General features: G+C 64.8%; 56 protein-coding genes (1 of these 56 cut by a window edge). 26 read left to right on the forward strand and 30 right to left on the reverse strand.

Going from position 1 to position 56071, the window contains the following annotated elements:
• Window positions 1-83 precede the first annotated feature (83 nt).
• Window positions 84-737 carry an ABC transporter permease gene (locus tag MTX35_RS07910; RefSeq protein ID WP_243594688.1) on the reverse strand — a complete coding sequence of 218 codons (654 nt, stop codon included), beginning with the start codon at window positions 735-737 and terminating at the stop codon, window positions 84-86.
• Between the two features lie 94 nt (window positions 738-831).
• Window positions 832-1635: an ABC transporter permease gene (locus tag MTX35_RS07915; RefSeq protein WP_243594454.1), complete on the reverse strand. Its 804-nt coding sequence runs from the start codon at window positions 1633-1635 to the stop codon at window positions 832-834.
• Between the two features lie 238 nt (window positions 1636-1873).
• On the opposite strand from MTX35_RS07915, the gene MTX35_RS07920 reads away from it, so the two are divergent.
• Window positions 1874-2923 (forward strand): M48 family metallopeptidase, encoded by a 1050-nt coding sequence (locus MTX35_RS07920; protein WP_243594455.1) that lies wholly within the window; start codon window positions 1874-1876, stop codon window positions 2921-2923.
• An 86-nt stretch (window positions 2924-3009) separates the two neighbouring features.
• Here MTX35_RS07920 and lpdA read toward each other — a convergent pair whose 3' ends face one another.
• Window positions 3010-4425, reverse strand: coding sequence for a dihydrolipoyl dehydrogenase (gene lpdA / locus MTX35_RS07925; protein WP_243594456.1), 1416 nt, complete (start codon window positions 4423-4425; stop codon window positions 3010-3012).
• Window positions 4426-4540: 115 nt separating this feature from the next.
• On the opposite strand from lpdA, the gene MTX35_RS07930 reads away from it, so the two are divergent.
• Window positions 4541-6574 (forward strand): prolyl oligopeptidase family protein, encoded by a 2034-nt coding sequence (locus tag MTX35_RS07930; RefSeq protein WP_243594457.1) that lies wholly within the window; start codon window positions 4541-4543, stop codon window positions 6572-6574.
• A gap of 3 nt (window positions 6575-6577) precedes the next feature.
• On the opposite strand, the gene MTX35_RS07935 is transcribed toward MTX35_RS07930, so the two are convergent.
• The 3 genes from MTX35_RS07935 to ppk2 all read right to left on the reverse strand — a co-directional run bounded on the left by MTX35_RS07935 (window position 6578) and on the right by ppk2 (window position 10627).
• Window positions 6578-7606, reverse strand: a complete 1029-nt coding sequence (locus MTX35_RS07935) for an alpha/beta hydrolase (RefSeq protein WP_374230257.1) — start codon at window positions 7604-7606, stop codon at window positions 6578-6580.
• 164 nt (window positions 7607-7770) lie between these two features.
• Window positions 7771-8604 carry an alpha/beta fold hydrolase gene (locus tag MTX35_RS07940; protein WP_243594458.1) on the reverse strand — a complete coding sequence of 278 codons (834 nt, stop codon included), beginning with the start codon at window positions 8602-8604 and terminating at the stop codon, window positions 7771-7773.
• Window positions 8605-9682: 1078 nt separating this feature from the next.
• On the reverse strand, window positions 9683-10627 hold the full coding sequence (gene ppk2 / locus MTX35_RS07945; RefSeq protein ID WP_243594459.1) for a polyphosphate kinase 2: 945 nt from the start codon (window positions 10625-10627) through the stop codon (window positions 9683-9685).
• Between the two features lie 312 nt (window positions 10628-10939).
• Here ppk2 and MTX35_RS07950 point away from each other — a divergent pair, with 312 nt between their 5' ends.
• On the forward strand, window positions 10940-11146 hold the full coding sequence (locus MTX35_RS07950) for a PspC domain-containing protein (protein WP_243594460.1): 207 nt from the start codon (window positions 10940-10942) through the stop codon (window positions 11144-11146).
• Between the two features lie 74 nt (window positions 11147-11220).
• On the opposite strand, the gene MTX35_RS07955 is transcribed toward MTX35_RS07950, so the two are convergent.
• Together MTX35_RS07955 and MTX35_RS07960 are read right to left on the reverse strand one after the other, a co-directional pair.
• On the reverse strand, window positions 11221-11367 hold the full coding sequence (locus MTX35_RS07955; protein ID WP_243594461.1) for a hypothetical protein: 147 nt from the start codon (window positions 11365-11367) through the stop codon (window positions 11221-11223).
• Between the two features lie 149 nt (window positions 11368-11516).
• Complete coding sequence (locus MTX35_RS07960) at window positions 11517-12929, reverse strand: glucose-6-phosphate dehydrogenase (NADP(+)) (protein WP_243594462.1); 1413 nt, start codon at window positions 12927-12929, stop codon at window positions 11517-11519.
• A gap of 61 nt (window positions 12930-12990) precedes the next feature.
• Between MTX35_RS07960 and MTX35_RS07965 the strand changes: the two genes are divergently transcribed.
• From MTX35_RS07965 to MTX35_RS07975, 3 genes are all read left to right on the forward strand, one after another.
• Window positions 12991-13626 carry a hypothetical protein gene (locus MTX35_RS07965; protein WP_374230260.1) on the forward strand — a complete coding sequence of 212 codons (636 nt, stop codon included), beginning with the start codon at window positions 12991-12993 and terminating at the stop codon, window positions 13624-13626.
• 75 nt (window positions 13627-13701) lie between these two features.
• The gene (locus MTX35_RS07970) at window positions 13702-14943 is read left to right on the forward strand and encodes a globin domain-containing protein (RefSeq protein WP_243594464.1); all 1242 of its coding nucleotides are present in this window, start codon (window positions 13702-13704) and stop codon (window positions 14941-14943) included.
• Complete coding sequence (locus MTX35_RS07975) at window positions 14940-15275, forward strand: cupin domain-containing protein (protein WP_243594465.1); 336 nt, start codon at window positions 14940-14942, stop codon at window positions 15273-15275. Before MTX35_RS07970 ends, MTX35_RS07975 begins: the two co-directional genes overlap by 4 nt.
• Here MTX35_RS07975 and MTX35_RS07980 read toward each other — a convergent pair.
• Window positions 15272-15844, reverse strand: coding sequence for an isochorismatase family protein (locus MTX35_RS07980; RefSeq protein ID WP_243594466.1), 573 nt, complete (start codon window positions 15842-15844; stop codon window positions 15272-15274). The two genes, MTX35_RS07975 and MTX35_RS07980, sit on opposite strands and share 4 nt — an antisense overlap.
• Window positions 15845-15865: 21 nt before the next feature.
• Between MTX35_RS07980 and MTX35_RS07985 the strand changes: the two genes are divergently transcribed.
• On the forward strand, window positions 15866-16672 hold the full coding sequence (locus tag MTX35_RS07985) for an MOSC N-terminal beta barrel domain-containing protein (RefSeq protein WP_243594467.1): 807 nt from the start codon (window positions 15866-15868) through the stop codon (window positions 16670-16672).
• A gap of 43 nt (window positions 16673-16715) precedes the next feature.
• Here the strand turns inward: MTX35_RS07985 and MTX35_RS07990 are convergent, their stop codons facing one another.
• The 3 genes from MTX35_RS07990 to aspA are packed head-to-tail and all read right to left on the reverse strand — an operon-like array spanning window position 16716 to window position 20476.
• Entirely contained in the window at window positions 16716-17600 is an 885-nt protein-coding gene (locus MTX35_RS07990; protein WP_243594468.1) for an asparaginase, read from the reverse strand.
• Window positions 17593-19032, reverse strand: coding sequence for an amino acid permease (locus MTX35_RS07995; protein ID WP_243594469.1), 1440 nt, complete (start codon window positions 19030-19032; stop codon window positions 17593-17595). Before MTX35_RS07995 ends, MTX35_RS07990 begins: the two co-directional genes overlap by 8 nt.
• 4 nt (window positions 19033-19036) lie before the next feature.
• The gene (gene aspA / locus MTX35_RS08000) at window positions 19037-20476 is read right to left on the reverse strand and encodes an aspartate ammonia-lyase (protein ID WP_243594470.1); all 1440 of its coding nucleotides are present in this window, start codon (window positions 20474-20476) and stop codon (window positions 19037-19039) included.
• A gap of 99 nt (window positions 20477-20575) precedes the next feature.
• On the opposite strand from aspA, the gene MTX35_RS08005 reads away from it, so the two are divergent.
• Together MTX35_RS08005 and argG are read left to right on the forward strand one after the other, a co-directional pair.
• Entirely contained in the window at window positions 20576-21283 is a 708-nt protein-coding gene (locus MTX35_RS08005; RefSeq protein WP_243594471.1) for a FadR/GntR family transcriptional regulator, read from the forward strand.
• A 123-nt stretch (window positions 21284-21406) separates the two neighbouring features.
• Window positions 21407-22822 carry an argininosuccinate synthase gene (gene argG, locus MTX35_RS08010; RefSeq protein ID WP_243594472.1) on the forward strand — a complete coding sequence of 472 codons (1416 nt, stop codon included), beginning with the start codon at window positions 21407-21409 and terminating at the stop codon, window positions 22820-22822.
• Between the two features lie 67 nt (window positions 22823-22889).
• Here the strand turns inward: argG and ligD are convergent, their stop codons facing one another.
• Both ligD and MTX35_RS08020 read right to left on the reverse strand, forming a co-directional pair.
• Window positions 22890-23843: a non-homologous end-joining DNA ligase gene (gene ligD, locus MTX35_RS08015; protein WP_243594473.1), complete on the reverse strand. Its 954-nt coding sequence runs from the start codon at window positions 23841-23843 to the stop codon at window positions 22890-22892.
• Between the two features lie 34 nt (window positions 23844-23877).
• Window positions 23878-25338: a helix-turn-helix domain-containing protein gene (locus MTX35_RS08020; RefSeq protein WP_243594474.1), complete on the reverse strand. Its 1461-nt coding sequence runs from the start codon at window positions 25336-25338 to the stop codon at window positions 23878-23880.
• A 155-nt stretch (window positions 25339-25493) separates the two neighbouring features.
• Between MTX35_RS08020 and MTX35_RS08025 the strand changes: the two genes are divergently transcribed.
• The 4 genes from MTX35_RS08025 to MTX35_RS08040 are packed head-to-tail and all read left to right on the forward strand — an operon-like array spanning window position 25494 to window position 28719.
• Entirely contained in the window at window positions 25494-26537 is a 1044-nt protein-coding gene (locus tag MTX35_RS08025; RefSeq protein ID WP_243594475.1) for an amidohydrolase family protein, read from the forward strand.
• Between the two features lies 1 nt (window position 26538).
• The gene (locus tag MTX35_RS08030) at window positions 26539-27318 is read left to right on the forward strand and encodes an iron-sulfur cluster assembly protein (protein WP_243594476.1); all 780 of its coding nucleotides are present in this window, start codon (window positions 26539-26541) and stop codon (window positions 27316-27318) included.
• A 5-nt stretch (window positions 27319-27323) separates the two neighbouring features.
• On the forward strand, window positions 27324-28349 hold the full coding sequence (locus tag MTX35_RS08035; RefSeq protein ID WP_243594690.1) for an NAD(P)-dependent alcohol dehydrogenase: 1026 nt from the start codon (window positions 27324-27326) through the stop codon (window positions 28347-28349).
• Between the two features lie 46 nt (window positions 28350-28395).
• Window positions 28396-28719 (forward strand): putative quinol monooxygenase, encoded by a 324-nt coding sequence (locus MTX35_RS08040; RefSeq protein ID WP_243594477.1) that lies wholly within the window; start codon window positions 28396-28398, stop codon window positions 28717-28719.
• On the opposite strand, the gene MTX35_RS08045 is transcribed toward MTX35_RS08040, so the two are convergent.
• Both MTX35_RS08045 and MTX35_RS08050 read right to left on the reverse strand, forming a co-directional pair.
• Entirely contained in the window at window positions 28716-29618 is a 903-nt protein-coding gene (locus MTX35_RS08045) for an alpha/beta fold hydrolase (RefSeq protein WP_243594478.1), read from the reverse strand. The two genes, MTX35_RS08040 and MTX35_RS08045, sit on opposite strands and share 4 nt — an antisense overlap.
• A 40-nt stretch (window positions 29619-29658) precedes the next feature.
• Complete coding sequence (locus MTX35_RS08050) at window positions 29659-30447, reverse strand: RsiV family protein (protein WP_243594479.1); 789 nt, start codon at window positions 30445-30447, stop codon at window positions 29659-29661.
• 121 nt (window positions 30448-30568) lie between these two features.
• Here MTX35_RS08050 and MTX35_RS08055 point away from each other — a divergent pair, with 121 nt between their 5' ends.
• The gene (locus MTX35_RS08055) at window positions 30569-30922 is read left to right on the forward strand and encodes a VOC family protein (protein ID WP_243594480.1); all 354 of its coding nucleotides are present in this window, start codon (window positions 30569-30571) and stop codon (window positions 30920-30922) included.
• A 128-nt stretch (window positions 30923-31050) separates the two neighbouring features.
• Here MTX35_RS08055 and groL read toward each other — a convergent pair whose 3' ends face one another.
• Entirely contained in the window at window positions 31051-32676 is a 1626-nt protein-coding gene (gene groL, locus MTX35_RS08060; RefSeq protein WP_243594481.1) for a chaperonin GroEL, read from the reverse strand.
• Between the two features lie 405 nt (window positions 32677-33081).
• Here groL and MTX35_RS08065 point away from each other — a divergent pair, with 405 nt between their 5' ends.
• Window positions 33082-34563 (forward strand): amino acid permease, encoded by a 1482-nt coding sequence (locus MTX35_RS08065; RefSeq protein ID WP_243594482.1) that lies wholly within the window; start codon window positions 33082-33084, stop codon window positions 34561-34563.
• A 37-nt stretch (window positions 34564-34600) separates the two neighbouring features.
• Here MTX35_RS08065 and MTX35_RS08070 read toward each other — a convergent pair whose 3' ends face one another.
• Complete coding sequence (locus tag MTX35_RS08070) at window positions 34601-35515, reverse strand: serine/threonine-protein kinase (RefSeq protein ID WP_243594483.1); 915 nt, start codon at window positions 35513-35515, stop codon at window positions 34601-34603.
• 288 nt (window positions 35516-35803) lie between these two features.
• Here MTX35_RS08070 and MTX35_RS08075 point away from each other — a divergent pair, with 288 nt between their 5' ends.
• Window positions 35804-37669 carry a BCCT family transporter gene (locus MTX35_RS08075; protein ID WP_243594484.1) on the forward strand — a complete coding sequence of 622 codons (1866 nt, stop codon included), beginning with the start codon at window positions 35804-35806 and terminating at the stop codon, window positions 37667-37669.
• A 43-nt stretch (window positions 37670-37712) separates the two neighbouring features.
• Here MTX35_RS08075 and MTX35_RS08080 read toward each other — a convergent pair whose 3' ends face one another.
• Window positions 37713-38042, reverse strand: coding sequence for a helix-turn-helix domain-containing protein (locus MTX35_RS08080; RefSeq protein ID WP_243594485.1), 330 nt, complete (start codon window positions 38040-38042; stop codon window positions 37713-37715).
• Between the two features lie 80 nt (window positions 38043-38122).
• On the opposite strand from MTX35_RS08080, the gene MTX35_RS08085 reads away from it, so the two are divergent.
• Window positions 38123-38470, forward strand: coding sequence for a DoxX family protein (locus MTX35_RS08085; protein WP_243594486.1), 348 nt, complete (start codon window positions 38123-38125; stop codon window positions 38468-38470).
• Here MTX35_RS08085 and MTX35_RS08090 read toward each other — a convergent pair.
• From MTX35_RS08090 to MTX35_RS08120, 7 genes are all read right to left on the reverse strand, one after another.
• A complete protein-coding gene (locus MTX35_RS08090; RefSeq protein ID WP_243594487.1) occupies window positions 38450-39055 on the reverse strand; it encodes a DJ-1/PfpI family protein in 606 nt (201 codons plus the stop codon). The genes MTX35_RS08085 and MTX35_RS08090 overlap by 21 nt on opposite strands.
• A 10-nt stretch (window positions 39056-39065) precedes the next feature.
• On the reverse strand, window positions 39066-39434 hold the full coding sequence (locus MTX35_RS08095; RefSeq protein WP_243594488.1) for a GPP34 family phosphoprotein: 369 nt from the start codon (window positions 39432-39434) through the stop codon (window positions 39066-39068).
• Window positions 39431-39850 (reverse strand): DUF1801 domain-containing protein, encoded by a 420-nt coding sequence (locus tag MTX35_RS08100; protein ID WP_243594489.1) that lies wholly within the window; start codon window positions 39848-39850, stop codon window positions 39431-39433. The genes MTX35_RS08095 and MTX35_RS08100 overlap by 4 nt, the downstream gene beginning before the upstream one ends.
• Window positions 39847-40191 (reverse strand): UBP-type zinc finger domain-containing protein, encoded by a 345-nt coding sequence (locus tag MTX35_RS08105; RefSeq protein ID WP_243594490.1) that lies wholly within the window; start codon window positions 40189-40191, stop codon window positions 39847-39849. The genes MTX35_RS08100 and MTX35_RS08105 overlap by 4 nt, the downstream gene beginning before the upstream one ends.
• Window positions 40188-41633, reverse strand: a complete 1446-nt coding sequence (locus MTX35_RS25680) for an ATP-binding protein (protein ID WP_279392849.1) — start codon at window positions 41631-41633, stop codon at window positions 40188-40190. The genes MTX35_RS08105 and MTX35_RS25680 overlap by 4 nt, the downstream gene beginning before the upstream one ends.
• Window positions 41630-43285 (reverse strand): FAD-dependent oxidoreductase, encoded by a 1656-nt coding sequence (locus tag MTX35_RS08115; RefSeq protein WP_243594491.1) that lies wholly within the window; start codon window positions 43283-43285, stop codon window positions 41630-41632. Before MTX35_RS08115 ends, MTX35_RS25680 begins: the two co-directional genes overlap by 4 nt.
• A gap of 88 nt (window positions 43286-43373) precedes the next feature.
• Entirely contained in the window at window positions 43374-43511 is a 138-nt protein-coding gene (locus tag MTX35_RS08120) for a hypothetical protein (protein ID WP_176460417.1), read from the reverse strand.
• A 218-nt stretch (window positions 43512-43729) separates the two neighbouring features.
• Here MTX35_RS08120 and MTX35_RS08125 point away from each other — a divergent pair, with 218 nt between their 5' ends.
• Entirely contained in the window at window positions 43730-44506 is a 777-nt protein-coding gene (locus MTX35_RS08125) for a DUF1206 domain-containing protein (protein WP_243594492.1), read from the forward strand.
• A gap of 20 nt (window positions 44507-44526) precedes the next feature.
• Here the strand turns inward: MTX35_RS08125 and MTX35_RS08130 are convergent, their stop codons facing one another.
• Together MTX35_RS08130 and MTX35_RS08135 are read right to left on the reverse strand one after the other, a co-directional pair.
• The gene (locus MTX35_RS08130) at window positions 44527-44721 is read right to left on the reverse strand and encodes a helix-turn-helix transcriptional regulator (protein ID WP_243594493.1); all 195 of its coding nucleotides are present in this window, start codon (window positions 44719-44721) and stop codon (window positions 44527-44529) included.
• Window positions 44718-45113, reverse strand: a complete 396-nt coding sequence (locus MTX35_RS08135) for a hypothetical protein (protein ID WP_243594494.1) — start codon at window positions 45111-45113, stop codon at window positions 44718-44720. The genes MTX35_RS08130 and MTX35_RS08135 overlap by 4 nt, the downstream gene beginning before the upstream one ends.
• Window positions 45114-45282: 169 nt before the next feature.
• On the opposite strand from MTX35_RS08135, the gene MTX35_RS08140 reads away from it, so the two are divergent.
• The 5 genes from MTX35_RS08140 (at window position 45283) to MTX35_RS08160 (ending at window position 50025) form a co-directional block, all read left to right on the forward strand.
• Complete coding sequence (locus tag MTX35_RS08140) at window positions 45283-45747, forward strand: SRPBCC family protein (RefSeq protein WP_243594495.1); 465 nt, start codon at window positions 45283-45285, stop codon at window positions 45745-45747.
• Window positions 45748-45835: 88 nt separating this feature from the next.
• The gene (locus MTX35_RS08145; RefSeq protein ID WP_094613941.1) at window positions 45836-46102 is read left to right on the forward strand and encodes a GlsB/YeaQ/YmgE family stress response membrane protein; all 267 of its coding nucleotides are present in this window, start codon (window positions 45836-45838) and stop codon (window positions 46100-46102) included.
• A gap of 129 nt (window positions 46103-46231) precedes the next feature.
• Window positions 46232-46948, forward strand: coding sequence for a phosphatidylserine decarboxylase (locus tag MTX35_RS08150; RefSeq protein ID WP_243594496.1), 717 nt, complete (start codon window positions 46232-46234; stop codon window positions 46946-46948).
• An 8-nt stretch (window positions 46949-46956) separates the two neighbouring features.
• Entirely contained in the window at window positions 46957-47811 is an 855-nt protein-coding gene (gene pssA / locus MTX35_RS08155; protein WP_149406575.1) for a CDP-diacylglycerol--serine O-phosphatidyltransferase, read from the forward strand.
• A 33-nt stretch (window positions 47812-47844) separates the two neighbouring features.
• On the forward strand, window positions 47845-50025 hold the full coding sequence (locus MTX35_RS08160; protein ID WP_243594497.1) for an AAA family ATPase: 2181 nt from the start codon (window positions 47845-47847) through the stop codon (window positions 50023-50025).
• A 92-nt stretch (window positions 50026-50117) separates the two neighbouring features.
• On the opposite strand, the gene MTX35_RS08165 is transcribed toward MTX35_RS08160, so the two are convergent.
• Both MTX35_RS08165 and MTX35_RS08170 read right to left on the reverse strand, forming a co-directional pair.
• Entirely contained in the window at window positions 50118-50870 is a 753-nt protein-coding gene (locus MTX35_RS08165) for an isocitrate lyase/phosphoenolpyruvate mutase family protein (RefSeq protein ID WP_243594498.1), read from the reverse strand.
• Window positions 50871-50931: 61 nt separating this feature from the next.
• The gene (locus tag MTX35_RS08170) at window positions 50932-51342 is read right to left on the reverse strand and encodes an NUDIX domain-containing protein (protein ID WP_187298610.1); all 411 of its coding nucleotides are present in this window, start codon (window positions 51340-51342) and stop codon (window positions 50932-50934) included.
• 234 nt (window positions 51343-51576) lie between these two features.
• Between MTX35_RS08170 and MTX35_RS08175 the strand changes: the two genes are divergently transcribed.
• The 3 genes in view from MTX35_RS08175 to MTX35_RS08185 are tightly spaced (each overlapping or abutting the next) and all read left to right on the forward strand, a layout consistent with a single transcriptional unit that may run on beyond the window.
• Entirely contained in the window at window positions 51577-54441 is a 2865-nt protein-coding gene (locus MTX35_RS08175) for a Na+/H+ antiporter subunit A (protein WP_149406572.1), read from the forward strand.
• The gene (locus MTX35_RS08180) at window positions 54438-55061 is read left to right on the forward strand and encodes a Na(+)/H(+) antiporter subunit C (RefSeq protein ID WP_149406571.1); all 624 of its coding nucleotides are present in this window, start codon (window positions 54438-54440) and stop codon (window positions 55059-55061) included. Before MTX35_RS08175 ends, MTX35_RS08180 begins: the two co-directional genes overlap by 4 nt.
• A protein-coding gene (locus tag MTX35_RS08185; RefSeq protein WP_149406570.1) for a Na+/H+ antiporter subunit D crosses the window boundary here: on the forward strand, window positions 55058-56071 show its 5' portion. Its footprint extends 630 nt past the window's final position; the window shows 1014 of its 1644 coding nt (coding positions 1-1014); it begins with the start codon at window positions 55058-55060; its stop codon lies beyond the right edge, outside the window. Before MTX35_RS08180 ends, MTX35_RS08185 begins: the two co-directional genes overlap by 4 nt.

Consider the following 56071-nt stretch of genomic DNA (forward strand, 5'->3'; position numbering starts at 1 on the left):
GAACTTCTACAACACTCGACGTAGGCACTCCACGATCGGAATGCTCAGCCCCCACAATTACGAACAGTCACTGAACGCGCCGATTATGGCCGCGTAGCCACTGTCCACTTTTCGGGGTGAACCTCAATCGTCACGACGAACACCGCGGCTTTGAGCAGCGAGAAGAGAACGTCGAGCGGCTGCAGGAATGCACTGAAGTAGTGGTCGTGTGTGCCGGACGACTGTCCGCCGACCACGCGAACCACCACGGCGCACGACAGGTAGCTCAGAATGAGCGTCAGCAGATAGAGCGGCACGATCGTGACGATTCCCGCGATGACCCGGGTGGTCACGACGAACGGCATCGACTGTATCCCTTGAGCTTCGAGTGCATCGATCTCTTCGGAGATACGCATCGCGCCGATCTCGGCCGTCATCCGGCATCCTGCCTGCGTCGCGAATCCGATCGCCGCGATCATCGGGGCCAGTTCGCGAGTGCTGGCGTATGCCGAGATGAAGCCGGTCAACGGCTCCATCCCCACCATGCCGAGGGAATTGAATCCTTCGATTCCGACGGACGCCCCCACCGCGACACCCAGCACGACGAGGACCGACACCGTCCCGCCACCGACGATCAATTTCCCACTGCCCCAGGTGATATCACTGAGGATGAGCAGCATCTGCCGCCGGTAGGAGCGGACGGTATGTGGTATCGCGGCAAGCACCTTGACGCAGAACGTCAGTTGATGACCCAACATTTCGAGTACATCGAACGGTTTGCGTCCGAGATACCTGGCACTGCGGGTGAGGTGAGCGGTGCCGTGCACGGTGTAGCGAGAAGGGGTCGCCATCTCAGCCCAACTTCTGTGGCATGAACATCGCGACCACCTGCGTGATCACGACGTTGACGGTGAACGCGGACACGACACCGAGCACCACGGAGGCGTTGACCGCGTTCGCGACCCCGCGGGGTCCGTGGGCGGCGGACAACCCGCGATGGCAGGCGACGACGATGACGATGACGCCGAATATCTCGGTCTTCACCAGGGCTACGACGAGGTCCGCCACCGAGGCGAAGGATGCGAACGAGCTGATGTAGCTTCCGGGTGTCCCACTCTGAAAGCCGACGTTGATCGCATAGCCCGCGGCCAAGCCCATGAAGATGATGAGGATGCACAGGAACGGTGCCACCAGAAGGATGGCTGCCAGCCGCGGCGCGACAAGCCTGCGAACCGGGTCGATTCCCATCGTCGACAACGCGTCGATCTCGTCACGGATGGTGCGTGCCCCCAGATCGGCAGCGACCGCCGCGCCTGCGGCACCGCCCAGCAACAGCGCCGCAACGATCGGGGCGCCTTGGCGGATCACCCCGAGGCCACCTGCTGCTCCCGCGATGGACGTCGCGCCGATCTGATCGGTGAGACTGCCGACCTGGACGGACACGATGACGCCGAACGGAATCGATACCAGTACTGCTGGAACCACCGTGACGGTGACGACGAACCAGGCCTGGTCGATGGTGTCACGCCACGGATGACGCAGCGTGACGATATCTCGCGCGAGGTGAACGAAGGCCAGCACGCCCAGCTCCAGAGTTCGACCGAACGTCCTGAATCCACCGGAAACCCCGCCGCTGACGCGTGCGAGCGTCGACATCGGCGACGACAATTCCCCACCCCCCCAGCTCGTGTTCGGCGCGACTCCCCTCGCGCAGAAAACGAAAACTACCAGCCGACAAACGACCAAGTGACGTTTTCATCACTTGGTGGGCTATGACTGATCACAGACTTCCGGCGAGTCGATCAGGGCTCGGCACGGTGATCGGCTTCGAGTTCGGACCGCATGCCCCGCTTTTACTGATACTTTGGATTTTCATCGACGCTGGGAGAACAGATTGACATCCGCCCCGGATCGCACCCGCATCGAATTCCCCGACATCAGTTCGCGCACATGGGAACACCCGTCGGATCGAGCCGCGCTGGTCACCCTCCGCACCCTCAAGGGCTTCGACACCGTTCTGCGCACGCTGTCCGGGCTGCTGCGCGAACGGCAGCATCGGCTGATGTACCTCGCGACTGCGGTACGCGTCGACGAGCGGCAGTTCAAGGATCTGAACGACCTACGTAGCGACTGCGTGCAGATTCTCGGTGCCGAGGAAACACCCGAACTCTTCGTGGTTCAGTCGCCGATGGTCAACGCGTTCACCATCGGAATGGACCGCCCGTTCATCGTCCTGACCACCGGAATGCTCGACATCATGACCTACGAGGAGCAGCGGTTCGTGGTCGGTCACGAACTCGGTCACGCGTTGTCCGGTCACGCGGTGTACCGCACCGTGCTCATGCATCTGATGCGTCTGGCCGGCACCGTCGGCTGGGTGCCGGTGGGCGGCTGGGCCCTGCGCGCGGTCATCGCCGGACTGATGGAATGGCAGCGCAAATCCGAATTGTCCGGCGACAGAGCGGGTTTGCTGTGCGGGCAAGATGTGCACACTGCGATCAGCGTGCAACTCAAGTTAGCGGGCGGCGCCCGCATCAGCGAAATCGACGTCGACGCGTTCCTCGCTCAGGCCGCCGAGTACGAGGCCAGTGGGGATCTGCGCGACGGCGTACTCAAGCTGCTCAACCTCGAACTCCTCTCGCACCCGTTCTCGGTGCTACGGGCCGCCGAGTTGAAGAAATGGGTCGACACCGGCGCGTACGCGGCGGTCCTTCGTGGCGACTATCCGCGCCGGTCCGCCGACCACGAGGCCAAGGTCTCGGAGGAGTTCCGTAACGCAGCACGCACGTACAAGAACAACTTCGACACCTCGGAGGACCCGCTGATCAAGACGGTGCGAGACATCGGAAGCGGCTTCACCGGAGCCGTCGACGCCGTCGGCAACGGAATCGGCGACGTGGCGTCGGACATCAAGGGCAGATTCGATCACTGGCGAAAGTCCTAGCCGAGCTGAAGTCCCAGCCGACGCACCGACGAGAAACGGCGGCGACCACCGAAGTGGTCGCCGCCGTTTCTCGTTGTAGGCAGGGATCAGAAGTTGATCATGTGGCCTGCGAGGCCGTGGATCGCTTCCTGCAGTGCCTCCGACAGCGTCGGGTGCGTGTGGACGTTGCGGGCCAACTCGTTGACGGTCAGGTCCCACTTCTGGGCCAGTGTCAGCTCGGGCAGCAGCTCCGAGACGTCCGGTCCGATGAGGTGGCCGCCGAGCAGCTCGCCGTGCTCGGTATCAGCGATGAGCTTGACGAAGCCGGTGGCGTCGCCCAGTCCGTGTGCCTTGCCGTTGGCGGCGAACGGGAAGTTCGCGACCTTGATGTCGGAGCCACGGGCCTGCGCCTCTTCGCGCGCCTGGTCCTCGGTGAGGCCGAAGCTCGCGACCTGCGGCTGGCAGAACGTGGCACGCGGCATCATGCGGTAATCGTCGATCGGCAATGTCTCTGCGCCGCCGATGGTTTCGGCTGCAACCACGGCCTGAGCCTCGGCCACGTGGGCGAGCTGCAGCTTGGCCGTGACGTCGCCGATGGCGTAGATGTGCGGGACGTTGGTCTGCATCGTGTTCGTGATGCCGATGGCACCGCGATCGGTGAGCTCGACACCGGTCTTCTCGAGACCGAAGCCCTCGACGCGGGGCGCGAAACCGACGGACTGCATCACCTTGTCGACGGTGAAGGTCTCGCTCTCACCGGACTTGTTGTGCTTGATCTCGACGGTGACCTTGGAGCCGTCGTCGTCGATGCTCTGCACACCTGCGCCGGTGATGACCTTGACGCCGAGCTTCTTGTACTGCTTCTCGATCTCCTTCGAGACGTCCTTGTCCTCGTTGGGGAGCGCGCGATCGAGGTACTCGACGATGGTGACGTCGACGCCGTAGTTCTTCAGGACGTAACCGAACTCCATACCGATGGCACCCGCGCCGACGATGAGGATCGAGCCCGGGAGCTCCTTCGTCATGATCTGCTCTTCGTAGGTGACGACGTTCTTGCTCAGCTCGGTACCGGGCAGCAGCTTGGTGGTGCTGCCGGTCGAGATGATCGCGTTGTCGAACGTGATCGTCTCGGTGCCACCCTTGGTCAGCTCGACCTCGATGGTGTTGGCGTCGGTGAACGTGCCCTTGCCGTCGTACTCGGGGATCTTGTTCTTCTTCATCAAGAAGTGGATGCCCTTGACGCGACCGTCGGCAACCTTGCGGCTGCGATCGAACGCTGCGCCGAAGTCGAAGGACGCTTCACCCGAAATACCGAACAGCTTCGCCTCTTTGGTGAAGAGGTGCGCCAGCTCGGCGTTACGGAGAAGGGCCTTGGAGGGGATGCAGCCGACGTTGAGGCACACACCGCCCCAATACTTCTTCTCGATGATGGCAGTGCTGAGTCCGAGTTGTGCCGCGCGGATAGCAGCGACGTACCCACCGGGACCGGCTCCGAGGACAACGACGTCATAGTGTGAGGTCACGAGTCCCCAGCGTAGTCGTGCTGTCCGACGCTGTCTCGACCTGGTCATCGTTACCAGCCGGTAGCCACGCGAGCGCCGACCACCCCGACGGCCCGTGTGCTGCTAGAACTGTGGAATGGCAATCTCGGACGACCCGTATCTCTGGCTCGAAGACGTCACCGGCGACGCTGCGCTCGCGTGGGTGCGCGAGAGAAACGAGGTGACGGTCGAGGCGCTCGGTGGCGCGGCCTTCGATGCCACCGAGGCGAGCATCCGAGAGATTCTCGACACTGACGCCCGCATTCCGTACGCGCGTCGCCGCGGGCAGTTTCTGTACAACTTCTGGCGCGACGCCGAGCACGTCCGAGGCGTGTGGCGTCGAACGACGATGGACGAATACCGGACCGAGAATCCGGCGTGGGACGTGCTGCTCGATCTCGATGCGCTGGGCGCGGCCGAGGACGAGAACTGGGTGTGGGGCGGTGCCCAGGTACTGCGCCCCGATCAGCGACTGGCGCTGATCACCCTCTCTCGCGGCGGGGCCGACGCGACGGTGGTCCGTGAGTTCGACATCGACTCTCGCGCGTTCCGCGCCCCGGACGACGGCGGTTTCGCATTGCCCGAGGCCAAGACCGACATCGGTTGGATCGATGCCGACACCCTCTTCGTCGGAACCGATTTCGGGGACGGGTCACTGACCGAGTCGGGCTACCCGCGGATCACCAAGCGGTGGCGGCGCGGCACTCCCCTCGTCGAGGCCGAGACCGTCTTCGAGGGTGAAGCACAGGACATCTCGATCTCCGCCTTTCACGATCGCACCCCGGGCTTCGAGCGCGATTTCGTTCAGCGTGCCACCGACTTCTACAACTCCGAGACCTACCTGCTCGATGGATCCGATCTGACGCTGATTCCGACGCCGACCGATGCGTCGACCTCGGTGCACGAGAACTGGTTGCTGGTGCGCACGATGACGCCGTGGACGGTCGGCGAGCAAACCTATCCGGCAGGCGCACTGCTCGCCGCAGATTTCGACGAGTTCATCTCCGGCACAATCGCTCTCACCGTGCTGTTCGCCCCGGATGCGCACACGTCACTGCATCAGTACGCCTGGACCGAGAATCATCTTCTGCTGGTGACGCTGCAGGACGTGCGGACACAGTTGCACGTCCTCACCCCTCGTGCGAAGGAGTGGGACACGACCACCGTCGACGGATTGTCGGACCTGGCGTCCACCGAGATCATCGGCACCGACGCCGAGGAGAACGGTGACGAGTTCTTCCTCTCGTCCTCCGGCTATCTCACGCCGGCGACACTGCTGGTGGGCACTGTGGGCGGCGAGTTGGAGGTCCTCAAGCAGGCTCCGGCATTCTTCGACGCCGACGGCCTGACGGTGGAGCAGTTCTTCGCACGGTCCGACGACGGTACCGACATCCCTTACTTCGTGGTCCGACGCGCCGATTCCGGCCCCGGACCGACCCTGCTCTACGGCTACGGCGGCTTCGAGATCTCGATGACGCCCGGCTACAGCGGCGCAACGGGACGGGCGTGGCTCGAACGAGGGGGCACGTACGTCGTCGCGAACATCCGGGGCGGCGGTGAGTACGGGCCGACCTGGCACACCCAGGTACTGCGCGCCGGACGCCATCTGGTGCACGAGGATTTCGCCGCTGTCGCGCGCGACCTCGTCACCCGAGGCATCACCACCACCGAACAGTTGGCCGCGCAGGGCGGAAGCAACGGCGGCCTGTTGATGGGCATCATGGTGACGAAGTACCCGGAACTGTTCGGCGCGTTGGTATGTCAGGTCCCGCTACTGGACATGAAGCGCTACCACCTGCTGCTCGCAGGCGCGTCCTGGGTGGCCGAGTACGGCAACCCCGACGACCCGGACGAATGGGAGTTCATCTCGCAGTACTCCCCGTACCAGAACGTGGTCGCCGCATCCGAGCGTCGGTATCCGCCGATTCTGATCGCCACCTCCACCCGCGACGATCGAGTCCACCCCGGACATGCACGAAAGATGGCCGCTCGATTGGCCGAACTCGGTCACGACGTGAGCTACTACGAGAACATCGAAGGCGGGCACGGCGGGGCGTCGGACAATGCGCAGTTGGCGTTCAAGACGGCGTTGACCTACGAATTCCTGTGGCGGCACCTCGCTCGCAGCTGACGGTCAGCCGGCGAGGGCGTCCTCGAACATCGGCCAGGACTCGTGCAGGTCGTCCTGCCAGTAGCCCCACGAGTGGGTGCCGCGCTCACGCAACTCGAAATGGGCCGGAATGTCGAGCCGCTCCAGGGTGGTCTTCAATCGGCGGGTGCAGTCGCCGGTGGCCACCTCGATCGCGCCGCCCACGACCATCTGGTTGAGCAACACGAAACCCGGTCCGTTGGGATTGGTGCCGTCGAGGGTGTCAGACGCCCCGGCCAGTCCACTGCCGTTGGAGATGTACAACGCTGTGCCGCGCAACTTTTCGGCGTTGACCACTGCGTCGTTGCGCATCCAGTCGGGATGGTCGTCGGGCCCCCACATGTTCGTCACGTTCGCGCCGAGGGCCATGGACACGACCGTCTTGACGTACGCCCGTCCCAACTCGTCGGTGGTCGAGGCGCATCCGCTGTAGGAACCGACGGCTCGGTACAGCCCCTGATGGTGAGCGGCCAGGTTCAGGACCGAGGTCGCGGCCATCGAGATACCTGCAATCGCGTTGCGACCGTTGGTGTCCAACAGATCGTCGACGAGCGGTGGCAGTTCGGTCGCGAGGAACGTCTCCCACTTGTTGCGCCCGAGCACCGGATCGTCGTGCTGCCAGTCCGTGTAATACGAGTACGCCCCGCCCACGGGTGTCACCACATTGACGTTCTTGTCGGCGAAGAACGACACGACGTCGGTCTGGGTGTACCAGTCCATGCCGTCGATTCCTCCGCCCGCGCCGTTGAGCAGGTACAGCGTGGGGCTCGGAGCCGTCCGATCAGGTGAACGCAGAATCTTCAGCGGAACTGTTCGGTCCATCGCGGCAGAGTGGACGAATGCTGTCATCGCGGTGTCGTCGGCCACCTCGGTGCGCACCACGTACGACTCCGTCGGACCGGACACCGATTCGGCCGGGGCCGCGGACGCGATCGGGTGAACTACCGCCGCCATCACAGCGACCACCGACACGACAGCCAACCTCCGTACCGCAGCGGACCGGAATGACCCCATACCACCCCCGCGTCGACCCACTGCGCCCCCCAGGCCGTCCATAGTCGTGCTCACTATCGTCGTAGAACAATTGCTGGTTCAAAGACTTTCTACACCAAAACGAACCGAAAGTAGGTAGAAATGACAGATAGCGAGTGAAACGACCAAAAGTTAATTCGCGCGAACTACTTGTGCACCCACTCGGCGACGAGGTCGGCGACCGCCGTGGGGTTTCGGATCCACCCGTTGTGTCCGAGCGGCTCGTCGATGTGCACCGAGGTGACATCGGCACGGGCAAGCTTGCGCACGAGGTTGTCCATCGAGCCACGGGGTGCCAGGTCGTCGCCCTCGATGGTCACCGCCAGCACCGGAAGTGTCAGACGGCCCATCCGTTCCTCGTAATCCATGTCGGCCCCCGCCGGCTCGATCGAACCGGTCCGCGCGAACCGCGACCAATCGTCGATCAGAACCCTCGACTGCCGACCGAAGCCGCCGATGCCGATTCGATCCCCCGGCCAGAATCCCGCGATGCTGCTGGTGATCGCCATCGCCGCTGCGCCCACATAGAGCGGTACGCCACGCGTGGTGCCGAATCCGCGGTGATACGGAGACCCCGACGCCACCAGGATCAACCCGCCGAGCCTGCCCCTGATGCGAGCGGCGTACATCGAGCCGAGTTGGCCGCCCATGCTGTGTCCGAGCAGATACGGCGTCGCCGCCGGGAACTGTTCTCGAACCACCTCGAAGATCGCCGGAAAGTCGACCGAGACCAGTTCCTGATACCCGTACCGACTGGCAGAACTCGGCTTCGGCACGCTGTCGCCCTGGCCGCGGAGGTCGCCGATCGCAGCCTGGAAACCGCGCGCGACGAGCGCCTCGGCGAACAGTCGGTAGTAGCCACCGGGAATGCCGAGGCCGGGAAGAACGACGATGACGGGTGCGTCGTCGCGGCCCTCACCGGGGAACAATGTCACCGGCACCGTCGAACCGTCGGGCATCTGGATGGGAACGGTCTGCATCGGGCAACCCTATGACGGGTGCGACCGTGCCTTGTCCAGGGCTCTACCTCACAGGATGATCGGGTGGAAGCTGCCGGTCGAGAAACTGAACCAGAGCAGTTGACCGTTGATGAACGCGACTACGGACTCGAGCATGCTGCCTCCCTGCGATCCCGTCGATGCCGGGCGCATCGGCGATGAGGCTCAGGTCTACCCGATCGCAGGCGGATCATCCATCGGTAGAGAACTTTCGGGTCGAACGAATGACACTTCGAACGACGAAAGCCGGGCCCGACAGTGTGTCGAGCCCGGCTCCAGGTCGTGGGTCAGACCGGCGAACCGGGGATCTCGATGGTGCCCGAGCCGCTGCCTTCCGAGCTACCGAGAGCGAGCAACTGCAACAAGATGGCGAGCAATTCCATGAAAACTCCTTGACGAGAGGGGTATTCGCCGACACCCGTACTCACCGAGGATCGGGAGTGACAGGGTGGGCACCGGCCGTTCTACAAAAGAGGAGGAGCGGCTCAGCTCACGGGAGCGTCGGAACTTCCGCCTGCGAAGAGCTGGAGGAGGATGGTCAGGAGGTCACCGAGTTCAGCAGACATACGAAATGCTCCTTGTTCGAGGGGAATTGTGCGCAGATCGAAAGTGACGGTCGTCACTCGATTACCTCTGCAAGGAGATTTCTACCCGGTCGGACAACGTTCTGTACACGCAATCGAGACTAAAAGTCGAAAATCTTGGTGAGCTGTCACAAAACAGTCACGACGTCGTCGGTGTCGCGGCCGCCCCCCGACGGCGACCGCGACACAACACCACTGCTTAAGCGGCGCTACCCGACGTCAGCACGCCGACGATCTGATCGACGATCGCGTCGACGATGCCGTCGTAGACGCCGCTGGCAATGTCGGAAATGAACTGCGCTGCTGAACCCATGGGATCTCCTGATGCTCGGGTGTATTTACGGCCGTAGGTAATACGACCTTCCTCGTTCCTACCGTACGCACGTCTTCGGCGCAGCACCAGGTACCAACTCGAAACCTCGAAGATGTACCCTCGCAACCGTTCGCAAGAGGTTGCACCGAACTCACGGCGAAAACTACTCGCCGATCACGTCTTTCGCGCGCCCTACGAGCAACGGGTCGGTTTCGCCGACGATTTCGGGATCCTTGTTCGCGTAGTCGAACTTGTTCAGCACGAAGCGCATCGCGTTGATTCGGGCCCGCTTCTTGTCGTTGCTCTTGACGACCGTCCACGGCGCGACATCGGTGTCGGTCGCGCGGAAGTTCTCTTCCTTCGCCGCGGTGTAGGCGTCCCACTTGTCCAGCGACGCCAGGTCCATCGGCGAGAGCTTCCACTGCCGCACCGGGTCCACCTGCCGGATGGCGAAGCGGGTGCGCTGCTCGTGCTGCGACACCGAGAACCAGAACTTGGTCAAGCTGATGCCCTCGTCCACGAGCATCTGCTCGAACAGCGGTGCTTGCCGGACGAACTGGGCGTGCTGCTCGTCGGTGCAGAAGCCCATGACGCGCTCCACACCTGCCCGGTTGTACCAGGACCTGTCGAACATGACTATCTCGCCGGCTGCAGGCAGATGGGCGATGTAGCGCTGGAAATACCATTCCGTCGACTCACGCGCCGACGGCTTCTCGAGGGCGACGACGCTGGCACCGCGGGGGTTCAAGTGCTCCATGAAGCGCTTGATCGTGCCGCCCTTACCGGCAGCATCACGGCCCTCGAAGACGATGACGTGACGTCGACCGGTCTCCTTGGTCCACATCTGCAGCTTCAGGAGTTCGATCTGCAGCAGACGCTTCTCCAGGTCGTACTCCGCACGCGTCATCCGCTCGTCGTACGGGTAGTTCTCGCGCCAGGTGTCGACGACGTGGCCGTCGGGGACAGTCAGCAGTACCGGATCGTCGTCATCGGAGTCGTCGACGGTGAAACCCGACGTGTCGGCAAGATTCACGGCTGTCGTGATGTCGAGCAAGTTGCTCAGGTCGGTGCGCGCAGCCGTGCCGTTGCGGAGATCGTTGTCGGTCATCTGCCGAAAGTTAGTGCTCATCGGTGACCGATCCGTGGCGATTCGGTGAACACCCGATGCCGCCGGCTGCACGACGAGGGTGCCCGGTCCGCAAGGGGGACGGACCGGGCACGTCGCTCGAATGTTCGGGAGCTGTGCGCCACTCGCCGAACACGTCCGACGCTATCGGTCCCCGCGGCGGTAGGTCCAGGCGTCCGTTCGGAAAGTCGACGATCTTGTTCCAGCGCAGATTTCGGGCTGTCCGTTTGTCGGGGTCGATATGGGTGAAATCCCCGATGCGCCCAAAGACGTTGCTGATGCAGACTTTTCAGCATGACATTCGAGAGCGGTTCCCCCAGAGAATTCACCCGATCGAGTTCGCAGAAGATGATAGGAGGTGTATGCGGCGGCGTTGCCGAGTATTTCGGATGGGACGTCAACATCGTCCGACTCGCGACCGTTGCCGGCACGGTCCTGACCGGCGGCACCGTGGTGCTGATCTACCTCGCGGCGTTGATGTTGATGCCGCTTCGGTCGTGATCACGGACTCCGACCGCACACAAAAGGCCTCGCACCCTCGACGAACGAGGAGCGAGGCCTTCCGCGGTACGGATCTAGCTGGAGCCGAAGCTGCCGGTGCTGCCGCCGAGGAGTCCTTCGAGCAACCCGTCGAGCAGGCCGTCGGTGATGATGTCGGTGACACCACCGTCCTCGCCGCCGCCGAGGATGGGAAGGAGTCCGGTGATCAGGTCGAGAAACATAGGGGAAGCCTTTCGGGCAAACGTCGAGGGGGCCTGACTAGGGTGAAATCTCAGGTGTCAGAAAGATAACGGTCTCGGCGCGATCCGGTCCACGATTTCGGACAAAAAGAACTCAACGACTGTTTGATCCCCCGAAACGTGACACCCGATCAGCCCTGTGTCTTCCCGGTGATCAACCACCCGCACGGTGCCGCGAGCTCGTCGGCCTCGGCCGGGCCCATCGAGCCGGGTGCATAGTTCTTCACCGCGGGCGGGTCGTTCAAGAGCGGTGCGGCCACGTCCCACACGTGGGCCAGGCCGTCGGGCCGGGTGAACAGCGAACGGTCGCCGCTGAGTACGTCGAGAATCAGGCGCGCGTACGGGCTCAGCGGCTCGGAATCGGGTACCGACTTCAGTGGTAGCGCCAGGTGTCCGACGGAGAGGTCGAAATCCGGACCCGGCTCCTTGACCGTCATGGCGATGTCGATGCTGCCGTCACCGGACAGGTCGAACGAGAGCACCGCACCGTCCTCGGGCAGCGTCGACAGTGGACTGTCGGCGGGCTTGCGGAACACCAGCGAGACGCGCTGCTGGCCGACGCCCAGCATCTTTCCGGTGCGCAACAGGAACGGAACCCCACGCCAGCGGTCGGTATCGACCCACAACTTCGCTGCGACGAACGTGTCGACCGTCGAGTTCTCGTCGACACCCTCGACATCGCGGTACCCGTCGTACTGACCGAGCACCACCTCGTCGGTGTCCAGCGGCCGGAACTGTCCGATCACCGTCTCGCGCGCCGATTGCAGATCCTCGGCCTTCAGCGATGCGGGCGGCTCCATCGCCACCTCGGCCGCCACCTGGAACAGGTGGGTGACGAGCATGTCCAGCACGGCACCGGTCTCGTCGTAGAACTCGGCACGGTCGTCGATGTCGAGCGTCTCGGGGACGTCGATCTGCACCTGGGCCACGTGCTCGGAATTCCAGATCCCGCTGATCATGCCGTTCGCGAAGCGCAGCACGTGCAGGTTCTGCGTCGCCTCCTTTCCCAGGAAATGATCGATGCGATAGACCTGCTCTTCGTCGACCACCTCGTGCACGGCTTTGTCGAGTTCCTCGAAGTTGCTCTGCGAGGTGCCGAAGGGCTTCTCGTAGACCACGCGGGAACCCTCGGCAAGATCGTGTGCGCCCAGGGCCTTCGTGTAGTCGACGAACGTGCTCGGCGGCAACGCGATGTAGTGCACCAGCTGGGCGTCGTCACCGATGTCCTTCTTCACCTCGGCGACTACCTCGGGCAGCTTGCCTGGATCGTCGACGGTGAAGCCGTTGCCCGCAAAGCGGATTCGCTCCGAAAACGCCGACCAATCGGCCTCGGCCACGTTCTCGACGAACTCGTCGAGCACGCTGCGGACGTGGTCTCGGAACTCGTCGTCGGACGTGTCCTTACGACCGTTGCCGATCAGGACCCATTTTTCGGGGAGCAGGCCTTCGAGGTGAAGTTGGTAGAACGACGGCAGGACCATTCGCTTGGCGAGGTCTCCGGTTGCGCCGAACAGGACGAATACAGTGGGTTGCGAGGACGCCATGACCTCCACTATGCACCGCCCAGTTTGGGAGCGCACAGTGCCGACGAGGTGAGGGTGCATGATGAACAGATCACGGTTTCACGGGGAAATCTACGGGGTAGGCACAACGTCCGGAGTGCGGATCGTCGTCGGACATTGGACGCGATCGCCACTGGGAGAATTTACCGATGTCATGATCCAGTTCGCCGACGGGCGGCGTCTACTGATCGCCCCCAACGAGGACGTACGCGAATTCGTCAAGGCCACCTACACGTTCGACTCCACCGAGCTGGTCCCGGTGACCTTCGCCGCGCAGCCGGACAACCTGGGTCGTTCCGCAGGCTCCACTCCTGCCGGATGGCGGTCGGTGCAGGCCGGTGATCTGACGGTGAGAATTCGTGTTGCCGGACCCACCCTGCTGGGCCGCCTGTTGAGTCTCGTCCCCGACGCGGTGTCGACGGCTCCGTGGTTCTGCTCGATCAGCGACCCCATCGCCCGAGTCGTGCTGCGCGGAGTCCGCACCCGCGGCAGCGCGGGCAACGACCGACGCGAGTACTACGGTGCCAGGCACCAACATCGCGTCACCGATGTCTCGGCATCCTGGCAGGGCGAGGACCTCGGCTCGCTCACACCGGTCACTCCCCCGGTGACGTTCGGCTTCGGCAGCACCCCGGCGGCACCGTCGGTCACGTCCATCACCACGACGATCGACAGCTGACCGAAGGACGAAGGTCCCCCGAGGTGGGGACGTAAAGGGCTGCTGGCCCGGCACCACAGCGGCGAGGGTGGTGGCGTGACCCTGACTGCACCACCCCGCCCCTCGTCCGCCGTCCACCCCGCTCTGTCTGCCGCCGCCGAGGCCGTCGTCCGCGCCACTGCCGGCGTGGTGGCGGAACACTCCGAAACGATCAGTGCCCGCTTCTACGAGTCGATGCTCGGCGAACGCCCCGAGCTGTGGCGTCTGTTCAATCGCGCGAATCAGGAAACCGGCGAGCAGAGTCGGGCCTTGGCCGCATCGGTGGTCGGCTACGCCGTGCAACTGATCGACCCGGACGCACCGTCGTTCGAGCCGGTGTTGCGCCGCATCGCGGGCAAGCACATCACGCTCGGCATCACCCCGGAGCAGTACACCCTCGTCGGCCGACACCTGCTCGGTGCCGTGGCCGACATCCTCGGCGCTGCCGTCACTCCCGCCGTCGCCGCCGCGTGGGACGAGGTCTATTGGCTGTTCGCCACGCAGCTCATCGCCACCGAAGCGCGACTCTACGCAGCGGCAGACATCGACCCGCACAATCCGCTGCGCCCGTACCGCGTCGTGCGGCGCACGCAGGAAAGCCCCGGCACGGTCTCGCTCGTCCTCGAACCCGCGGACGGCGCTCCCCTTCCCTCGCTCGAGGCCGGCCAGTACGTCACGGTGTTCGTCGACCTCGCCGACGGCACTCGGCAGCCGCGTCAGTACAGCGTCTCGTCCATCGCATCCGACACCCGCCTCCAGATCACGGTGGCGCAGGTACGCAACGGTCCGCCCGGGCAGGTCTCGACACACCTTCAGGAGGCTGTCGCCGTTGGTGACATTCTCGAAGTGAGCAGTCCTGCAGGTGATTTCGGAGTGCCCATCGGCGACGGACCGCTGCTGATCGCCACGGCCGGTGCCGGAATCACCACCGTGCTGCCGCTCGTCGAGCATCTCGCCCGAACTCAGCCCGCCCGAAAGCTGATACTGGCCCACGCGGACCGTAGCCGCGCCGACCACGCATTGCGAGAGGCGATCGCCACTGCGGCCGAAGCACTCGACTACGTCGTCGATCACGCCTGGTACGAGACCGTCGACGCGGACGATTCGACGTCGTTCACCGGATTGATGGATTTCGATCGGCTCGCCTTCACCGCGGACACCCACGTGCTCAGCTGCGGACCGTTGCCGTTCCTGCGCGCCGTCCGCCTCGCGGCCCTCCAGCGTGGCGTGCCTTCGGAACGCATCTCCTACGAGGTGTTCGGTCCGGACCTATGGTCTCCCGTCACGGTGACCGGGTGAAGAAGATCTCGCTCGACGCCCTCGCGCGCGAGCAGATGGCCAAGGCCACCTCGGCGTCGTCGCGTCGGGCGGCGTCGGCGGTGTACGGAGGCCACGAGCATGCTCTGCGGCAGACCCTCATCGCGCTCGCTGCCGGTGCCGAACTGTCCGAGCACAGCAATCCAGGCGAGGCCACCGTGCACGTCCTGTCCGGCCGGGTCGAGCTGGTCGCAGGCACCGATGTGTGGAGCGGGATGACCGGCGATCTGCTGGTGGTTCCCGATGCACCGCACTCGCTGCGGGCCACCACCGACGCGGCTGTTCTGCTGACGACGGTGGTCGCGTCGGCCTAGACCACCGAAGCGCCGGATGCCCGCAGTTCGTCGAGGGCCGCGGCGGAGGTCTCGGGCGCAACTCCCGCGACCAGGTCGGTGAGTACTCGGACGTCGAGCTTCTCGGCCACCGCGTCTTTCGCCGAAGCCAGCACGCAATAGTCGGTCGCAAGTCCGACGACGTCGATGTCGGTGACCTCGTTGGCGGTGAGTATCGCGGCGAGGGGTGTCCCGTCCTCGGTGACGCCCTCGAACGCCGAGTACGACGGCTTGCCCTGCCCCTTGTAGACGTGCACGTCCACGGAGCCGGTCGCGTAATCGGGGTGATACTCGGCACCGACCGTGCCCGCGACGCAATGCACCGGCCACGTGGTGACGAAATCCGGGGCTTCGTCGGTGGCGAAGTGCCCGCCGTTGTCGCCCTCGGCGTCGTGCCAATCCCGCGAGGACACCACCAGGTCGTACTCGTCGCCGTGGCGCGCGAGGTACGCACTGATCCTGCGCGCGACGTCTGCGCCGCCGGTCACCGCCAGCGCGCCGCCCTCGGTGAAATCGTTCTGCACATCCACTACCAACAGAGCACGAGTCATGGATCCCAGTATCCTCGACGGGTGCGCGTGTCGTCTCTGGTGACCTACCCCGTCAAGGGATGTGCCGGCTCGACGCTGCATTCGGCTCACGTGAGCGCTACCGGCCTCGAGCACGATCGGGCATTCATGATCGTCGACTCCGACGGCGCATTCCGCAGTCAACGTAGCGACCCCGTGCTCGCGGTCGTCCGGTGCTCGGTGGCGGACGGGTCGTTGACTCTCACCCACGAGTCGACCGGTTCGGTGACCGTGCCCGTCGACCGCGACTCCGCGGCGCGCGACATCACCATGTTCCGCGCGCCGATGCGCGGAATCGATCAGGGCGACGAGGTCGCCACCTTGCTCACCGAGGTGATCGGAGAACCGTCGAGGCTGGTCGCCGCACCACGCGACCACGGCCGAATCACCGATGGAATCTCGCCCGGGTCAGCACAATTCGCCGACAGCGCCGCCGTACACATCCTCTCGACCGCCACGTTGGCCGGCCTCAATTCCAGACTCGACGTTGCCTTGCCGATGGATCGCTTCCGGCCCAACATCGTCGTCGACGGTTGGGACGAGCCACATCGCGAGGACGAGCTGCGGGACGTGACCATCGGCGGGATGCGATTGGTGTACACCAAACTCGCCATCCGCTGCGCGGTCACCACCGTGGACCAGACCACCGGCGTCCGCACCGGCCCCGAACCGCTGCGCACTCTCGGCGACTACCGCCGCGGTCGGCAGAAGGGCGTCGCATTCGGATCGAAATTCTCGGTGCTGCAGAACGGCACGGTGACCGTCGGCGACGAACTACGCGTCGAGAGTTGGGGCGAGTCGGAGTTGTAGTGCGCTGAGTGTCCACTATTTGCCTCCGCAGACGGTTTTCCGCTTACGAGAAGAAATTGTGGACAACCATCGCGGTCGTTTCCGATGCAATCAGCGCCGCCAACTGGATTCGCGCCTGCCCCGCCCGCAGTTCGCGGGAGAACACCGCGCCCGCATCGACCAGATCGTGCCCACCTCCGCCGCCGCCGTAGCTCGGCGAGGTCTCACCGAACGGCACCCGCGTCGTGACGACCGCGTGCACCCCAGCAGCCACTGCCTCTCTCACCGCGCGGACGACACGGGCGTTGGTGTTGCCCGAGCCCGTCGCCTCGAGCACGATGCCCGACGCCCCGGCGTCGACGCAGGCATCTATCTGGACGCCGTCGGCACCGGGATACAGCGCGACGATGTCCACGCGGACCCCGGCAATGGGCTTCCACCGCAACGGTTTCGGTCGCGGCATCGCGGCGGATCGGAACGCGTCGAGCTCGGTGGTGTGCTTCTTGATCGCCCCCCGAGCCGGCAGCAACCGCCCGCCGAAGGCGATCAGCACACCGCGCTCGGACCGCGCTGCCGCCACTGCCGCGGCGATATTGCTCGGGCCGTCCGGATCGGGATGGTCGGCGGTGCGCTGCGCCCCGGTGAACACCACCGGACGCTCGTCACCGTGGAACAGATCGACGTAGAGCGCCGACTCCTCCATGGTGTCCGTCCCGTGCAGCACGACCACTCCGATGCAGCCGTCGTTGGCCAGTGCGTCGACCACCGCCGTACGGATGGTGTCGAGATCCGCGAAGTCCAACGCCGAGCTGTCCTTCGACATCACCTCGCGCACCTCGACACCGTCGACGTCGATCCCGAGACCGGCCACCGGCCGAGAGACACCGTGCTCGTCGCGCCTACTGGCAATCGTGCCGCCGGTGGTCAACAACGCGACATGGTCACTCATCGGCGGCCGCCACCTCCCGAATTCTGTTGCGACACAAGTACCAACCGCCGATCAGCATCGGTGCGATGAGCAGGATCGACGCCACCGTCCAGGTACCCACCGGTTTGTCGAAGGCCATCAAAACGAGTACACACGCCAAGAAGCCTAGCGTTGCGTACCCGGTGTACGGGGCGCCGAACAGCTTGAACGCAGGTCGGGTGACCGCGCCGGTCTTGGACAGCGACCAGAACTTGAGCTGACACGCGACTATCACGGCCCACGCGCTGATGATGCCGAGCGCGGCGAGGTTGAGCACGATCTCGAAGGCCTGACTCGGGACCACTGCGTTGAGCACGACGCCGAGCAACGTCACCACCGACGTCAGCGCGATGCCGCCGTACGGCACCCCCGACTTGTTCATCCGGGCCGCGAATTTCGGTGCCGAGCCGGCGACCGCCATCGAGTGCAGAATGCGCCCGGTGGAGTACAGCCCGGCGTTGAGCGAGGACAGCGCTGCCGTGAGGACGACGAGGTTCATGATCGCGTCGGCCCCCTCGACGTCGATGGCACCGAAGAACGTTACGAACGGACTCTCGCCTGCCTGATAACTGGTGTACGGCAACAGCAACGAGAGCAGCAGCACCGATCCGACGTAGAACACGACGATGCGAACGATGACGGTGTTGATCGCCTTGGGGATCACCTTCTCGGGGTTCTGCGTCTCCCCGGCAGCGGTGCCGACCAGCTCGATCGAGGCGTACGCGAACACCACACCCTGGATCACCACGATCGCAGGCAACAGCCCGTTGGGGATCAGTCCCCCGTTGTCGGTCAGCACGCTCAGCCCCGGCTCCTGCCCGTCGATAGGCGTTCCGAAGATGACGAAGTAGGTACCGATCACCAGAAAGGTCACCAGCGCAACAACTTTGATGAGCGCGAACCAGAACTCGAGCTCGCCGAACACCTTGACCGACACCAGGTTCAACCCGAGAACGAGCACCAAGCCCGCTAGCGCGAACACCCACTGGTCGACGTTGCCCAGCGGGGCCCAGTACTTCTTGAAAAAGTTCATGTACAGAGCCACAGCCGTGACGTCCACGACAGCCGTCATCGCCCAGTTCATCCAATACAGCCAACCGGCCGCGAAAGCGACTTTCTCCCCGAAGAATTCGCGTGAGTACGAGACGAACGATCCCGAGGTCGGCCGGTGCATCACCAGTTCGCCCAGTGCGCGCAGGATCAGGAAGGCGAAGAATCCACACAGCGCGTACACCAGTACCAGCGCCGGGCCGGCGTCGCGCAGTCGCCCGCCCGCACCCATGAACAGCCCGGTGCCGATGGCACCGCCGATGGCGATCATCTGAATCTGGCGAGGAGCCAGCTCTTTTCGATAGCCGGGGTCCTCTTCGGTGAAGGCCTTACGGGTATCGACACTCCGATTCTCGGTGCTCATCGCATTACCTCGTCGACGTCTCGGGAGCATCTGCATGCTCGACGGGGGCCACACGCAGGTTCGCGAGGTGCTCGGGACTCAGGAGTCGATCCAACTCGTCCCGGGCCAGCAGCCCCTTCTCGAGGACGAGGTCGACCACATTTCGGCCACTGACCAACGCTTCCTGCGCAATGGCCGTCGATTCCACGTATCCGAGATACGGACTCAGCGCGGTGATCAGGCCGATGGAGTTCTCGACGCGCTCACGCAATAGGTCCACATTGGCGGTGATGCCGTCCACGCAACGATGCGCGACGGTACGGCACGCGGCACTCAGATGCGCCATGCCGTCGGACAGGGATTTGACGATGATCGGCTCGAATGCGTTGAGCTGCAACTGCCCCGCCTCGGCCGCCATCGTGATCGTGACGTCGTGGCCGATCACCTCGTACGCAACCTGATTGAGTACCTCGGGAATGACGGGGTTGACCTTGCCGGGCATGATCGACGAACCCGCTTGCATCGGCGGCAGATTGATCTCGTTGAAGCCTGCCCGCGGACCGGACGACAGCAGCCGGAGGTCGTTGCAGATCTTCGACAGTTTCACCGCGACGCGCTTGAGTACACCGGACAGGTGCACGAACTGTCCCACATCCTGGGTTGCCTCGATCAGATCCGTTGCGGTCACCAGCGGCAGACCGGTGATGGTGCGCAGGTGCGCGACGGCCGATTCGGTGTATCCGGCGGGTGCGTTCAGACCGGTCCCGATCGCGGTGGCTCCGAGGTTGATCTCGTGCACCAGCAGCGCCGCTTCCTCGAGACGCGAGCAGTCCTCGTCGATCATGATGGCGTAGGTGCCGAACTCCTGGCCCAGGGTCATCGGCACCGCGTCCTGTAGCTGCGTGCGACCCATCTTGACGACTGTGGCGAACTCACTTGCTTTGCGACCGAACGAATCTCGCAACACCTTCATCGAGGCGATGAGCTCGTGGACCGCGAAGATGGTCGCGATGTTCACCGACGTCGGATACACGTCGTTGGTGGACTGCGACGCGTTCACGTGCTCGTTGGGATGCAGCATGCTGTAGTCGCCGCGCGGGTGCCCGAGGATTTCCAGAGCACGGTTCGCGATGACCTCGTTGGCGTTCATGTTGGTCGAGGTGCCAGCGCCGCCCTGAATGACGTCGACGACGAACTCCTCGTGCCACTGGCCGTCGAGAATTTCCTGGCACGCCGTGCGGATCGCTTCCCCGCGGGTGGCGTCGAGGATTCCGAGATCCTGATTGGCCGACGCAGCAGCCCACTTGACGGCCGCGAGTCCGCGAACGAGGTGCGCGTTGGTGGAGATCGGACGCCCGGTGATGGGGAAGTTCTCGAGAGCGCGCAGGGTGTGGATCCCCCAATACACACTCGACGGGATGTCACGTTCCCCGAGAAGATCCTTCTCGATGCGGGTATCGACCACGGTGCGCTCCTAGGTGGGGGTGTCCAGCTGTCCGGCTGTCTGACAGGTAGAGTGTGGCGCAGAACACCTCGTCGGTCAACCCCACGCTAGGATCACCCTATGAACCTGTCGGACAGCTGGGCAGTCAGCGCGCCCACGAATGCCCGGATGAGCGCAGCCGAGGCCGTGTTCGCGGACCTTCGCGCGGCTATCGCGTCGGGCGATCTCCCCGTCGGGCAGAAGTTGCCGTCCGAGGCCGCGCTGGCCACCCGGCACAGCGTCAGCCGTTCGGTCATCCGCGAGGCGCTGCGCTCCTGCCACGCCCTCGGACTGACCGAAACCAAAACGGGGCTGGGTACTTTTGTCGTCCGCGATCGGGTCGGGAGCGACCTCGACATCGGCAACTACGCCGCCCGTGAATTGATGGAGGCCCGCCCGCACGTGGAGATCCCCGCGGCCGGTTGGGCTGCGGAGCGCCGGACCGAAGAGGAGCTGACGGTGCTCGCCGGCCTGGCCGACGAGATGCGCTCGGAGGACGACCACGAGGCCTGGGTACTGCTGGACGCGCAGTTCCACACCGCCATCGCGCGCGCGAGCAAGAACCGCGTGTTCGAGTCGATCATCGTCGACATCCGCGACGCGTTGACGCGGCAATCGGAGACCCTCAACCTCGTCGCGCACCGGCAGGAGCAATCCAACGTCGAACACGACGCGATCGTCGACGGCATCCGATCCGGCGAGTACGACGCGGCAGCACGCGCCATGACCGCGCACCTCGATGCCGTCCGCTATGCCGTGGAGTCGCTCGCCGATCGGCCGGATCAGTAGTACTACTAGGCCGGAGTGGAGCCTGCGGAACGACCCCTACTAGGCCGGGAGTGGAGCCTGCGGAACGACCCCTACTAGGCTGGGAGTGGAGCCTGCGGAGCGACCCCCGATAGGCTGCTCCCCGTGACGAAGGTATTGAACTCCCTCCCGGTCGGTGAACGAATTGGCATTGCATTCTCCGGCGGTCTCGACACCTCGGTGGCGGTCGCGTGGATGCGCGAGCACGGCGCGATCCCGTACGCCTACACCGCCGACATCGGCCAGTACGACGAGCCGGATCTGTCCGATGTGCCCGAGCGCGGCCTGGCCTACGGGGCCGAGCAGGCGCGGCTCATCGACTGCCGCGAACCTCTCGTCGAGGAGGGCTTGGCTGCACTGACCTGCGGTGCGTTCCACATCCGCTCGTCGCTGCAGACGTACTTCAACACCACTCCGCTCGGTCGTGCGGTGACCGGCACGATGCTGGTGCGCGCCATGCAGGAAGACGGCGTCTCGATCTGGGGCGACGGATCGACCTACAAGGGCAACGACATCGAGCGGTTCTACCGCTACGGTCTGCTCGCCAATCCGGAGCTGCGGATCTACAAGCCGTGGCTGGACGAGGCATTCGTCGCCGAGCTCGGCGGCCGCCACGAGATGTCGCAGTGGCTCACCCAGCGCACCCTCCCCTACCGTGACTCGGCCGAGAAGGCGTACTCCACCGACGCCAACATCTGGGGTGCCACGCACGAGGCCAAGAGCCTCGAATACCTCGACACGTCCCTCGAGATCGTCAACCCCATCATGGGCGTCCGCTTCTGGGACCCCGAGGTGGAGATCGCCGCCGAGGAAGTCACCGTCGAGTTCGAGCGCGGCCGCCCGGTCCGCATCAACGGCAAAAGCTTCGACAGCGCCGTCGACCTCGTCATGGAGGCCAACTCCATCGGCGGACGCCACGGACTCGGCATGAGCGACCAGATCGAGAACCGCATCATCGAAGCCAAGAGCCGCGGCATCTACGAGGCCCCGGGCATGGCGCTGCTGCACATCACCTACGAGCGACTCGTAAACGCCGTCCACAACGAGGACACTGTCGCGTCGTACCACAACGAGGGCCGACGACTCGGACGCCTGCTGTACGAGGGACGCTGGTTCGACCCGCAGGCACTGATGCTGCGCGAGGGCCTGCAGCGCTGGGTCGGCAACGTCGTCAGCGGCAGCGTGACACTGCGTCTGCGCCGCGGCCAGGACTTCACGATCGTCGACACCCAGGGCAGCAACTTCAGCTACCACCCCGAGAAGCTGTCGATGGAACGCAGCCAGGGCCAGGCGTTCTTCCCCGGCGACCGCATCGGACAGTTGACGATGCGCAATCTCGACATCGCCGATTCACGCAGCAAACTCGAGCAGTACGCCGCCCAGAATCAGCTCACCGCCTGGGGCGACCTGATCGGCGAACTGCCCGCAGGCGGAGCCGACGCCATCGCCGCGAGCAGCCCCGGCAGTGCGGTGGACTCCTCGGCACTCGACCACGCCGCCATCGAGTCCGGCACCGACTGAAGCTGGCTGCCGAACTCGAAGTTATGGACGGATTTCCGCCGATTTCCGTCCATAACTTCGAGTTCGGCTACTCCTCATGTTCCGTCAAGCCCTCATGCTCGTCTCGTTCGGCCCACTCGAGTAACTCGTCGATGACGAACACTGCATCGTCGATGCCCGCGTGCAGATCACCCAATTCGGCAAATCTGGCCGGCACCGTGAACATCGTGAACTCGCGCGGATCGACGTCGGCAACCTCGTCCCAGGAGATCGGCGTCGACACCGTCGCCTGCTGATTTCCCCGCACCGAATACGCGCTGGCGATGGTGTGATCACGGGCATTCTGGTTGTAGTCCACGAACAGTTTCGCCGGATCACGATCCTTGCGCCACCACGTGGTGGTGACGTCCTCCGGTGCGCGACGCTCCACTTCACGCGCGAAAGCCAGTGCGGCCCTTCGCAAGTCCTTGAATCCGTGGGCCGGGTCGATCCGAACGTAGATGTGCAGACCATGACCGCCCGATGTCTTGGGCCAGCCGACGGCACCGAGATCTCCCAGGACTTCCTGCACCACCCCGGCGACGCGTCGTACTCGGTCGAAGGGGCAGTCGGGCATCGGGTCGAGGTCGATGCGCCACTCGTCGGGCATCTCGACGTCGGCGCGGCGGCTGTTCCACGGATGAAACTCGACGGTCGACATCTGCACCGCCCAGGCCACGTGCGCCAGTTCCGTCACGCACAGCTCGTCCGCGGTGCGGTTGTAGCGGGGAAACGTCACCTGCACGGTCTCGAGCCACGGCGGCGCGCCGTTGGGCACGCGCTTCTGGTGCACCTTGTCACCGGCGAGGCCCTTCGGAAAGCGGTGCATCATGCACGGACGTTCCCGCAGTGCGCGCACGATGCCGTCGCCCACGCTCAGGTAGTAGTTCACCAAATCCAGCTTGGTGGCACCGCTCTCGGGGAAATACACCCGATCGGGATTGGAGATGCGGACGATGCGGTCGCCCACCGGTATCTCGATCGATGGTGAGCTACTGGCCATGAGATCGAGGGTATGCGATCAAGAACGTCGCTGTTCAGGAACGAAGCGTGATGCCGTATCGATCTCTCTTGCGGTAGATCGTCGCTCGGCTCATGCCAAGTTCCTCGGCCGCCTCGTTCATGGTGATGCCGGGGCGGGAGAGCACGCGGATCATCTCGTCTCGCTCGAAGGTCTCGATGCGGGTGAGCCGATGACTGGTGCGCGAGAGCACCTCGGGCGGCAGATGGTGGACTCCGATGACGTCGGCGCGGACGGCCGCCTTGTGCATCACCGTGGCCAACTCGCCGACGTTGCCCGGCCACGGATGTTCCCGCAGCGCTCGCTCGGCAGCAGCGGTGAGCGTGACCTGTCGGCCGCGCACCCGCCCGGCCAGATGCAGGGCGAGCGGGGCGATGTCGTCGGGCCTGTTTCGTAGCGGTGGTACCTCGACCACGGTGCGCAGCAGTCCCGCGAGTGCCGGCGGAACGTCGTCGTAGTTCGACGCCGTGACGGTGACGGGTACCCCGTGGCCGGCGCGACGGATCAGTTCGGCGAGGGCATCGGCCGCACGGGCGGGAAGCCTGTCGACATCCCGGATGATCACTGCCGTATCGGGTTTCGGCAGCTCGGGTGTCCAGAGGTCGAGCCACGCCTCGACGTCCCAGGCGGCCGGTGCTCCGGCACTGAGGATGCGGCCGCGCGGGCGTGCTGCGCGCAGTGCGCGAGCGAGCACGGTGGCCCGGCCCGATCCTGGCTCACCGACCATGAGAACCGAACCATGTTCGGCCAGAGCAGCTTCCGCAGACCCGAGTGCGCTACGCCAACCTGGGGAAAGATCGTCGAGGATGCCCGATCCCGGCCCACTGTGCGCGGTCTCGACCCGGAACACCTCACCGCGCGGGGCCCGCCGCGGATGCTGACCCTGCGATCGCGCAAGCATCATCGCCGAGGTGTTCCCCGCAGCCGACTGTGCAAGGGCCAGAAGCAGATCCGACGACGACTCCGACCAGGTGGTCAGATTGACGCAGCCCTCCACTCGGCCGGTGAGGGGATCGAGGACCGGTGCCGCCGCGCACGTGTACCCGGCGAGCGGGAGCGAATAGTGTTCGTCCGCCCTCACCACCGCGGGCACCTGATCCGCCAGCGCCAGCGCGAGGCCGTTGGTACCGGCCTGGTCCTCCGCATACGAGAAGCCGGGTGCCAGATGCACGCGGTCGAGCGCAGCCAGCAGTTCGCGATCGGCGCTGACGCGGTCCAACACGAGACCATCGGCATCGGTGAGCATCATCGACACCGGTTCGTTCGCCAACGTGTCACGCAACCCGTTCAGTACCTCGCGGCCGCATCGGTAGAACAGGGACTCGTCGTCGTGGGTTCCCGAGAACACCGGAGCAACCTCGTCGAGCGACACCCCGTACCGCTGGCTACGGTGCCACGACGCGAGGAGTCGATGCGAGACGGCAGCGAGGGGCTCCGAATGGAGTCGGGCCCGCGAGAGACCCCCGGTATCTGCCATGTGATCCAGGTTACATTCGCGAGTCGCCATCATTGCCGGTGCAGCGTCTCGAATTGAGACGCCGAAGCCGACACGGCGGCTCCGTGCGGACCTACCGTCGTTCCCACAACGACGTGACGCACGTCACGTATGGCACCACTCGGGAGGCACACCGCATGTACACCAAGAACGGCGAGAATTTCTTCATCGTCGACGCCCACGTCGCTCTGTGGGATGCGCGGGAGCAGAACCAGCGCAACATCCACGGCAAGCAGTTCATCGACTGCTTCTACGACTACCACCGCAACCTTTCGCCCGAGAGCGAGCTGTGGACGTACGACGAGTACCTCTACCAGGGCGGCGAGCGGTTGATGCACGACCTGTTCGAGATCGGATACGTCGATCACGCCATTTTCCAGCCCGCCCACCTCGGCGAGTTCTACAAGACCGGCTTCGGCCAGACCGAGGAGGCCTCTGCACTCGCGGCAGCTCACCCGGACAAGCTGACCTACAACCACCACTTCGACCCGCGCAACGGCGAACGCGGCCTCGACCAACTGCGCGCGGACGCGGAGCGCTTCGGGCTGAAGGGCGTCAAGCTGTACACCGCCGAGTGGCACGGCGATTCCCGCGGCTACAAGCTCGACGACGACTGGACGCGGCGCTACCTCGAGGTGTGCCGCGAAGTCGGCATCAAGAACATCCACGTGCACAAGGGGCCCACCATCCGTCCGCTCGATCGCGATGCGTTCGACGTTGCGGACGTCGACCATGTGGCCACCGACTTCACCGATCTGAACTTCGTCGTCGAACACTGCGGCTTGCCTCGACTCGAGGACTTCTGCTGGATCGCCACCCAGGAGCCCAACGTGTATGCCGGCCTCGCCGTTGCCATTCCGTTCATGCACACGCGCCCGAAGTACTTCGGTCAGATCATGGGTGAACTGCTGTACTGGCTCGGCGAGGACCGCATCTTCTTCTCTTCCGACTACGCGCTGTGGACACCCAAGTGGCTGGTCGAAGGGTTCGTCGACTTCCAGATCCACGAGTCCCTCGACGAATACGCACCCATCACGCTCGAGCAGAAGAAGAAGGTGCTCGGACTCAACGCCGCCAAGCTCTACGACATCCCGGTGCCGGCAGAACTGCAGCTGCCCGACGCCGACGAGACCGAGACCGGGCCGCGTCAACCCGAACGCGCCGACCTCGCGGCGGTGTGAGATGACGACCGCTACGACTACCAGGAAGGACGAGGCGTACGCCGCCCTCGGCGTCGTCCTGGATCCCGAATTGGACGAGCCCATCACTGATCTCGGGTTCGTGCGATCTCTCCAGGTCGACGACGGGACAGTGCACGTTCATCTTCGACTGCCGACGTCGTTCTGTTCGCCGAACTTCGCGTATCTGATGGCGGGAGACTCCAAGGATGTGCTGACGGCGTTGCCGTGGACCGAGCGGGTGCTGGTCGAACTCGACGATCACCACGACTCGGACAAGATCAACGCCGGCCTCGCGGCCGACGCCGGCTACCGGGGCACTTTCGGGCACGAGGCCGAAGAGGATCTCGAGGAATTACGCGCGACGTTCCGCCGCAAGGCGTATGTGGCGGCGATGGAACGGTCGCTCATGGCATGGTTGCGCGTCAATCCCGACTCGACCGAGAACGACTTGGCCGCAGTTGTTCTCGGAGACCTTCCGGATGATCGCACCTCGACCGCCCTGCTCAGTCGCCGCGAGGCACTCGGCCTGAGGGTCGACCCGGCCGCTCCGGCACTGGTCGACCATGCGGGTCGGCCGCACACCGGTGACCTGACGATGGTGATGCGGCGCGCCCGCGCCACCCGCGTCTCGATCGACGGCAACGCGCACTTCTGCCGCGGATTGCTGCAGACCCGCTACCCGGGGTCGGAGGAGCAGCAAGTTCCGCGCGTGGAAGGCGCGTTCATCCCTCTCACCACTCTCACCGTCCAGCACAGCACTACACAGGAGCAGTCACGATGAGCACGATGCGCGCAGTCCAGGTGGTCGGGTACCACAAGAATCTGGAGATGACCGAGGTTCCGATTCCTGAAGTACAGGGCCCACTCGACGTCATCGTCAAGATCGGCGGCGCAGGAGTGTGCCGCACCGATCTGCACATCCTCGAAGGCCAATGGGCCGAGAAGTCCGGCGTCACACTGCCGTACACGATCGGGCACGAGAACGCCGGATGGGTCCACGCGGTCGGCTCCGCCGTCACCAACGTCCGAGAGGGCGACAAGGTGATACTGCATCCGTTGGTCACGTGCGGACTGTGCCGGGCGTGTCGATCCGGAGACGACGTCCATTGCGAGACGAGCGATTTCCCCGGCATCGACACCAACGGTGGATACGCGGACTACCTTCGGACCAACGCCAGAACCGTCGTCAAGATCGACGATTCACTCGAACCGTCCGCCGTGGCCGCGCTGGCCGATGCCGGTCTGACGGCGTATCACGCGGCGGCGAAGGCGGCCAGGCGTCTGACTCCACGCGACAAGTGCGTCGTCATCGGAGCAGGCGGCCTGGGCCACATCGGTATTCAGGTACTCGAGGCGCTGTCCCCGGCCGAGTTGATCGTCATCGACCGCAACGCCGATGCCGTGAAGCTGGCGCTCACCCTGGGCGCAGATCACGCGGTGGTCGCCGACGGTACCCAGGTCGATCAGGTCATGGAACTCACCGGCGGATTCGGCGCCGAGGTGGTACTCGACTTCGTCGGCGAAAATGGCTCCACCGCAGAGGGATTGGCGATGACCAGACGGGCCGGTGACTATCAGGTGATCGGCTACGGCGAGAACGTCGACGTGCCGACCATCGACCTGGTGTCGGCGGAGAAGAACATCGTCGGCAACCTCGTCGGGTCCTACAACGACCTGTGCGATCTGATGTCTCTCGCCGCGCGCGGTGCCGTGAACCTGCATACGCAGACCTACGCACTGGACGACTTTCAGAGTGCCATCGACGACCTCGACAACGGACGGGTTCGCGGCCGCGCGATTCTCGTACCCTGAAATCGGGTAGTAACCACCGACACAACCCCAACAACGAGGAGCAACGTTGATCTTCATCACCGCCAAGTTCAAGGTCAAGCCCGAGTACGCCGACAACTGGCCCGAGATCTCACGCGACTTCACCGAGGCATGCCAGGCCGAGGAGGGATGCCTCTGGTACTTCTGGTCGCGCACCCTCGACGACCCCACCGAGTACGTCCTGGTGGAGGCATTCAAGGATCCCGATGCCGGTGCCGCCCATGTGAATTCGGATCACTTCAAGCAAGCCCAGAAGGACCTCCCGCCATACCTGCAGGAGACACCGAAGATCATCAGCCAAGAGGTGGACGGCACCGACTGGAACGAACTGGGCGAGCTCGCGGTCGACTAGTTCGAGTCGCGATCCCGGACCACCTGCCCCAGAGTCACGATCGCGTCGGCGAACTGTCCAGGCAACTCCTGAGGCGGGTTGTGGCCGCAATCGACCTGACGAACGTCGATCAGGTCGGTGAAGTGCGCCGTGTGGTCCGGGCTGCCGTACAGCGAGGCGACGGTGTCCTCGGTCGGATCGATCACGACCGTGGGCACCGTGATCCTCGGCTGCTGTGTCAGCAACTCCTGCGTTGCTGCATAGGCCGGTTCCCCGGGCTCGATGCCGTATCGGTGCCGGTAGGAGTGCACGGACACGTCCACGAAGTCGGAGTTGTCGAACGAGGGTGCGGTGGCCGCGAACTCGGAGTCACCGAACCGCCAGGTGGGCGACCAATCCGTCCACAGAGTCTGTGCGATCTCTGCGCGGTAGGCCGCCAGCCCGGCCCGGCCTCGCTCGGAGTGCAGGTAGTACTGGTACCAGTACCGCTTCTCGAGGTGTGGCAGCACCGGCGTGGATACCGCCGCGTCGATGTCCTGTACGAGGTACCCGGACACGCTCACTAGACCGGATACCAACTCCGGCCACACCGCGGCGACGACGCAGGCAGCTCGCCCACCCCAGTCGTAGCCGGCGACGATGGGCTTGTTCAGGTCCAGCGCGATGATCAGCTCGCGGAGATCGTGGCCGATTGCGGCCTGCTCACCGGAGCGCATCGTGTCGGCGTCGTCGAACCGGGTCGGTCCGAAGCCGCGTAGGTACGGCACCACCACGTCGTGACCGGATTCGGCGAGCAGCCTGGCGACGTCGTCGTAGGACCTGGTGTCGTAAGGAAACCCGTGCAGCAGCACCACTGCGCGGCCGGACGGATCACCGAAGCGGTCGAAGGCGATGTCCAGCACCCCTGCGCGAATCATCATGGGTCCATGCTCGCATTGCGATGGCGGACTGCGCCGACGGTCAACTGCTCAGCACGTCCCGCATGCCGGGAGCGAGGACATCGGACAGGTCGGTCCACGGGACTGTGATCGTGATGAGGCCGATGCCATAGGCCCCCGCCTGGTAGTCACCGAAGTGAATGTTCATCCCCTCCGGTGATGCCGTCCAGTTGCCGAAGTTGGCTACCGTCGGCTCGATTCCCGAGCGCTCGAAGCTCTCGCCTGCCCTGGTGGTCGGAAGGATCTTCGCTGCTTGATCCGACAACCGGGCAAGGCCTGCGTCGAGATCGGTGAAGGCATCGCCGAGGGAGATCGGTTGCGCGGTGTCGGCGTCGATCGTGACGGTCGCAAGCAGTGAATTACCGTGCGCTCCAGGCGGCACGGCGATCCAATCGGTGATCTGTTCGGCACTGATCACGCGCCGGCCGACGTAGGTCGCACCTGTCGAGTAGCCGTCGCTGAGAGCGAAGTCGTATCCGTAGTCGCGGTCGATCTGATCTTGCAGCGCAGCGCGCATCGACTCGTTGAACTCCGCCGTCACGGCGGGATCCCCACCACTGAGCTGCGGAATGGCGACATCGTAGGTTGCATATTGCGTGGATCCGGTGACCCGAGTGCTGCCGACGACGTACGACTCGGTGGCATTGGAGGTAGTGGGCGGAGTTGTACTCGTCGGCTCGGCGCGCTGAGTGGTGACTGTGACATCGGTAGTCGTCGGTGCGGACGCGGGCGTGGCGGTTCCAGAGTTGGAACAACCCGCTAGGGCCGCTGTCACGGCCAATACGGCGGCCAACGAGCGAATACGAGTCATGACCGACCCTAACCACTGCGCGGCGCCTCACTCAATAGGAACTGGCTGCGGAATACCGACTCCGCAGCTAGCGTCGAAAAGTCAGGTTCGTGTCGACCGGCCACGTTTCGAAGGGAGTTCGATGAGAACGAGGGGCATCATCACCAATCTGCGCGTGCCGAACGTGGACGCGGCCAAGTCGTTCTACTCCGAGTTTCTCGGTCTGCGTTCGGAGGAGTTCGATATGGGGTGGGTTGCGCGGCTGACGTCGCCCGATCGCCCGGTCAGCGTTCAGCTGGTTACCCGCGACGAGAGCGCACCGGAGGATTCTGTGATGTCGGTGCACACCGACGATGTCGAGGGCGCGTACGCCGAAGCGCAGAAGCTCGGCTACGAGATCGTGTATCCGTTGACCACCGAGCCGTGGGGCGTACGCCGCTTCTTCGTTCGCGCTCCCGACGGCAACGTCATCAACATCGCGTATCACCGGGACTGACTGCTTCGGAATCGGGTGCAGCTGACCGCGCTGAGCGCGGCTCATTGCACCCGATTCGAAGCCCCGCAGCACGAAAAAGCCCGACCCCCTCGAAAGGGAGTCGGGCTTTTTCAGCGTAGGGGCTGGACTCAGAAGTCCATGCCGCCCATGCCACCGGTCGGATCGCCGGCGGGCGCTCCGGCCTTCTCGGGCTTGTCGGCGACGACGGCCTCGGTGGTGAGGAACAGAGCCGCGATGGACGCTGCGTTCTGCAGTGCCGAGCGGGTGACCTTGACCGGGTCGTTGATGCCTGCAGCGAGCAGGTCCTCGTACTCGTTGGTCGCGGCGTTGAGGCCGTGACCGGCGGGCAGGTTGGCAACCTTGTCCGCAACGACGCCGGGCTCGAGGCCTGCGTTGAATGCGATCTGCTTGAGCGGGGCGGACAGCGCGACGCGAACGATGTTCACGCCGGTTGCCTCGTCACCGTCGAGCTTGAGGTTGTCGAGTGCGGGCGCAGCCTGGAGCAGTGCCACGCCGCCACCGGCGACGATGCCTTCTTCGACGGCTGCCTTGGCGTTACGCACGGCATCTTCGATGCGGTGCTTGCGCTCCTTGAGCTCGACCTCGGTTGCCGCTCCGGCCTTGATGACTGCAACGCCGCCGGCCAGCTTGGCCAGGCGCTCCTGCAGCTTCTCGCGGTCGTAGTCGGAATCGGAGTTCTCGATCTCGGCGCGGATCTGGTTGACGCGACCGGCGATGGCGTCGGAATCTCCCGAGCCCTCGACGATGGTGGTCTCGTCCTTGGTGATGACGACCTTGCGTGCCTGACCGAGCAGCTCGAGTCCGGCGGTCTCCAAGGAGAGGCCGACCTCTTCGCTGATGACCTCGCCACCGGTGAGGATGGCGATGTCGGCGAGCTGCGCCTTGCGACGGTCACCGAATCCGGGAGCCTTGACGGCGACGGACTTGAAGGTGCCACGGATCTTGTTCACCACGAGGGTGGAGAGAGCTTCGCCCTCGACGTCCTCGGCGATGATGACGAGCGGCTTACCGGACTGGATGACCTTCTCCAGCAGCGGCAGCAGGTCCTTGACGGTGCTGATCTTGGAGCTGACGAGCAGGATGTACGCGTCTTCGAGGACGGCTTCCTGGCGCTCTGCATCGGTGGCGAAGTACGCCGAGATGTAGCCCTTGTCGAAGCGCATGCCCTCGGTGAGCTCGAGCTGCAGGCCGAAGGTGTTGGACTCCTCGACCGTGATGACGCCTTCCTTGCCGACCTTGTCCATTGCCTCGGCGATGAGCTCGCCGATGGACGGGTCGCCTGCGGAGATGCCAGCGGTAGCAGCGATCTGCTCCTTGGTGTCGATCTCCTTGGCGGACGCGAGCAGCGACTCGGTGACGGCTGCAACAGCCTTCTCGATGCCGCGCTTGAGGCCGAGCGGGTTCGCGCCGGCTGCGACGTTGCGCAGGCCTTCACGGACGAGTGCCTGGGCGAGAACGGTGGCGGTGGTGGTGCCGTCGCCTGCGACGTCGTCGGTCTTCTTGGCGACCTCCTTGACGAGCTCGGCACCGATCTTCTCGTAGGGATCTTCGAGCTCGATCTCCTTGGCGATGGAAACACCATCGTTGGTGATCGTGGGAGCTCCCCACTTCTTCTCGAGTACGACGTTGCGACCCTTGGGGCCCAACGTCACCTTTACTGCGTCGGCGAGGGCATTGAGGCCTCGCTCGAGGCCACGGCGTGCCTCTTCGTCGAACGCGATGATCTTGGCCATTGCGAAGTGATCCTCCGGATTGGGGGTGACACATTGCTGGCCGAGCTCGGTGCCCGCGACGGACGACCAGGGGTGTCGTTGATTCCCCGGCCTCACCGTGTCCCGACCTGGCACTCACGTGTCGAGAGTGCCAACTGCATTTCTAGCACTCGCCCATGGCGAGTGCAAGGTCGTCCGCCATCGGCGAACCGCCGCACCCCCATGCCCGACGCCACCGCGCGGCGAAAGTCGCGAGCGGATGCTCGGTCGAGCCGTCGTTCGTGACGCACTGTTCACACCCGTACGCATTGTTGACATCCGAATGCAGTGCATCGAACCCTCGACACCAATACCGTTGAGCAACAACAGCTTCGACGTCAAAAAATTCGGACGAAACCCCACAAATCCGACAGCAAGGATCGAAACATGTCCGATACGGTCGACACCTCGTACGACAACTCGGCGATGGACCACGAGGAAGAGGGCTATCACAAGGGCCTCAAACCTCGGCAGTTGCAGATGATCGCGATCGGCGGTGCGATCGGCACCGGCCTGTTCCTCGGCGCAGGTGGACGCCTCGCCAGCGCCGGGCCCGGCCTCTTCCTCGCCTATGCCCTCTGCGGCATCTTCGTCTTCTTCATCCTGCGCGCACTCGGCGAGCTGGTGCTGCATCGCCCGTCCTCGGGCAGCTTCGTCTCGTACGCGCGCGAGTTCTTCGGCGAGAAGGCAGCGTTCGTCGCGGGCTGGATGTACTTCTTGAACTGGGCGATGACGGCCATCGTGGACGTCACTGCCATCGCGACGTACATGCATTACTGGGGCAGCTTCGAGGTGATTCCACAGTGGGTCATCGCCTTGATCGCGCTGGTCATCGTCATGAGTCTGAACCTCGTCTCGGTCAAGTGGTTCGGTGAGATGGAATTCTGGGCAGCAATCATCAAGGTCATCGCGTTGGTGACGTTCCTGATCGTGGGCGTGGTGTTCCTCGCGGGTCGCATCCCCGTCGGTACCCAGATGCCGGGCATCAGTCTCATCACCGACAACGGCGGCCTGTTCCCATCGGGTGCGTGGCCGCTGGTCATCGTCATCTCCGGCGTCGTGTTCGCCTATGCCGCAGTCGAATTGGTCGGTACGGCCGCCGGCGAGACCGAGAACCCGGAGAAGATCATGCCGCGGGCGATCAACTCGGTCATCGCCCGTATCGCACTGTTCTACGTCGGTTCGCTGGTGCTGCTCGCCCTGCTGATGCCGTACACCGCGTACCAGTCCGGCACCTCGCCGTTCGTCACGTTCTTCTCGAGCATCGGCCTCGGCGGCGCGGGCACCATCATGAACATCGTCGTGCTCACGGCGGCCCTGTCCAGCCTCAATGCCGGGCTGTACTCGACGGGCCGCATCCTGCGGTCGATGGCGATGAACGGCAGCGCGCCGGAGTTCACCAAGAAGATGACCAAGGGCGGAGTTCCGTTCGGCGGCATCCTGCTCACCTGTTTCATCACACTGTTCGGTGTGGCGCTCAACGCCGTCGCCCCTGGCGAGGCGTTCGAGATCGTGTTGAACATGTCCGCACTGGGCATCATCGCCAGCTGGGCCACCATCGTGCTGTGCCAGATCCAGTTGTTCCGTTGGTCGAAGAAGGGCATCGTGGAGCGGCCCAAGTTCCGCCTCTTCGGGGCGCCGTACACCAGCTACGCGACGCTGGTGTTCCTGTTCGGCGTGCTGGTGCTGATGGCCTTCGACGCCCCGATCGGCTCGTGGACCATCGCCACCCTGGTCGTCATCGTCCCGGCACTGATCGGTGGCTGGTTCCTGGTGCGCACCAAGGTGCTCACCGTCGCCGAGGAACGACTCGGGTACACCGGCCAATACCCGGTTGTGGCCAATCGCCCGACCGAACCGGAGGAGTAGCGATCTCGCGTGGCGGGGCTCGCAGGCACGGGCCCTGTCACGTGGATTTCAGCCAACGAGAGCGAGTGAACGGCGACCGTCGCGGCGGCGGTTCCGGAACTCCGGCTGTCACTGCCGCCGCCACCGCGTCGCTGAGCTCGGCGCAGGTTCGGAAGCGATCCGACGGATCCTTCGCCAACGCCCTCGCGACCACCGCGTCGAGCCCCCGCGGCAACGAGCGTCGACGACGCGTCACCGACGGCGGCTCGGAAGTGAGATGTGCAGCAGTGATGGCCAACGGCGTGGCCAGTGGATACGGCGTCCGGCCGGTCGCCAGTTCGACGAGCGTCGCCCCCAGTCCGTAGACGTCGGTCTGCGCACTCGGCACTCCCCCACGGAGCAGCTCCGGTGCCGCATACGGGATGGATGCCATCACCGTCCCACCCGCAGCGAGCGGAGTCGAATCACCCAGCAGGCGTGCAATTCCCCAGTCGGACAACAACACCTGCTCGTAGCCGTCGAATCGCTCGGTGGAGATGAGAATGTTCGCCGGCTTGACGTCCCGATGCACGACGCCCTGCGAGTGGGCGTAGTCGAGTCCCTTGGCCACCTCGGCGACGATGCGCGCCACCCGGGAGACGTCGAGTGCGATCTGTCCGCGGGCAACGAGCCGCGCGGCGCTGTAGCCGTCCACGTAGTGCATGGACATCCACAGCCGGTGCTCGAACTCACCGTGTTCGTGCACCGACACGATGTTCGGGTGCACCAGCCGTGCGGCGACGGCCGCTTCCATCCGAAACTTGTTGCGCAGCCTCGGGGATCGCGACGCGTGCCGGTCCAGAATCTTGAGAGCCTCTAGCCGATCGTGGCCGCGCCCGAGAACCAGGTACACCTCGCTCATACCGCCGACCCCGAGACGTCGCTGAATCCGAAAACCCGCGAACTCCGAACCCGACTGCACTCGACTGGTCACCGAATGACCTGCTGCACAGCATTGTTCACGCCGCGAAATGCAAGGGGTGATACAACCGGACACGTCCGCAGCATCGGCAGAACTGTAGTCCGTTCGGCTGCTCGGGGCGACTCGACGGAAACCGCACGCATGCCTGTTTCCCAGTTCGGCAGCCCTCACGAGTTTCGCCACCAGCGCCGATGTCGTTTATGGTGATAGCCGGTACTTGACCGAAACAAGAGAAGAAGAACGGCAAACCGATAGTGGTCAGCCGATTGCGGTGACTCGAGTTGTAAGGAAGTCAAGTAAGTGAAAGCAATAAAGGAAGCCTGGGGAGGCCTGCTCAAGCCGGTCTTCATCCCAGCATCGATCATCATCTTCGTCATGATCGCCTTCTCCGTGATCTACGCGAGCACGGCGGCAGATTCGTTCGACAAGCTCAACAAGGCCATCACGGCAGGCGTCGGCTGGTGGTACATCCTCGCCGCGACCGGTTTCGTGCTGTTCGCCCTGTACTGCGGATTGAGCCGAGTCGGCAACATCCGCCTCGGCCGCGACGACGAGAAGCCCGAGTTCGGCGTCCTCTCGTGGTTCGCCATGCTGTTCTCCGCGGGCATGGGCATCGGCCTGGTGTTCTACGGCGTTGCCGAGCCGCTCTCGCACTACGTGACGCCCCCCGAGGCCGGTGGCCTCCCCGGCAGCACCGACCCGGCTGCGCGCCAGGCCATGGAGCTCACGCTGTTCCACTGGGGCCTGCACGCCTGGGCGATCTACGTCGTAGTCGGCCTCGGCATGGCGTACATGACGTACCGCAAGGGGCGCCCGCTGACCGTCCGCTGGCTGCTCGAACCGTTACTCGGCCGCAAGCGCATCGAGGGCCCGATCGGTCACACCATCGACACCGTCGCGATCGTGGGCACCCTGTTCGGTGTTGCGACCTCACTCGGATTCGGCGTCCAACAGATCTCCGCGGGTCTCGAGTTCCTGGGCTGGGTCGAGACCACCAACCTGTTCGTGATCGTGCTCATCGCAGTGATCACCGGCATCGCCACCTTCTCCGTGGTCAGTGGCGTGTCCAAGGGACTCAAGTGGCTCTCGAACATCAACATGGGACTGGCGGCCTCGCTCGCGCTGTTCGTGCTGCTCCTCGGTCCGACGCTGTTCCTGATGCAGTCCTGGGTTCAGAACCTCGGCGGCTACGTTCAAGCCCTGCCCGAGCTGTCCCTGCGCACCTCCCCCTTCTCCGACGACGGATGGGCCGGCGGGTGGACCATCTTCTACTGGGGTTGGTGGATGAGCTGGGCACCGTTCGTCGGCATGTTCATCGCACGCATCTCGCGTGGACGCACCATCCGTGAATTCGTATTCGGCGTGCTGCTGGCACCGACCATCGTGGGATCGCTGTGGTTCACCATCTTCGGCGACACCGGCATCCTGCGTCAGCGCAACGACGGCGATCTGCTCGACGCCGAAGGAGCGGTGAACAACAACACCAGCCTGTTCCAGGTACTCGATGGCCTGCCCATCGCCGTCCTCACCAGCGTCATCGCCATCGCGGTGATCGTGTTCTTCTTCGTGACGTCCTCGGACTCGGGATCGCTGGTTATCGACATCCTCGCGACCGGCGGCGAGCTGGAAACCCCGAAGATCACGCGCGTCTACTGGGCCGTTCTTCAGGGCGTGGCGGCAGCCGTCTTGCTCCTGGTCGGTGGAACCAGTTCTCTGACTGCGTTGCAGACGATGTCGATCGCGACAGCGGTGCCGTTCTCGATCGTGCTGGTGCTGGCGTGTGTGTCGATGCTCAAGGCGTTCCGCTACGACGTCGCTACGACCCCGCGTTATCTACGAGTGACCGCGACGCCGGACGTCACGGAGGACCAGCCCGAGGCACCGACGCCCCAGGCTGAGCGCAAGCGGGCAACCGCCGGGATTTCGTCGACGTTCTCCGGTCTGACACCGTCCAAATCGGGGCTTACACCCCCGCTCACCGACGGAAGCGTCGTACTCGCGGTGCACGAGGTGCCCACCGAGCAACTCGAGATTCATCCGGAGACGGGCGCAGTGGAGTACTCCGGCGACAATGCTCCGGTCGATCCCTTGGGCGGCGAGGTCTTCGACACTCAGGAGTTCGCGGACTCCGCCGAAGGACACAACCAGAACAACCACTCCAGCTGATCCGACTCGACCACTTCTGGCCCTCGCGAATCTCTCGCGGGGGTCAGAGGTTGTTCGAAGCCCATTCCGTGAGCGCGCGCAGTGACGGCAGCAGCGCCTCACCGGCCGGCGTCAGGCTGTACTCCACGGAGATCGGCGGCCCGTCGCCGACGGTGCGCGCCACCAGGCCTGCTTTCCCGAGTTCTCCGAGACGTTCCGACAACACCGAGTCACTGATGCCACCGACGGCACGGCGCAGGTCGGAGAACCCCATCGGTCCGTTCATCAGCGTCGCAAGAAGAATTCCGTTCCACCTCTTGCCGAGAAAGCCGAAGGCTTTGGCCAGCGCTCCGTCGCAGGCACGCGGTGGGTGAGGCTCTCCGTTGACTGCCATGGCTCCACCTTACCGAGGGTGCTACAGTCCGCCTTGCTGCTTCTGAATTGCTAGTGGCCTCAGAAATGAAAGCAGGGCTCATGTTCATCGCAACCGCCGTCGTCTCGGTCGTGCTCGCCGTCGCACTCACGTTCTCCGCCATCGGGAAACTGACGAAGAATCCCTCCGTCGTCCCCATGCTCGAGCAGGTCGGCGTGCCGGCAAACAGGATTCCCTGGCTCGCATATGCGGAACTACTCGGTGCCGTCGGTCTCCTGGTGGGTCTCTACCTCTGGCCCATCGGCGTCGCAGCCGCCGTCGGTGTCGTTCTCTACTTCGTCGGAGCAGTCGTCGCCCACGTGCGGATCAAGGACAAGGACTTCGCTCCGGCCGCAGGGCTGGCCGTCTTCGCCGTCGTCGCGCTGGTGCTACGGGTGCTCAGCGCCTGACCAGTCGTAGTCCATCTGGCCCGCGGTGGCGAGAGCGTGGTCCGCGCCCGTCCACCGTGCGACCAGATGCAGGGCCAGATCCAGACCGGCGCTGATCCCGGCGGACGTCGCCAGATCGCCGTGGTCGGTGTACCGAACACCCTCGTGCACCACCAGCGCAGGCCAGTTCTTCCGCAGCAGTTCCAGATCTTCCCAGTGTGTGGTGACCGGCCGCTCGTCGAGCAGTCCCGCAGCCGCCAGCACGAACGCACCGGTGCATACCGACGCCACCAACTCGGCACCGGGCCGAAGTCGCTGCAACCACTGCAGCACCCGGTCGTCCGTCGACACCGCGTCGACCACTCCGCCAGGAACCACGACGACGTCGTATCCCCTCGGATCGTCGATCGTGGTGTCGACGCCGATCCTCATCCCGCCCCTCGCGGCGACAGCTCGATCATCGATCCCGACGAGTGTCACCTCGAAAGGTGTTGCGCTCCCCGCACGTTCGGCCACTCGATTGGCAACCGAGAACACCTCGAACGGACCGCACGCGTCGAGCACCTCGACGTCGTCGAACAAGAGAATTGCAACGCTTCTTTTCATATTCCGGCCTTCAGCTACTCGTGGTCGACACGATGACGGGCACCATCACCGCGGCCATCACCGCAGCGTTCACATCCGAGACGGCCTTGCGCACAGCCGCGCCTGCCCACTCGCCCTCGGCGATCTGCTTCGCCCTCTGTTTCAGCAACTTCTTGTCCGCGTCCACGATCACCTTGTGCGTCAGGTCCACCGCCGAGATCAGCGAGATCAACGCAGCCGAATGCGGCGACGGCGTCCTACCGTCGACCAGCGCGCCGCGCACGGCATCTCGCAGGGCCTTCTCGTGCGAGGTGTCGCGAGCAGGCCACGTCGTGGTCGGGAACAAGCCCCACACCTTGTCCTTCTGCTCGGTGACGAGGTCCACCGCGATCAAGGTCATGACGCGAGGTTACCCAGTATGTACCGGTAGTTGTGAGCCACCAATTGTTCGAGAATCGCTATGTCCACATCGGCGAGTGTGTTCACGTACAGGCAACCTGCTCCTCGCTTGTGCTTTCCCAGTTGTTCGAGCAAGGACTCCGACTCCGGGGCGGACGTGGCCCCGTACACCGACAGACTCGCCTTGCGCGGCGAGAACCCGACGACGAAATACTCGCCCCGCCGACCACTGCCCGTGGTGTACCGGTAGGTCCCGAACCCCACCATCGTCGGACCCCACATCACCGCCGGCTGCCCGGTCACGCGACCCATCATCGCCGCGAGCGCGAGCCCATCCGCCCGCCGAACCGGATGCTGCACGGCAGCCAGGAAATCCGCGGCCGATGCCTCGGTGGGTCGAGTCAGGTTCTCGTTCAATTGATCAGACTCTGCCAATTCGCGGGCACCCGCTCACGCGGACCGGGAACCGACTGATCGAGCGGACGGTGTTGCGGTGGAGCCAGTTCCGGCCCGTCGTACATCTGCTCGTCGGCGTAGTTGTAGAACCAGTCCTCACCGGGCTCGTAGCTTCGCACGAACTGGTGCCGGGTGGACTCGGCGTGTTTGCTGGCGTGCTGGGACGGCGAGGAATCACAACATCCGATGTGTCCGCACTGCGCGCACCGCCTCAGATGCACCCACCACCCCTGTGCCTGTGTGCATTCCACACACCCCGGGCCCGACGGTGGGACCTGCGGGTCGATGCCTTCGATGGTCATGATGCCTCCTCTGTTGCCGGGTCCTTGGGCAGTCGCACGATGAAACGTGTATCCCCCGGTTCGGACACCACACGCAGATCACCCTGATGCTTCTTCACCACGATCCGCCACGAGATGTCCAGGCCGAGGCCCGTCCCTTCGCCGACCGGCTTGGTGGTGAAGAACGGCTCGAAGATGCGCGATCGAATCTCCTGGGGCACACCGGGTCCGGTATCGCAGATCTCGATCTGGACCTGATCCTCGTCCAACGATGTCCGAACTGTCAGCACCCCTTTCTCCTCGGGAGTCGCCGCCATCGCCTGCACGGCATTGTCGATCAGGTTGGTCCACACCTGATTGAGTTCGGCGGCGTAGGCCGGGATGGGCGGCACCGAAGGGTCGTAATCCTTCACCACACGGATGTCGTCACCGATCTTGCGGCCCAACATGATCAGAGTGCTGTCGAGCAGCTCGTGCACGTCCACGGTGCGATACGGCGCACGATCCATCTGCGAATACTGCTTCGCGGCACCGACCAGCGTCGAAATACGAGTGGTCGAATCCGCGATCTCGTTCATCAGCAATTCGGTTTCGACGGTGTAGTTGAGCCACCGAATGGCACCCTCCAGCATCGTCGGATCATCGACCGTCGCCGAGACCCGATCGAGCCACGGCACATCGAGGCCGGCCGAGACGAACGTCGGAGCCAGATCCCAGGCCTCTCCGATTCCTTTGTCCTCGAACCACTCTCCGAGTTCGTCCTCGCGGTCCGACGCCTCCATCGCCGTCAGCTTCGGAGCCTTGGCCACCAGTTCCACCGCCTCGTTCTGCAACCCGACCAGATGCGCCATGCTCGCGCGATCGAGGGTGCCGCCGGCGATCATCGCCAACTTCTGCCGCATGTGCGCCACCCGATCACGCAACGCGGACGTTGCCCGTACCGCAGCGGCGGCCGGATTGTTCAGCTCGTGCGTCAAACCGGCGGACAGAGAACCCAACGCCAACAGTCGTTCTCGTTGTTCCACGATCTGCTTGGTGTTCTGATTTCCGAAGAACAAACCCTCGAGCAGATGCAGCGCCATCGGGAACCACTCCCGCACGATCGACGCGAAGCATTCGGCGTCGAGCACGAAGAACCGGGAGGGCTCGGTGACCCGCATCGAACCCTGGTACGTCTGCGGCACTCGATCGCCCAGATACGCCTGCCACGCACCGGCGTACACCCCGCGCTGCGACGTCCGATTGACCACCAGGTCCTCCCCGCCCGAGAGCTTCGAGAGCACCACGGCTCCGTCCATCAGAACGTAGAAGCACGTCGCCGGTTCGCCCTCCGCGTACACCGGCCCGGGCTCGATCGTCTCGATGCGCCCGTCCCGACACAGCTCCGCCAACTGCGGGTCGGTGAGCTGCTCGAACAGGAACAGCGTCCGCAACTCCTCCGGATCACATGCAGGCGTGCTCATGGGTTCGCCAGATATCTGTGCACCAACATCACGGCCATCGCTCCCTCTCCCACTGCCGACGCGACGCGTTTGGCCGAGTCGGACCGTACGTCACCGGCGGCGAACACACCGGGCACACTCGTTTCGAGGTGATGCGGAAGACGGGCCGACGTCCAGCCTGCGGGCGCTCGCCCGTCGACGACGAGATCGGGCCCGGTGACCACGAATCCGTGCTCGTCCCGAACGAGCACCCCGTCGAGCCACTCGGTGCGCGGCGCCGCACCGATGAACAGGAACAGGTACTGCGCGTCGACCGTCGAGGTCTCGTCGGTTGCCCTGTCGCGCAGCGTGATCGACTCGAGGTGACCGTCACCCGACACACCGACGACCTCGGTGCGGGGCCGAACGCTGATCTTCGGGTTCTCTTCGATCTGCTTGATGAGGTAGTACGACATCGACGCTTCGAGGGACTCGGCCCGGATCAGGATGGTGACCGACGTGGCCCCGCGCGAGAGATACACCGCCGCCTGACCAGCCGAGTTCGCGCCGCCCACGATGTAGACGTCCTGCTCGGCACACCGCGCCGCCTCGGTCATCGCCGATCCGTAGAACACGCCTCGGCCGGTGAAGTCGTCGATGCCGGGTGCCTCCAGCCGACGATAGGCGACCCCGGTGGACAGGATGATCGTCTGGGCGCTGATGCTGCGGCCGTCGGCGAATCGTACGGTTCGCGCAGCACCGGTGGTTTCGAGGCCGACGACGTCCTGGGTGGTGACCACCTCGGCACCGAACTTCAACGCCTGCCGCCGCGCCCGCTCGGCGAGCTGCGCTCCCGACACCCCGTCGGGAAAGCCCAGGTAATTCTCGATTCGCGAACTCTGACCGGCCTGGCCACCGGTGGCGGTCCGCTCGATCAACGTCGTCCGCAGACCCTCCGACGCACCGTAGAGCGCGGCCCCGAGCCCTGCCGGTCCGCCGCCGATGACGACCAGATCGTAGAACTCCTCCGACGGTGACACGGTCAATCCGAGCCGAGTGCCCAGCTCTGCGTCGGACGGTTCGATCAACGCATCGCCCTCGGTGGTGATGACCACCGGCAAGCGACCCTCGTCCACACCTGCGGCGGCCAGCAGCCGGGCTCCCTCGGATTCGTCGGACATGTACCAGCGGTACGGCAGCCGATTACGGGCCAGGAACTCGCGAATTTCCGACGACCGCGCAGACCAACGATGGCCGATGATCTTGGTGTCCTCGACGGCCCGGTGGTCGTAGGCACACCATGCCTCGAGTTGGGCGTCGAGCACGGGGTAGAGCTTTTCCTCGGGCGGATCCCACGGCTTGAGCAGGTAGTAGTCGAGATCGATGACATTGATCGCGTCGATCGCAGCGTCGGTGTCCGCGTATGCGGTGAGGAGGATGCGACGGGCCGTGGGGAAGATGTCCATGGCCTGCTCGAGAAACTCCATGCCGCTCATGTGCGGCATGCGATAGTCGGCCAGAAGAATGGCGACCGGGGTGCCCCGAAGCGCGAGTTCCTTCAGGGCGTCGAGCGCACCGGCACCGGATTCGGCGCGCACGATGCGGTACTGCTCGCCGTACCGGCGGCGCAGGTCGCGGGCGACGGATCTCGATACTCCCGGATCGTCGTCGACGCTGAGAATGACCGGTTTCATGACCCTCCAGGGCTGATGCTCATCGACTTCATGAGCATGCCACCGCGTCGCCCCGAATGGGAGGCAAGCAGGCCTGGAAACAGCAGGGTCAGATTCGGCCGCGCCTGATCAGATCGAGTTCCTGCGGGGTGAGTAGCCGCTCGAGCTTCTCGGCCGGCCAGGTACGCGGACTGCCGCTCATCCTGGCGGTCTTCAACAGGGGTAGATCGCTGCTGGTACGACGCATAATCGACTGTAATTTCACGGTGGATCACTCCGAACAATTTCTTCGTTGGTCCCGACACTCCGCTTGCTACATCGATCAGTGTCCGCCCGGTGTTAACGCCGCCGTGGGATCTCGTGCGGCGTTTCGCCGCTCGACACCGTTTCTCTCGCCTCGGAGCGGGTAAGCAGACGCCCACGTCAACTGATCGGGGAACGATAGTGAACACGTCGGGTAAGTCGGTGGCCGATTCCGTACAGGACAACGGTGCCTTCGAGAAAGCGGCGCGAGCCGGCCACTTCGTCAGCGGAGTACTGCACATCCTCATCGGCTACATCGCCGTTCGGTTGGCGTTCGGCCAATCGGGAAACGCGGATCAGTCCGGTGCGCTGGCCGAACTGGGCGACCAGCCCGGCGGCAGAATCGCCCTGTGGGTCGCGGTGGTCGCATTTCTGGCCTTGGCTCTGTGGCGAATTCTCGAGGCGATCGTCGGCAAGAAGTCCGACGCGGACGCCGGAAGCGTGCTGGACCGCCTCAAGGCAGCGGCGTTGGCCGTCGTCTACCTCGCGTTCGCCTTCTCGACCTACGGCTTCGCAACCGGCTCGGGCAAGTCCAGCGGACAGCAGAACGCCGGCTGGTCTGCGCGGCTGATGGAATCCGGCGGCGGCAAGCTCGTGCTCATAGCCGTCGCGCTGGTCGTCATCGGAGTGGGTGGGTACCACGTCTACAAGGGCGTATCGAAGAACTTCCTCGACGACCTCGAAGGCCACCAGAGCGGAGCCGTGGTCAAGCTCGGTATCGCCGGATACGCAGCCAAGGGCACTGCCCTCGTCGGAGCCGGACTCCTCGTCGTGGTGGCAGTGCTGCAGTCCGATCCGTCGAAGGCCACCGGCATCGACGGTGCCCTCAAGACGCTCGGCTCGCAGCCCTACGGTCGGGTACTGCTGATCCTCGCGGGAGTGGGCATCGCGCTCTACGGCCTCTATGCCTTCGTACTGGCTCGCCGCGCTCGGATGTAGAACGCGGTTCGGCTGCTCGATCAGCGCGGGTCGAACAACTCGTCGACGCTGACCTCGAACAGCCGGGCCAGACGGAACGCGAGAGACAGCCGCGGATCGAAGTGACCCTTCTCGATCGAGATGATCGTCTGCCGACTGACCCCTACCGCGTCGGCGCACTGCTGTTGAGACAAACCGGCAGCAGTGCGCAGCCGGTGCACATCGTTGGACGTCACCGCTGCGTGCGCGAGAGGACCAGGTATCGCACGGCAACGTCGGCCATGGCCAGTGCCACAAATGCGACGACCGGAACCAACTCCGTGTCGAGTATCGCCGAGGCCGCCGCCGCGACGCCGAGTGCGATCAGCAGATCGAAGAAGGCAGCGGACGACGCCTGCTGCAACCACTGGAACTCGACGGAATCCTCCGGATTCTCCGGCATCTTCGGCGATCGTTGCGGAACGAGCGTCCACATCGCTCCGACGAGAGCCGGGGCCGCTGCCGCCGCGAACACCAGACCTACCTGCCACCCGCCGTCGTCTCGCACCGATGCGGCAACGACTCCGACAACGGCGGCGAGCGCAATTCCGAGAACTGCGGCGGGAACTCGTGGCAGTGCGACCCTCATGACAACCTCCCGAGTGTGTACAAGTTCTTTGACATATCCCACCCCCACTCGGCTCCGATGTCAAACTTCTCTTACATCCTCGTCGCCCCTGTTTCGCTATGAGCTCGCACACACATATGCTGTGACCGATTTGTCGTAACGTTCAGTCACACATACACGGAGGCCCACGTTGAGCAAGACTCTCGAAGCCACGATCGACATCGCAGCGAGCCCCGAGACCGTGTGGTCGATCGTTTCCGACCTGCAGCGCATGGGCGAGTGGAGCCCGCAGTGCAAGAAGATGAAGGTCTTCGGAGGCCCGGTCGGCAAGGGCACCACAACGCTCAACGTCAACCGCAAGGGATTGCTCGTCTGGCCGACCACCTCGAAGGTCGTCACCTTCGAGCCCAATCGTGAACTCGCCTTCCGCGTCGTCGAGAACAAGACGATCTGGTCCTACACCCTCACTCCCACCGCGACCGGAACGACTGTCGTCGAAAAGCGGGAAGCTCCGACGGGCACATCGGCAGTGTCGTCGTTTCTGGTGCAGCGCATCCTCGGTGGTATCGACGAGTTCGACGTCGAGCTCCTCGAAGGCATGAACAAGACTCTGCGTCGCATCAAGACCGAGAGCGAAAAGTCGAGCGAGAAATAACTTTTCTCAGGAATGTTTCAGGTTCGTTTCCCACGGGCATCCGTCGTTTCGACAAGCAATAGACACGAACGGAAAGTGGGGGCACCCTATGTTGGGACTCGGATTTGTAGGCTGGATCATCATCGGCGGACTGGCCGGTTGGATCGGTAGCAAGATCATGAAGACGGATGCTCAGATGGGCATCATCCTGAACATCGTCGTCGGCATCATCGGTGGCCTACTGGGCGGATTCCTGCTCAGCACCTTCCTCGACGTCGAGGGTGGCGGAATCATCTTCAGCTTCATCACCTGCCTGCTCGGCGCTTGCATCCTGCTGTTCCTGGTCAAGCTCGTCACGGGTCGCAGCCGCGTCTGATCGCACTTGCACTTCCTGACTGCCGGGGCACCTCACGTACGCTGTGAGGGCCTCGGCAGTCGTGCGTCTGCACCTCGCTCCAGCACCACGAACTGCCAGCCCCTGTCCGACGAAAAGTTAGAGGAGTCCGTGGCACGCCGTCCCGCCCCGATTGGTCAACCGCCCCGCACCGGAGTGGCTCACATCGTCGACTTGGTTCGCGAAACGGTTCCACCGCTTCACCCCGCAGGCCTGCCGTTCGTCGGTGGCCCGCTTGCCGTCGCAGTTCTCGGCCGCCGCTCCAAGTGGGTCCGCAACGCCGGTCTCGTCGCCGCCGGTGCCTGCGCCACGTTTTTCCGCCACCCGTCCCGAGTGCCGCCGAATCGCCCCGGCGTCGTCGTCGCTCCCGCCGACGGCCTCGTCACGCTCGTCGATTCCGCCGTCCCGCCTGCCGAGCTCGATCTCGGCTCGCAGCCGGTCCCGCGCGTGAGCATCTTCCTCTCCGTCCTCGATGTGCACGTGCAGCGTGTGCCCGTCGCCGGTCGGGTCGTGGAGGTCGTACACCGCCGCGGCCAGTTCAAGTCCGCGGACCTGGCCGAGGCCAGTGAGGTCAACGAGCGCAACAGCATGCACATCAGGACCGACTCCGGCCAGAACGTCGCCGTCGTACAGATTGCCGGTCTCATCGCGCGACGCATCATCAACAACGCGAAGGTCGGCGACACACTGTCGATCGGCGACACCTACGGGCTGATCCGATTCGGATCCCGCGTCGACACCTACTTCCCTGCGGGCACGACGCTGCTGGTCGAACGCGGTCAACGCGCGGTCGGTGCCGAGACGGTCCTCGCCGAGCTTCCGCAGTAGAAACCGACATGATCACCAGACGCGCCAAGCCGCCTGCTGCCATTCGTCTGCTTCCGTCCGTCGTCACGATTCTCGCGCTGTGCTCCGGCCTGTCCGCGGTCAAGTTCGCCCTCGACGGCCAGCTCGGCACCGCGCTCGCCATGATCGGTGCCGCCGCGATCCTCGACGCGTTGGACGGTCGCATCGCTCGATTGCTCGACGCCACCAGCAAGATCGGTGCCGAACTGGACTCGCTGTCCGACGCCATCTCGTTCGGTGTGGCACCGGCACTGGTGCTCTACGTGACGCTGCTCGAGGGCAGCAGCGGCGGCTGGATCGTGGCGCTGGTCTACGCCGTCAGCATCGTGCTCCGGCTCGCGCGCTTCAACACCCTGCTCGACGAGGACGACACCCCCGCATACGCCCGCGAGTACTTCACCGGAGTTCCCGCCCCCGCGGGAGCGCTCATCGCCATGGCTCCGATCGCGGGCTTCGAGCAGTTCGGCGACGGTTGGTGGGCGTCGTTCTACGTCGTCGCCGGCTGGGCGATCATCACCGCTGGTCTGATCGTCAGCCGCATCCCCACGTTGGCGCTCAAAACCGTCTCGGTACCTCCGCGGCTGGCCGCGGGGCTGTTGGTTCTGGTCGCTCTGCTCGCCGCAGCGCTCATCACCTTCCCGCTGATTCTGCTGATGGGGTTGGTGCTGGCCTACCTGGTGCACATTCCGTTCGCGGTGCGCTCGCAGCGCTGGACGGCCGCGCGCCCGTACACCTGGGATGCCAAGCCGGCCGAACGTCGGGCCGAGCGTCGGGCCATCCGCCGAGCGCCGGGCAACGCGCGCCGGTCGCAGGCACGTCTGGGACTGCGTCGGCCTCGTAGCTGATCCACCCGCAGCCGAACCATTAGTGTGGCTGTGGTGACCGAATCTCGCTCGACGACGCCTGAGCTCGTTCTCACCGCCCGCCTCAACACGTCCGCGGCAGATGCCCGACGCGGCGTCGTGCGACTACACCCGGAGGTGCTCGCCGCACTGGGCCTTCGGGAGTGGGATGCGGTGTCGCTCATCGGTTCTCGCCGCACGGCCGCCGTCGTTGCCGCGGCACCCGAGGGATCACCGCAGGGCACCGCACTCCTGGACGACGTCACGCTCTCCAATACCGGGCTGCGCGAGAACGCCTCTGTCGCAGTCGGACCCGCCACTGTCTACGGAGCCAGGACCGTCACGGTGACAGGTTCCGCACTCGCCACCGGTTCCATCTCCGACGCCACCCTGCGGCAAGCGTTGCTCGGCAAGGTGCTGACGGTGGGCGACACGGTCTCACTCCTCCCCCGCGATCTGGGGCCCGGCACCTCCACCACGTCGGCGACGCAGGCGCTGTCGAGGACGTTCGGAGTGGCGTGGACCACGGAGCTGTTGACGGTCTCGGCTGTCGACCCGTCGGGTGGCCCGGTCAGTGTGCAGCCGAATTCGGCGGTCGGATGGGGCTCGGGCACCGTCACCGCTGCGCCCGCAGCGTCATCACATGTGGCCACCCCGAGGGCCGCGGCCCCGCGAGTCGGCGTGGCAGATCTGGTGGGAGTGAGCGTTCAGCAGTCGAAACTCACCGAATGGCTGCGGCTGGCGCTGGACGAGTCCGAACTGCTGGCGACACTCGGCGCGTCACCGCACCTGGGGGTGCTGATCACCGGACCCGGCGGGGTGGGCAAGGCCACGTTGGCGCGTGCGGTCGTCGGCGATCGGGCCTGCGTCGTGCTGGACGGGCCGTCGATCGGCGCGCTCGAGGCGTCGGCTCGCGTGGAGCGGGTCACCGCGGCAGTGGACGAACTGTCGAAATCCGGGGTGCTGCTCATCACCGACGTCGACGCATTGCTGCCCTCCGATCCCGAACCGGCGTCCACGTTCGTCCTCGACGTTCTGCGCCGGGCCGTCGACACTCCCGGTCTCGCTCTGATCGCGACGACGGCCCACCCGGAGGGCACCGATCCACGACTGCGCGGTCAGGACCTGTGCGATCGCGAACTCACCCTCACCCTGCCCGACGCGGCAGGCCGCAAGGGATTGCTCGAGCATCTGTTGCGAAAGGTGCCGCAGGGGAATGTGGATCTCGGCGAGATAGCCTCACGAACACCGGGTTTCGTGGTCGCCGATCTGGCTGCACTGACCCGGGAGGCGGCGCTGCGAGCGGCGGCTCGCGCGTCGAACGATTCGGCCGCGGCCTCGTTGACGCAGGACGATCTGGTGGGCGCACTCCAGGTGATCCGCCCACTGTCACGATCGGGCAGCGAGGAGCTGGCCATAGGCAGCCTCACCCTCGACGACGTCGGCGACATGGTCGAGACCAAGCAGGCACTCACCGAGGCAGTACTGTGGCCGCTGCGGCATCCGGACTCGTTCGCGCGCTTGGGAATCGAGCCGCCGCGGGGAGTCCTGCTCTACGGCCCGCCCGGCTGCGGCAAGACGTTCCTCGTGCGGGCGCTCGCCAGCTCCGGGCAGCTCAGCGTGCACTCGGTCAAGGGCGCGGAGTTGATGGACAAGTGGGTCGGATCCTCGGAAAAGGCTGTCCGAGAACTCTTTCAGCGCGCCCGTGATTCCGCTCCCTCGCTGATCTTCCTGGACGAGGTGGACGCTCTGGTGCCCCGGCGCGGGCAGAGTTCGGATTCCGGCGTCGGAGATCGGGTCGTCGCGGCGCTGCTGACCGAACTCGACGGCGTCGAACCGTTGCGCGATGTCGTCGTACTCGGCGCAACCAACCGGCCCGATCTGATCGATCCCGCGCTGCTTCGGCCGGGCCGACTCGAGCGCTTGGTCTTCGTGCCGCCGCCGGATTCCGATGCCCGCGTGGCCATCCTGAAGGCTTCGGGCAAGTCCATTCCGCTCGCCTCGGACGTCGATCTCGAGTCGCTGGCGCGCGACCTCGACGGTTACTCCGCGGCCGACTGCGCAGCGTTGCTGCGCGAGGCCGCGTTGACGGCGATGCGTCGGTCGATGGATGCGGCCGACGTCACCGCCGCCGATGTCGCCGCTGCTCGGGCGACGGTGAAACCGTCACTCGATCCCGAGCAGGTGGCGCATCTGGAGGCCTACGGGAGTGCCTAGCGGCAGGAGTGGAGCCTGCGGAACGACCCGGACGAGCAGTGGTGCGGTTAAGTGCCCTCTGCGGCACTCAACCGCACCACTGCCGGAGGCACTCACTTCCAGCGGCCGAGGATCTCCTCTGCCCGCTTGGCCAACTCCATCTGGAAGATCGGACCGAAGCTGATGCGTCCGACACCGAGGGAGGCGAAGTGCGACAGGTCGCCCTCGGCCGGGTTGGCGATGGCGTTGATGGGCAGTGGGAGTTCCTGGGCGAGGCGCTTGTAGTCGGCGTCGTTGTGGAAGCCGACGGGGTAGAGCGAGTCGGCTCCGGCCTCGGCGGCCAACTTCAGGCGTGCGATGGCGCGCTCGACGCGGTCGCTCTCGTCACCGATTGCCTTGACGAACAGGTCGGTGCGGGCGTTGATGACCACGTGGACGTCGGTGGCGTCGGATGCTGCACGAAGTGCTCCGACGAAGTCGGCGTGTTCCTGCGCTTCGCGGAGGCGGCCGCCCTCGCTGTGCACGGTGTCCTCGATGTTGAGGCCGACGGCTCCGGCGGAGATCAGGCCGTCGATCAGTCGCTTGGGATCTTCGCCGTAGCCGCCTTCGATGTCGACCGACAGCGGCACGTCGACAGCTCCGGAGATCTGGGTGATGCGGGCGAGGAGCTCGTCGAAGGTGATGCCCTCGTTGTCGGGCTTGCCGATGGAGTCCGAGACGGGGTGGCTGCCGACGGTCAGGGCGGTGAATCCTGCGGACACGGCCAGGTTGGCGGACCAGGCGTCCCACACGGTCGGCAACACAACGGGGTTACCCGGCTGGTGCAGCTCGAGCAGGGTGGTGGCTTTCTGGGACAGGGTCGACATGAAGGCTCCTTCGCGGTGGCTGTGGAGAACGTACGTTCTCTCAGTCCCCAACGTACCCGCTTCAGTCGATCAAATCGAGTGCTTGCATTCGGTCGAACACCATCAGGGAGCCGGGAGCCACGTCGGGCATGGCGGCGTACTCGTCGCGAGTGAAGTACCTGATCTCTGCAATTTCGCTGGTCGGCGTCGGCTCGTTCGCCAGATCGGCGATGAAGCAGGTGATCTCGAGCGGGGTACCTGGCGGGTGCCCCCATGCCTGGCACTCGAACACTCCGAGGAGCCGCGCGTCCGTTACTTTCGCGTCGAGCTCTTCCCTGATCTCCCTGTGCAGCGCCTGCTCGGGTGTCTCGCCCGGGTCGATCTTGCCGCCCGCCATGTAGAACGCAGACTTGCCGACCGACCGCGTCTGGATCATTCGACGATCTCGGACGTACGCCAGACCGGCGGTCCGAATGAGCCTCGACACGGTCACGGCACTTCCCCTCGGCTCGAGCCACTCCTGCCGTTCTGTACCGCATGGCACGCGCTCGACCACGCAAAGTAAAGTGGACAACAACAGCTCACGGCTGCCGTTCGGCTACCGGATCGTTATTTCTCAAAGCTTCAAATCGACTCTCACACGGACTTCGCACACCCTACTCATCGCCGCCCTACGACCACCGCCTCGGCTTCACCGCCGGTGGCGACCGAGACGACGGAGTGATCTTTGCTCGCCATTCTTCTTGCGCACGCCGCCGCCGCGCTGCTCGCGCCGCTGTTCGTCCGGTGGTGGGGTCGCACTGCCTTCTTCCCCCTCGCGCTCGTCCCCCTGCTCAGCCTGGTCTGGGTGTTCGGCAACTGGGGAACCGACCAGAAACTGAAGATCGAATGGGTCCCCGGCCTGTCGATGAACATCGACATGCGGTTCGACTCCTTGGCCGCCATCATGTCCTTGCTGGTCCTCGGCATCGGCGCACTGATCCTCCTGTACTGCGCGCGCTACTTCGAGAACGACGAGCCTCGACTGGGGCTGTTCGCGGCCGAGATGGTCGCGTTCTCCGGTGCGATGTTCGGCCTCATCACCAGCGACAACATGCTCGTGCTGTACATCTTCTGGGAGATCACGACGGTCCTGTCGTTCCTGCTCGTCGGCCACTACGCCGAGCGTGCCTCCAGCAGGCGTGCGGCCACCCAGGCACTGCTCGTCACCACCGCGGGCGGTCTGGCGATGCTGGTCGGCATCATCATCCTCGGCCAGGTGTCCGGCACCTACAACCTCTCCGAGCTGGTCGCGAACGCACCCGGCGGCTGGTTGCCCGGCGTCGCGATCGTGCTGGTCCTCATCGGCGCACTGAGCAAGTCGGCGATCGTGCCTCTGCACTTCTGGCTCCCCGGAGCCATGGCTGCCCCGACGCCGGTCAGCGGCTACCTTCACGCCGCAGCGATGGTGAAGGCCGGCATCTACCTGGTGGCGCGCCTGGCACCGGGGTTCGCCGATTCCGGCCCGTGGCGTGCCACCGTGATCAGCCTGGGACTGCTGTCGATGATCCTGGCCGGCTGGCGAGCCCTCCGCGCATTCGACCTCAAACTCATCCTCGCGTTCGGCACCGTCAGCCAGCTCGGCTTCCTCATGGTGCTGGTCGGCATCGGCTCGGAGAAGGCGATGCTCGCCGGCCTGACGATGGTGATCGCGCATGCGATGTTCAAAGCGGCACTGTTCATGGTCGTCGGCATCGTCGACCACACCACCGGCACCCGAGACATCCGCAAGCTCGCCCACCTGGGCAAGAAGGCTCCGTGGCTGGCCGCGATCGCGGCGCTGGCCGCGGCCAGTATGGCCGGACTACCGCCGATGCTCGGGTTCGTCGGCAAGGAGACGGCGTTGTCGGCCGTGATCAGCACTCCGACGCTCGATCCCACGGTCGCGGCGGTCGTCGTCGCGGGGCTGGTGATCGGCTCGATCCTCACGGTCACCTACAGCATCCGATTCGTGTGGGGCGCGTTCGCGCGCAAGCAGCTCAAGCGTCCGAGTCCATCGGTCAGGGCGATGCATGCCCCGTCCGCGTTGTTCCTGGCCGCGCCTGCATTCCTCGCCGTTCTGGGTGTGATCGCCGGGTTCGGATCCTCGGTCGTCGACGGCATCGTCAGTCCCTACGCCCGCACCCTCCCGTCCTACGGCCAGGAGCCTTACCACCTGGCCCTGTGGCACGGTTTCAACCTTCCGCTGGCGCTGACCGTCGTCGTCGTCACCGGCGGTGTCGGGCTGTTCATCGCCCACCGCGTGGTCAACCGGCTCAAGTTCGAGCATCCCCCGCTCGGCAACGCAGACCGCATCTACGACAACGTGCTCAAGTCCATGGACACACTGTCCATCCGCCTGACCGGCACGACGCAGCGCGGTTCGCTCCCCCTCACTCAGGGCACCATCCTGTTGACACTGGTGCTGCTGCCGATGATCGTGTTGCTCGTCGGCCAGGATTCCGGCATCGACTACACATTGTGGAACACCCCGCTGCAGCTGGTCATCGGCGTGATCATGATCGCGGGCGGTCTCGGAGCCACGGTGATGCGCAACCGCCTGGCCAGCGTCATCCTCGTCGGACTCACCGGCTACGGCTGTGGCGTCATCTTCGCCATCCACGGCGCGCCGGACCTCGCGCTGACCCAGTTCCTCGTCGAGACCCTCACCCTCGTGGTGTTCGTGCTGGTGCTGCGCAAGCTCCCGGCCGAAGTCGACGACCGCGGCTCGGCGGGCTCGCGCGGACCCCGTGCCGTGCTGGCCGTCGCCGTCGGAGCGACCGTCAGTGTGCTGGGCGCGTTCGCGATGAACGCCCGAAACACCGCCCCGGTGTCCTTGCTGCTGCCCGACGCCGCATACGAACTCGGCGACGGCAAGAACGTCATCAACGTGATCCTCGTGGACATCCGAGCCTGGGACACCCTCGGCGAGATCTGCGTCCTGCTCGTCGCGGCGACGGGCGTGGCCAGCCTGGTCTTCCGCAACCGCCGGTTCGGCAGCGCTCCGCGGGTGTCCGACGCCCCCGCATCGAACGCCTCCTCGTCGAACTCGGATGCGAACTTCGCGGCAGAGACGACGTGGCTGCTCGGCGGCGATCTGATCGATCCTCGGCATCGCTCGTTGATCCTCGAGGTCACGACGCGATTGATCTTCCCGACGATCATGGTGCTCTCGATCTACTTCTTCTTCTCCGGCCACAATGCCCCCGGCGGCGGTTTCGCCGGTGGCCTCACCGCCGGACTGGCGCTGGTGCTGCGCTACCTGGCGGGTGGCCGCTACGAGCTCGGCGAGACAGTGCCGATCGACGCCGGAAAGATCCTCGGTCTCGGGTTGATCTTCGCGGCCGGTACCGCAGTGGCATCGATGTTCCTCGGAGCCCCGGCGTTGTCCTCGGCCACGTTGGAGATGACGTTGCCGATCCTCGGCGACATCAAGTTGGTCACCGCACTGTTCTTCGACCTCGGTGTGTATCTCATCGTGGTCGGTTTGGTACTCGACGTGCTCCGTAGCCTCGGTGCCCGTCTCGACGCGCAGGTGGAAATGCAGAGCCAAGGCCGGGTGAGCGCCCCATGACCGCAGATCTCGGAATGCTGATCATCACCGGCGTACTCGTCGCAGCGGGGGTGTACCTGCTGCTCGAGCGCAGCATCACCAAGATGCTGCTGGGGCTGCTGCTGTTCGGCAACGGCGTCAACCTGCTGTTGCTCACCGTCGGCGGCCCTGCGGGCGCCCCACCCATCGTGGGGCGCGACAACGCGGTCAACCAGCAGATGGCCGACCCGCTGGCCCAGGCGGTGATCCTCACGGCAATCGTCATCACGATGGGAATCGCGGCATTCGTGCTGGCCCTGGCGTACCGGTCGTTCACTCTCAACACCAAGGACGACGTCGAGAACGACCCCGAGGACACCAAGGTCTCCCGGCGTCGCTCGATGGCCGAGGCCCCCGACCGTGACCGCTCGGACGATCCGGTGACGGGCGAGCCGAGCTTCGGCGGCGACGCGTTCGACTCGAAGGGCAACCCCATTCCGCTCGAGGAGATCAGAAACCTCGAAGACCTCGAGTGCTACGAGGACCTGCACGACGGCGACTTCGACAACGACGACGACAACCCGCAGCTGCGCGGGCTGGACGGACTCGACACCGCCGAGAAGGACGACAGCCGACCGGACGAGAAGGGAGACAACGCATGACCATCTCCCCCGCAGTGATCGATGTACTGACTCCGCTGCCGGTGCTGATTCCGATGCTCGCGGCCGCGTTGACCCTGGTGCTGGGTCGACGACCCCGCGCTCAGCGGTTCATCACCCTCGTCGCGCTGACCGCTGTGGTCGCGATCTCGTCGATGATGCTCTACCTCGCCGATCGCGACGGCGTCAGCGCACTCCAGGTCGGTGGTTGGGACTCTCCGCTCGGCATTTCCCTCGTGGTGGACCGGCTGTCGGCGATGATGCTCGTGGTCTCGTCCATCGTGTTGCTCGCGGTCATGGTGTACTCCATCGGCCAGGGCATCCGCGACGGCAGCGAGAACCAGCCCGTCTCGATCTTCCTGCCGACCTATCTCGCGTTGACCGCAGGCGTGTGCAACGCGTTCCTCGCAGGCGACCTGTTCAACCTGTTCGTCGGCTTCGAGGTGTTGCTCGCTGCCTCGTTCGTCCTGCTGACGCTCGGTGCGAGCGCGGACCGGGTACGCGCAGGCGTGTCGTACGTGATGGTGTCGATGGTCTCCTCGCTGATCTTCCTGGTCGGCATCGCGCTGGTGTACGGCGCGACCGGGACACTGAACCTGGCTCACATCGCGGTTCGGATGGACGACATCAACCCCGGAACCAGAACGGCGATCTTCGCGGTCCTCCTGGTCGCGTTCGGCATCAAGGCCGCGGTGTTCCCACTCTCGACGTGGCTGCCCGACTCCTACCCCACCGCCCCGGCACCGGTCACCGCCGTGTTCGCCGGCCTGCTGACGAAAGTCGGTGTGTACGCGATCATCCGCGCCCACACCCTGCTGTTCCCCGACGGCTCGCTCGACAACGTGCTCATGGTCTGCGGCCTGCTGACAATGCTCGTCGGCATCCTCGGCTCCATCGCACAGAGCGACATCAAGCGACTGCTGTCGTTCACGCTCGTCAGCCACATCGGCTACATGATCTTCGGTGTCGCGCTGTCGACACAATCGGGATTGTCGGGCTCGATCTACTACGTC

The sequence above is a fragment of the Rhodococcus sp. ARC_M12 genome (assembly GCF_022810385.1).
GTDB classification, from domain to species: domain Bacteria; phylum Actinomycetota; class Actinomycetes; order Mycobacteriales; family Mycobacteriaceae; genus Rhodococcoides; species Rhodococcoides navarretei.

Excerpts from the sequence above, each read along its gene's own strand:
- MTX35_RS08095 (WP_243594488.1), bottom strand. The coding sequence starts at position 39,434 with ATGACCTTGATCGCGGTGGACCTCGTCACCGAGCAGAAGGACAAGGTG.
- MTX35_RS07960 (WP_243594462.1), bottom strand. The coding sequence starts at position 12,929 with ATGGCGTCCTCGCAACCCACTGTATTCGTCCTGTTCGGCGCAACCGGA.
- MTX35_RS07955 (WP_243594461.1), bottom strand. The coding sequence starts at position 11,367 with ATGTTTCTCGACCTGATCACCGGACTCCTTCCCATCCTCGGCGGCGGC.
- MTX35_RS07965 (WP_374230260.1), top strand. The coding sequence starts at position 12,991 with ATGAACAGATCACGGTTTCACGGGGAAATCTACGGGGTAGGCACAACG.
- MTX35_RS08120 (WP_176460417.1), bottom strand. The coding sequence starts at position 43,511 with ATGCGTCGTACCAGCAGCGATCTACCCCTGTTGAAGACCGCCAGGATG.
- MTX35_RS08025 (WP_243594475.1), top strand. The coding sequence starts at position 25,494 with ATGTACACCAAGAACGGCGAGAATTTCTTCATCGTCGACGCCCACGTC.
- MTX35_RS08180 (WP_149406571.1), top strand. The coding sequence starts at position 54,438 with ATGACCGCAGATCTCGGAATGCTGATCATCACCGGCGTACTCGTCGCA.
- MTX35_RS08005 (WP_243594471.1), top strand. The coding sequence starts at position 20,576 with ATGAACCTGTCGGACAGCTGGGCAGTCAGCGCGCCCACGAATGCCCGG.
- MTX35_RS08055 (WP_243594480.1), top strand. The coding sequence starts at position 30,569 with ATGAGAACGAGGGGCATCATCACCAATCTGCGCGTGCCGAACGTGGAC.
- MTX35_RS08045 (WP_243594478.1), bottom strand. The coding sequence starts at position 29,618 with ATGATGATTCGCGCAGGGGTGCTGGACATCGCCTTCGACCGCTTCGGT.
- MTX35_RS08020 (WP_243594474.1), bottom strand. The coding sequence starts at position 25,338 with ATGGCAGATACCGGGGGTCTCTCGCGGGCCCGACTCCATTCGGAGCCC.
- ligD (WP_243594473.1), bottom strand. The coding sequence starts at position 23,843 with ATGGCCAGTAGCTCACCATCGATCGAGATACCGGTGGGCGACCGCATC.
- MTX35_RS07935 (WP_374230257.1), bottom strand. The coding sequence starts at position 7,606 with ATGGGGTCATTCCGGTCCGCTGCGGTACGGAGGTTGGCTGTCGTGTCG.
- ppk2 (WP_243594459.1), bottom strand. The coding sequence starts at position 10,627 with ATGACCGACAACGATCTCCGCAACGGCACGGCTGCGCGCACCGACCTG.
- MTX35_RS07980 (WP_243594466.1), bottom strand. The coding sequence starts at position 15,844 with ATGACTCGTGCTCTGTTGGTAGTGGATGTGCAGAACGATTTCACCGAG.
- MTX35_RS08165 (WP_243594498.1), bottom strand. The coding sequence starts at position 50,870 with ATGTCGACCCTGTCCCAGAAAGCCACCACCCTGCTCGAGCTGCACCAG.
- MTX35_RS07940 (WP_243594458.1), bottom strand. The coding sequence starts at position 8,604 with ATGCAGACCGTTCCCATCCAGATGCCCGACGGTTCGACGGTGCCGGTG.
- MTX35_RS07990 (WP_243594468.1), bottom strand. The coding sequence starts at position 17,600 with ATGAGTGACCATGTCGCGTTGTTGACCACCGGCGGCACGATTGCCAGT.
- MTX35_RS08105 (WP_243594490.1), bottom strand. The coding sequence starts at position 40,191 with ATGACCATCGAAGGCATCGACCCGCAGGTCCCACCGTCGGGCCCGGGG.
- MTX35_RS08080 (WP_243594485.1), bottom strand. The coding sequence starts at position 38,042 with ATGGCAGTCAACGGAGAGCCTCACCCACCGCGTGCCTGCGACGGAGCG.
- MTX35_RS08090 (WP_243594487.1), bottom strand. The coding sequence starts at position 39,055 with ATGAAAAGAAGCGTTGCAATTCTCTTGTTCGACGACGTCGAGGTGCTC.
- MTX35_RS08030 (WP_243594476.1), top strand. The coding sequence starts at position 26,539 with ATGACGACCGCTACGACTACCAGGAAGGACGAGGCGTACGCCGCCCTC.
- MTX35_RS08145 (WP_094613941.1), top strand. The coding sequence starts at position 45,836 with ATGTTGGGACTCGGATTTGTAGGCTGGATCATCATCGGCGGACTGGCC.
- MTX35_RS07950 (WP_243594460.1), top strand. The coding sequence starts at position 10,940 with ATGACATTCGAGAGCGGTTCCCCCAGAGAATTCACCCGATCGAGTTCG.
- MTX35_RS07915 (WP_243594454.1), bottom strand. The coding sequence starts at position 1,635 with ATGTCGACGCTCGCACGCGTCAGCGGCGGGGTTTCCGGTGGATTCAGG.
- pssA (WP_149406575.1), top strand. The coding sequence starts at position 46,957 with ATGATCACCAGACGCGCCAAGCCGCCTGCTGCCATTCGTCTGCTTCCG.
- MTX35_RS25680 (WP_279392849.1), bottom strand. The coding sequence starts at position 41,633 with ATGAGCACGCCTGCATGTGATCCGGAGGAGTTGCGGACGCTGTTCCTG.
- MTX35_RS07995 (WP_243594469.1), bottom strand. The coding sequence starts at position 19,032 with ATGAGCACCGAGAATCGGAGTGTCGATACCCGTAAGGCCTTCACCGAA.
- groL (WP_243594481.1), bottom strand. The coding sequence starts at position 32,676 with ATGGCCAAGATCATCGCGTTCGACGAAGAGGCACGCCGTGGCCTCGAG.
- MTX35_RS08135 (WP_243594494.1), bottom strand. The coding sequence starts at position 45,113 with ATGAGGGTCGCACTGCCACGAGTTCCCGCCGCAGTTCTCGGAATTGCG.
- MTX35_RS08115 (WP_243594491.1), bottom strand. The coding sequence starts at position 43,285 with ATGAAACCGGTCATTCTCAGCGTCGACGACGATCCGGGAGTATCGAGA.
- MTX35_RS08065 (WP_243594482.1), top strand. The coding sequence starts at position 33,082 with ATGTCCGATACGGTCGACACCTCGTACGACAACTCGGCGATGGACCAC.
- MTX35_RS08085 (WP_243594486.1), top strand. The coding sequence starts at position 38,123 with ATGTTCATCGCAACCGCCGTCGTCTCGGTCGTGCTCGCCGTCGCACTC.
- MTX35_RS08035 (WP_243594690.1), top strand. The coding sequence starts at position 27,324 with ATGCGCGCAGTCCAGGTGGTCGGGTACCACAAGAATCTGGAGATGACC.
- MTX35_RS07910 (WP_243594688.1), bottom strand. The coding sequence starts at position 737 with ATGTTGGGTCATCAACTGACGTTCTGCGTCAAGGTGCTTGCCGCGATA.
- MTX35_RS07930 (WP_243594457.1), top strand. The coding sequence starts at position 4,541 with ATGGCAATCTCGGACGACCCGTATCTCTGGCTCGAAGACGTCACCGGC.
- MTX35_RS08050 (WP_243594479.1), bottom strand. The coding sequence starts at position 30,447 with ATGACTCGTATTCGCTCGTTGGCCGCCGTATTGGCCGTGACAGCGGCC.